Source organism: Deltaproteobacteria bacterium RIFCSPHIGHO2_02_FULL_44_16 (assembly GCA_001798185.1).
In the GTDB taxonomy this organism is placed as follows: domain Bacteria; phylum UBA10199; class UBA10199; order 2-02-FULL-44-16; family 2-02-FULL-44-16; genus 2-02-FULL-44-16.
Window position 1 is genome coordinate 57672 of sequence record MGRM01000009.1, and the last position, 57671, is coordinate 115342.

General features: G+C 43.6%; 52 protein-coding genes and 1 tRNA gene (2 of these 53 cut by a window edge). 33 read left to right on the forward strand and 20 right to left on the reverse strand.

Going from position 1 to position 57671, the window contains the following annotated elements:
• The 3 genes in view from A3C46_04720 to A3C46_04730 are tightly spaced (each overlapping or abutting the next) and all read left to right on the forward strand, a layout consistent with a single transcriptional unit that may run on beyond the window.
• Window positions 1-352 carry the 3' end of a UDP-N-acetylmuramate--L-alanine ligase gene (locus tag A3C46_04720; GenBank protein ID OGQ22761.1) on the forward strand. Its footprint begins 1121 nt before the window's first position, so 352 of the gene's 1473 nt are visible here — the last part of the coding sequence; its start codon lies off the left edge, out of view; its stop codon occupies window positions 350-352.
• Window positions 349-3567, forward strand: coding sequence for a hypothetical protein (locus A3C46_04725; GenBank protein ID OGQ22762.1), 3219 nt, complete (start codon window positions 349-351; stop codon window positions 3565-3567). Before A3C46_04720 ends, A3C46_04725 begins: the two co-directional genes overlap by 4 nt.
• Window positions 3564-6263: an outer membrane protein assembly factor BamA gene (locus A3C46_04730; GenBank protein ID OGQ22763.1), complete on the forward strand. Its 2700-nt coding sequence runs from the start codon at window positions 3564-3566 to the stop codon at window positions 6261-6263. Before A3C46_04725 ends, A3C46_04730 begins: the two co-directional genes overlap by 4 nt.
• On the opposite strand, the gene A3C46_04735 is transcribed toward A3C46_04730, so the two are convergent.
• Window positions 6241-7143, reverse strand: coding sequence for a hypothetical protein (locus tag A3C46_04735; GenBank protein OGQ22764.1), 903 nt, complete (start codon window positions 7141-7143; stop codon window positions 6241-6243). The genes A3C46_04730 and A3C46_04735 overlap by 23 nt on opposite strands.
• A gap of 106 nt (window positions 7144-7249) precedes the next feature.
• Window positions 7250-8461 carry a hypothetical protein gene (locus A3C46_04740; protein ID OGQ22765.1) on the reverse strand — a complete coding sequence of 404 codons (1212 nt, stop codon included), beginning with the start codon at window positions 8459-8461 and terminating at the stop codon, window positions 7250-7252.
• 343 nt (window positions 8462-8804) lie between these two features.
• Here A3C46_04740 and A3C46_04745 point away from each other — a divergent pair, with 343 nt between their 5' ends.
• Window positions 8805-9224, forward strand: a complete 420-nt coding sequence (locus A3C46_04745; GenBank protein OGQ22766.1) for a hypothetical protein — start codon at window positions 8805-8807, stop codon at window positions 9222-9224.
• Window positions 9225-9369: 145 nt separating this feature from the next.
• On the opposite strand, the gene A3C46_04750 is transcribed toward A3C46_04745, so the two are convergent.
• Both A3C46_04750 and A3C46_04755 read right to left on the reverse strand, forming a co-directional pair.
• Window positions 9370-9828 (reverse strand): hypothetical protein, encoded by a 459-nt coding sequence (locus A3C46_04750; protein OGQ22767.1) that lies wholly within the window; start codon window positions 9826-9828, stop codon window positions 9370-9372.
• A gap of 2 nt (window positions 9829-9830) precedes the next feature.
• The gene (locus A3C46_04755; protein OGQ22768.1) at window positions 9831-10766 is read right to left on the reverse strand and encodes a hypothetical protein; all 936 of its coding nucleotides are present in this window, start codon (window positions 10764-10766) and stop codon (window positions 9831-9833) included.
• Between A3C46_04755 and A3C46_04760 the strand changes: the two genes are divergently transcribed.
• Entirely contained in the window at window positions 10734-12236 is a 1503-nt protein-coding gene (locus tag A3C46_04760; GenBank protein ID OGQ22769.1) for a hypothetical protein, read from the forward strand. The genes A3C46_04755 and A3C46_04760 overlap by 33 nt on opposite strands.
• Here A3C46_04760 and A3C46_04765 read toward each other — a convergent pair whose 3' ends face one another.
• Window positions 12237-12452, reverse strand: coding sequence for a hypothetical protein (locus A3C46_04765; protein OGQ22770.1), 216 nt, complete (start codon window positions 12450-12452; stop codon window positions 12237-12239). It lies immediately after the preceding gene.
• Between the two features lie 157 nt (window positions 12453-12609).
• Between A3C46_04765 and A3C46_04770 the strand changes: the two genes are divergently transcribed.
• The 5 genes from A3C46_04770 to A3C46_04790 are packed head-to-tail and all read left to right on the forward strand — an operon-like array spanning window position 12610 to window position 18727.
• Entirely contained in the window at window positions 12610-14061 is a 1452-nt protein-coding gene (locus A3C46_04770; protein OGQ22771.1) for a hypothetical protein, read from the forward strand.
• Window positions 14062-14103: 42 nt separating this feature from the next.
• Window positions 14104-14760 (forward strand): dTMP kinase, encoded by a 657-nt coding sequence (locus A3C46_04775; protein OGQ22772.1) that lies wholly within the window; start codon window positions 14104-14106, stop codon window positions 14758-14760.
• The gene (locus A3C46_04780; GenBank protein ID OGQ22773.1) at window positions 14735-15628 is read left to right on the forward strand and encodes a DNA polymerase III subunit delta'; all 894 of its coding nucleotides are present in this window, start codon (window positions 14735-14737) and stop codon (window positions 15626-15628) included. Before A3C46_04775 ends, A3C46_04780 begins: the two co-directional genes overlap by 26 nt.
• On the forward strand, window positions 15625-16674 hold the full coding sequence (locus tag A3C46_04785; protein OGQ22774.1) for a hypothetical protein: 1050 nt from the start codon (window positions 15625-15627) through the stop codon (window positions 16672-16674). The genes A3C46_04780 and A3C46_04785 overlap by 4 nt, the downstream gene beginning before the upstream one ends.
• Window positions 16655-18727 carry a hypothetical protein gene (locus A3C46_04790; protein OGQ22775.1) on the forward strand — a complete coding sequence of 691 codons (2073 nt, stop codon included), beginning with the start codon at window positions 16655-16657 and terminating at the stop codon, window positions 18725-18727. The genes A3C46_04785 and A3C46_04790 overlap by 20 nt, the downstream gene beginning before the upstream one ends.
• Window positions 18728-18743: 16 nt before the next feature.
• On the opposite strand, the gene A3C46_04795 is transcribed toward A3C46_04790, so the two are convergent.
• The 5 genes from A3C46_04795 to A3C46_04815 all read right to left on the reverse strand — a co-directional run bounded on the left by A3C46_04795 (window position 18744) and on the right by A3C46_04815 (window position 23376).
• Window positions 18744-19328 carry a hypothetical protein gene (locus tag A3C46_04795; GenBank protein ID OGQ22776.1) on the reverse strand — a complete coding sequence of 195 codons (585 nt, stop codon included), beginning with the start codon at window positions 19326-19328 and terminating at the stop codon, window positions 18744-18746.
• Between the two features lie 161 nt (window positions 19329-19489).
• Window positions 19490-20215, reverse strand: a complete 726-nt coding sequence (locus A3C46_04800; protein OGQ22777.1) for a hypothetical protein — start codon at window positions 20213-20215, stop codon at window positions 19490-19492.
• Window positions 20215-22212 carry a hypothetical protein gene (locus A3C46_04805; GenBank protein OGQ22778.1) on the reverse strand — a complete coding sequence of 666 codons (1998 nt, stop codon included), beginning with the start codon at window positions 22210-22212 and terminating at the stop codon, window positions 20215-20217. The genes A3C46_04800 and A3C46_04805 overlap by 1 nt, the downstream gene beginning before the upstream one ends.
• A 21-nt stretch (window positions 22213-22233) precedes the next feature.
• Window positions 22234-22713, reverse strand: coding sequence for a hypothetical protein (locus tag A3C46_04810; GenBank protein ID OGQ22779.1), 480 nt, complete (start codon window positions 22711-22713; stop codon window positions 22234-22236).
• A 144-nt stretch (window positions 22714-22857) separates the two neighbouring features.
• Complete coding sequence (locus tag A3C46_04815) at window positions 22858-23376, reverse strand: CarD family transcriptional regulator (GenBank protein ID OGQ22780.1); 519 nt, start codon at window positions 23374-23376, stop codon at window positions 22858-22860.
• Between the two features lie 322 nt (window positions 23377-23698).
• Between A3C46_04815 and A3C46_04820 the strand changes: the two genes are divergently transcribed.
• Window positions 23699-23774 (forward strand) — tRNA-Phe (locus A3C46_04820).
• 246 nt (window positions 23775-24020) lie between these two features.
• On the opposite strand, the gene A3C46_04825 is transcribed toward A3C46_04820, so the two are convergent.
• Together A3C46_04825 and A3C46_04830 are read right to left on the reverse strand one after the other, a co-directional pair.
• The gene (locus A3C46_04825) at window positions 24021-24332 is read right to left on the reverse strand and encodes a hypothetical protein (protein OGQ22781.1); all 312 of its coding nucleotides are present in this window, start codon (window positions 24330-24332) and stop codon (window positions 24021-24023) included.
• 10 nt (window positions 24333-24342) lie between these two features.
• Complete coding sequence (locus tag A3C46_04830) at window positions 24343-24744, reverse strand: hypothetical protein (GenBank protein ID OGQ22782.1); 402 nt, start codon at window positions 24742-24744, stop codon at window positions 24343-24345.
• A gap of 257 nt (window positions 24745-25001) precedes the next feature.
• Here A3C46_04830 and A3C46_04835 point away from each other — a divergent pair, with 257 nt between their 5' ends.
• Window positions 25002-25448, forward strand: a complete 447-nt coding sequence (locus tag A3C46_04835; protein ID OGQ22783.1) for a hypothetical protein — start codon at window positions 25002-25004, stop codon at window positions 25446-25448.
• Window positions 25449-25453: 5 nt separating this feature from the next.
• Here A3C46_04835 and A3C46_04840 read toward each other — a convergent pair whose 3' ends face one another.
• Together A3C46_04840 and A3C46_04845 are read right to left on the reverse strand one after the other, a co-directional pair.
• A complete protein-coding gene (locus tag A3C46_04840; GenBank protein OGQ22784.1) occupies window positions 25454-26530 on the reverse strand; it encodes a hypothetical protein in 1077 nt (358 codons plus the stop codon).
• A gap of 95 nt (window positions 26531-26625) precedes the next feature.
• On the reverse strand, window positions 26626-27030 hold the full coding sequence (locus A3C46_04845) for a hypothetical protein (GenBank protein ID OGQ22785.1): 405 nt from the start codon (window positions 27028-27030) through the stop codon (window positions 26626-26628).
• Window positions 27031-27073: 43 nt separating this feature from the next.
• Here A3C46_04845 and A3C46_04850 point away from each other — a divergent pair, with 43 nt between their 5' ends.
• From A3C46_04850 to A3C46_04880, 7 genes are all read left to right on the forward strand, one after another.
• Window positions 27074-27682, forward strand: a complete 609-nt coding sequence (locus tag A3C46_04850; protein OGQ22786.1) for a hypothetical protein — start codon at window positions 27074-27076, stop codon at window positions 27680-27682.
• Window positions 27683-27853: 171 nt separating this feature from the next.
• A complete protein-coding gene (locus A3C46_04855) occupies window positions 27854-28879 on the forward strand; it encodes a hypothetical protein (GenBank protein ID OGQ22787.1) in 1026 nt (341 codons plus the stop codon).
• 163 nt (window positions 28880-29042) lie between these two features.
• Window positions 29043-29642 carry a hypothetical protein gene (locus A3C46_04860; protein ID OGQ22788.1) on the forward strand — a complete coding sequence of 200 codons (600 nt, stop codon included), beginning with the start codon at window positions 29043-29045 and terminating at the stop codon, window positions 29640-29642.
• Window positions 29639-30268 (forward strand): hypothetical protein, encoded by a 630-nt coding sequence (locus A3C46_04865; GenBank protein ID OGQ22789.1) that lies wholly within the window; start codon window positions 29639-29641, stop codon window positions 30266-30268. The genes A3C46_04860 and A3C46_04865 overlap by 4 nt, the downstream gene beginning before the upstream one ends.
• A 29-nt stretch (window positions 30269-30297) precedes the next feature.
• Window positions 30298-30672 (forward strand): hypothetical protein, encoded by a 375-nt coding sequence (locus tag A3C46_04870; GenBank protein OGQ22790.1) that lies wholly within the window; start codon window positions 30298-30300, stop codon window positions 30670-30672.
• A 151-nt stretch (window positions 30673-30823) separates the two neighbouring features.
• Window positions 30824-31852 carry a hypothetical protein gene (locus A3C46_04875; protein OGQ22791.1) on the forward strand — a complete coding sequence of 343 codons (1029 nt, stop codon included), beginning with the start codon at window positions 30824-30826 and terminating at the stop codon, window positions 31850-31852.
• Complete coding sequence (locus A3C46_04880) at window positions 31849-32556, forward strand: hypothetical protein (protein ID OGQ22792.1); 708 nt, start codon at window positions 31849-31851, stop codon at window positions 32554-32556. Before A3C46_04875 ends, A3C46_04880 begins: the two co-directional genes overlap by 4 nt.
• On the opposite strand, the gene A3C46_04885 is transcribed toward A3C46_04880, so the two are convergent.
• On the reverse strand, window positions 32549-32782 hold the full coding sequence (locus A3C46_04885; GenBank protein ID OGQ22793.1) for a hypothetical protein: 234 nt from the start codon (window positions 32780-32782) through the stop codon (window positions 32549-32551). The genes A3C46_04880 and A3C46_04885 overlap by 8 nt on opposite strands.
• A 408-nt stretch (window positions 32783-33190) precedes the next feature.
• Between A3C46_04885 and A3C46_04890 the strand changes: the two genes are divergently transcribed.
• Window positions 33191-34507 (forward strand): hypothetical protein, encoded by a 1317-nt coding sequence (locus A3C46_04890; protein OGQ22794.1) that lies wholly within the window; start codon window positions 33191-33193, stop codon window positions 34505-34507.
• On the opposite strand, the gene A3C46_04895 is transcribed toward A3C46_04890, so the two are convergent.
• The gene (locus tag A3C46_04895) at window positions 34504-35826 is read right to left on the reverse strand and encodes a hypothetical protein (protein OGQ22795.1); all 1323 of its coding nucleotides are present in this window, start codon (window positions 35824-35826) and stop codon (window positions 34504-34506) included. The genes A3C46_04890 and A3C46_04895 overlap by 4 nt on opposite strands.
• Window positions 35827-35983: 157 nt before the next feature.
• Between A3C46_04895 and A3C46_04900 the strand changes: the two genes are divergently transcribed.
• Together A3C46_04900 and A3C46_04905 are read left to right on the forward strand one after the other, a co-directional pair.
• Complete coding sequence (locus tag A3C46_04900; GenBank protein OGQ22796.1) at window positions 35984-36619, forward strand: hypothetical protein; 636 nt, start codon at window positions 35984-35986, stop codon at window positions 36617-36619.
• Window positions 36616-37497, forward strand: coding sequence for a hypothetical protein (locus A3C46_04905; protein ID OGQ22797.1), 882 nt, complete (start codon window positions 36616-36618; stop codon window positions 37495-37497). Before A3C46_04900 ends, A3C46_04905 begins: the two co-directional genes overlap by 4 nt.
• Here A3C46_04905 and A3C46_04910 read toward each other — a convergent pair.
• Complete coding sequence (locus tag A3C46_04910) at window positions 37494-38063, reverse strand: hypothetical protein (GenBank protein ID OGQ22798.1); 570 nt, start codon at window positions 38061-38063, stop codon at window positions 37494-37496. The two genes, A3C46_04905 and A3C46_04910, sit on opposite strands and share 4 nt — an antisense overlap.
• Before the next feature lie 100 nt (window positions 38064-38163).
• On the reverse strand, window positions 38164-38994 hold the full coding sequence (locus A3C46_04915; protein ID OGQ22799.1) for a hypothetical protein: 831 nt from the start codon (window positions 38992-38994) through the stop codon (window positions 38164-38166).
• A 139-nt stretch (window positions 38995-39133) separates the two neighbouring features.
• Between A3C46_04915 and A3C46_04920 the strand changes: the two genes are divergently transcribed.
• From A3C46_04920 to A3C46_04930, 3 genes are all read left to right on the forward strand, one after another.
• On the forward strand, window positions 39134-42739 hold the full coding sequence (locus A3C46_04920; GenBank protein ID OGQ22800.1) for a methionine synthase: 3606 nt from the start codon (window positions 39134-39136) through the stop codon (window positions 42737-42739).
• 135 nt (window positions 42740-42874) lie between these two features.
• Window positions 42875-45151, forward strand: a complete 2277-nt coding sequence (locus A3C46_04925) for a hypothetical protein (GenBank protein OGQ22801.1) — start codon at window positions 42875-42877, stop codon at window positions 45149-45151.
• Window positions 45152-45213: 62 nt separating this feature from the next.
• The gene (locus tag A3C46_04930) at window positions 45214-45603 is read left to right on the forward strand and encodes a hypothetical protein (protein OGQ22802.1); all 390 of its coding nucleotides are present in this window, start codon (window positions 45214-45216) and stop codon (window positions 45601-45603) included.
• A 7-nt stretch (window positions 45604-45610) separates the two neighbouring features.
• Here A3C46_04930 and A3C46_04935 read toward each other — a convergent pair whose 3' ends face one another.
• Together A3C46_04935 and A3C46_04940 are read right to left on the reverse strand one after the other, a co-directional pair.
• Window positions 45611-46018 (reverse strand): hypothetical protein, encoded by a 408-nt coding sequence (locus A3C46_04935; protein ID OGQ22803.1) that lies wholly within the window; start codon window positions 46016-46018, stop codon window positions 45611-45613.
• Window positions 46002-46295, reverse strand: a complete 294-nt coding sequence (locus A3C46_04940; GenBank protein OGQ22929.1) for a hypothetical protein — start codon at window positions 46293-46295, stop codon at window positions 46002-46004. The genes A3C46_04935 and A3C46_04940 overlap by 17 nt, the downstream gene beginning before the upstream one ends.
• Before the next feature lie 505 nt (window positions 46296-46800).
• Between A3C46_04940 and A3C46_04945 the strand changes: the two genes are divergently transcribed.
• The 8 genes from A3C46_04945 to A3C46_04980 all read left to right on the forward strand — a co-directional run.
• Window positions 46801-49539, forward strand: coding sequence for a 2-oxoglutarate dehydrogenase E1 component (locus A3C46_04945; GenBank protein OGQ22930.1), 2739 nt, complete (start codon window positions 46801-46803; stop codon window positions 49537-49539).
• Window positions 49536-50720 (forward strand): hypothetical protein, encoded by a 1185-nt coding sequence (locus A3C46_04950; GenBank protein OGQ22804.1) that lies wholly within the window; start codon window positions 49536-49538, stop codon window positions 50718-50720. The genes A3C46_04945 and A3C46_04950 overlap by 4 nt, the downstream gene beginning before the upstream one ends.
• Before the next feature lie 206 nt (window positions 50721-50926).
• Window positions 50927-52327 (forward strand): dihydrolipoyl dehydrogenase, encoded by a 1401-nt coding sequence (locus A3C46_04955; protein ID OGQ22805.1) that lies wholly within the window; start codon window positions 50927-50929, stop codon window positions 52325-52327.
• A 103-nt stretch (window positions 52328-52430) separates the two neighbouring features.
• Window positions 52431-53342, forward strand: a complete 912-nt coding sequence (locus A3C46_04960; protein OGQ22806.1) for a hypothetical protein — start codon at window positions 52431-52433, stop codon at window positions 53340-53342.
• A gap of 11 nt (window positions 53343-53353) precedes the next feature.
• Window positions 53354-54391 (forward strand): cell filamentation protein Fic, encoded by a 1038-nt coding sequence (locus tag A3C46_04965; GenBank protein OGQ22807.1) that lies wholly within the window; start codon window positions 53354-53356, stop codon window positions 54389-54391.
• Between the two features lie 161 nt (window positions 54392-54552).
• On the forward strand, window positions 54553-56538 hold the full coding sequence (locus A3C46_04970; protein ID OGQ22808.1) for a hypothetical protein: 1986 nt from the start codon (window positions 54553-54555) through the stop codon (window positions 56536-56538).
• Entirely contained in the window at window positions 56538-57629 is a 1092-nt protein-coding gene (locus A3C46_04975; protein ID OGQ22931.1) for a hypothetical protein, read from the forward strand. Before A3C46_04970 ends, A3C46_04975 begins: the two co-directional genes overlap by 1 nt.
• A 3-nt stretch (window positions 57630-57632) precedes the next feature.
• A protein-coding gene (locus A3C46_04980) for a hypothetical protein (protein OGQ22809.1) crosses the window boundary here: on the forward strand, window positions 57633-57671 show its beginning. Its footprint extends 2097 nt past the window's final position; only the first 39 of its 2136 coding nucleotides appear in the window; the start codon lies at window positions 57633-57635; its stop codon lies off the right edge, out of view.

Consider the following 57671-nt stretch of genomic DNA (forward strand, 5'->3'; position numbering starts at 1 on the left):
AAATGTCTTTCAACACGAATTTGTGGAAGCGCTTGCTCACGCTGATCGCGTGATCATCGCTTCTCCTTTTAAAGCAGATAAACTTCCAAAAGAAGAACGACTCGACGCGCAAAAAATTGCGGATGGTCTGATGAACGAAAAAGGGATCGATGCGCATTATATTCCAGGCGGAACCGAATTCATTCTCGAATATCTGATTCGAAATATTAATGTTCAGGATGTCATTCTCGTGATGTCCAATGGCGGCTTTGACAATATCCATCACAAAATTATCGAAAAACTTGAGCGCCGAAAACTCTATGAAGATCATTCGCAACTGAAAATGAGTCGCATTCCCAAGAAGAAGCAATGAAGCGTTCTCGACAACGTCAAATAGCACGTACGCTTGTCTTCCTTATGACAGGCATCCTCTTTTTCTTTGGTGGCTCCGTATGGCTCATCAATCGACCGGCAACACTTCGTTATCTCCTCTCCTTTTTGAACAGTAAAAGTCCGTGGAACATCGAAGCCACACACATGGTATGGACGCCTTGGAGAAATCATCTTTCTGTAAAAGAAATAGCGCTTTCTCATCCTCACAAGGGACAACAATTACGAATTGAAAAAATAGATCTCAGTTATCGTTTTTTACCTCTCCTGCGTGGAAAACTTTCTATTGATGAAAGCGTCATTCAAGGAGTGACGCTTGAGCTTCCACCCCAAGAAAAAAAGGAAAAAAAGAAAACAAAACTCGAATTAAAAAAATTATTTCTCCTTCAAAATATCGCTCTGAACAACACTCGCATTCTCAATATCGACATTCACTTTGGGAAAAAATCACGTTTCACGACCCAAGAAATGCGGATTGCTTTTGATCGAACTTTTCTTGGAAAGAACTGGCTTCGCATCGGTTTTGACGAGCTTCATCTTTTTTCTGCAGAACACGAAATTCTTACTTCAGAACGCCTCACTCTCAAAGCAGAAACAGAACTGGAACGGTGGGAGCCAACATTTCCTTACGTCAACGATCTCACCGGCGAAGTGGAAGGACTCAATCTTCTTCTTGAAGGAACTGACATTCAAAAAACCTCAGCCCAATTAAAATACTCGGACCAGATATTGACCCTCTCATCGCTCTCTTTAGAAATTTCAGAAAATATTCTTTCTGGAAGTTGCAAAGCAAATTTTACGGACGAAACATTTGGAGGCGAACTTACGATCCCCAAAGCTGTGCATATTCCTCACCTTGTCAAACCGTTAGAGGTCATGGACACAGAAGGACTTCTTTCCGGAAAAATTTCTTTTGAAGGAAGAGGATTCTCCCCTCTTCAAAGTACCGGAAAAGCCGTTGTTGACATCACACATCGATTTTCTCGTGCTGCTGATCGAGAAAATCGTGTCACCACTTCTGTCAGCTGGGAGAAAGGCCTTGTCTCTTTTCGTGAAGGATTGATTCGAGCCGGAGAATCAGAAACGTCTTTTCATGGTTCTCTTGATATTTCTCATCAACAGATTGTTTTTGAAGGAAATGGAAAAAAATTTCCTCTCGAATATTTTTTTGAACAATTTCGAGATCCACATCTCAAACTTCTTTTCGGAACTGCCGATTTTGCAGGAACGTTTCAAGGCTGGGGGAAAAAATTTCAGGCACATGTCGAAGGAAAAGTTCATGATGGTGGATGGAAACCGATTGCCGCAGAAGAATTACATGTTCTTTTTGAAGCAAGCTACGATAAACTTTCGGTTCAAGGGACCATTGTTCAAAACGGCAAACAGACAGGTGATGCAATTTTCGCTCTTCTCTATGGTCCAAAAAAAGAAAACCAACCACGTCCAAAAAAAATCTCCTTGCAAGCTCATATTGAGAACTATGATCTTGGCGCTTCACTCGGAACTCCCTTTGCATTGACCGGGGAAGCAACGGGAGACATCGAGCTTTCAGGACCTGTCACGCAGTTCAGCGGAAAAGCTGCTGTAAAAGCAACTGCGGGGACATGGTATAAAATTCCTTATGATGTGATTTCCAACACGTTCACGCTTACAAATAAACAAATTGTTTTTTCCAACATGGCGCTCAAAGCGGCACGACTTCAAGAACGTCAGTTTTCAGCTCAGCTGGTGTTGGATTTTCAGAAAGAATCTTTTCGTCTGCATGGCACTCCGATTCCAGAACTCACCCTTGATCTCTCACGAGAGAACGCATCCGGCATCTGGACCTTCCGCCAGGTTTCGTATGCATCGCTTTTGCAGAAAGATGAAAAAGTTTCTGCGCATGGAACCATCCAGAAAGATGGGACTCTCAATCTTTCTCTTACAGGTCTTGTCAACCTCACTCTCCTCAATCCCATTTCTCATCTGGTTCGTGAAGCAGAAGGAAAAGCAACCGTTGATCTGAAACTTCGAGGTTTGGCATCAGATCCACTTCTTTTTGGAAATATTCAATTCCATCAAGCTCTTTTTTCACCTCGCTTCACACGACTGCGCATGGAAAATATTACCGGCAGTCTTCACTTTGAAGGAAAATCGATTCAGATGAAAGATATCCATGCCACCGTTGAAGATGGACATTTTTCACTCAAGGGGAATGCAATGCATCACAACGCAACCTTAGAAAGCGCCAATCTTTCATTTTCTTGTGAATCATTAACGTTTCGTCCTCAAGGTTTAGATTTGCGTTTAACCCTTGATGCAGACGTGACGCTTCAAGGACGTTTCCCTTCTCCTTTTCTCAAAGGAAATGTCACCGTGATTGATGGTCGATATAGTAAAAATTTTCGTCTGATCGATTCGATTCAAGGGAGAGAGGAAGATGAAAGCGCCGAAGAAGAAACAATGTCGACGTTGAATCCAACGCTTGCTCTTCGCGTTCGCAATTCAGGTGAATTTCTCATTCGCAACAATATCGGAGATATCGATCTTCGATTTGATCTGGCAGTGACCGGCACGAGAAAAAAACCGACCGTCAATGGTGTGGTCGATGTCGCCGGCACGATACATTATTTAGGTTTGAAGTTCGACATTACGCGAGGTTTTCTGGAGTTCCGTGAACCGTATGCCACTCCTTATCTCGAAGTAACAGCAGAGCGCGAAATCGGCGCTTCCAATGTAACCCTTTTCTTACGTGGAGAAACCGAAAATCTTTCCTTGGATCTCTCAGGAACATCACCAGAAGGCCCTCTCAATAAAAAAGATGTTCTTTCACTTATCGCTTTTGGTTTTACGGAAGAAGACCGACGATCCCAACGAAATGATATTTCACAAGAAAGACTTGCATCCAAAGTCCTCTCTTCTCAAGTATCGAGTGTCCTTCAACGGCCCATTTCGGAATTTACCTCGCTTGATGTCTTTCGACTTGAAGCGGCTGATCCAGCTTCATCAACAGGATCGCGCGCGATTTCTCGTGTTTATATTGGGAAACAGGTCAATGACCGATTAAAAATGGATTTTTCTACCGATATTAACAGTGAAAACGCTACTCAGACTGTCAAAGCAGAATATTCGATCATTGATAATATTTTGCTTACAGGAAGCAGAAGCAGTAACAATGAATTTGGAGCGCGAATCACTCTTCGCTTTCGTTCACGATGAAACAAAAAATATTTATTTTTCTTTTGGTGCTCATGAGTTTTCTTTCATCAGCGCATGCCGCTTCAGAGAAGATCGCTCAAATACGCATTTCTGGCCTTTCGCGCATTGGTGAAGATACCGTTCGTCATGTACTCCCCTTTCAAGAAGGCGATCCTTTTCGTGTCCAAAAAGTAGATGAGGCGATTACCGCGCTACGACGATGGGGAGCATTTGATGCCATTCAAGTCGATATCGATTCGACACCTGAAGGAAAACTCCTTCACTTTCGACTCGATGAAGCAACGGTGATTCTTCTCATCGAAATACAGGGAAATTATCCCTTTGTCGAAAATCGAATTCGAAAATACTTTACCTTGAAAGCTGGAGACATTTACACCCCTCAATCTGTCAAGGCACAAGTCGATCGCATCAAAACATTTTATGAACAACAAGGATATATCAATACCGAAGTCGAAATTCTTGAAACTGCAGAGCCCACTGAAAATGGTGTAACCATTACCTTTGCCATTCATCGAGGAGAACAACTTCGTTATCGAAATATTATTGTTAACGGGAATAAAGCTTATCCTCTCGGACGATTTGTTTCTGCTCTGAATCCCTGGAAATCATATTCAGAAAAAAGGCTCAAAGCTTCTTTACGCAAGCTCACCGATTTCTACCACGAACATGGATATCCCCGTGCAAGGATCGAAGTTCGAGAAAAGGAAATTGACTATCATCTCTCTCGAGTCGATCTGCAACTTGAGGTGTATGAAGGACCTCATGTCAAAGTAGAGTTTCAGGGAAATCGTCATGCAAGCGACCGTACGCTGAAAAAAACAATGACCATCTCTCGAGAAGGGAGTTTTGATCAATATGAAATAGACGCAAGTATTGCAGCTCTTAAAAAACTTTTTGCAGAAAGAGGTTATCCGGACGCTCATATCGAGGCACAACGCGTTGATCTTTCCGAAGAAAAAAAAATAATTTCCTTTGTGATGGAAGAGGGCGAACCTCAATTCATCAAACAGATCAGATTTCCGGGACGTAAAAAAGTTGCACAGCGCAAGTTGAAAAAGGTGATGGCCAATCAAGAAAGGTCACTTCACACACGTGGTCCGTATAAACCGCATCTCCAAACACGAGATAGTGCAGCATTAAAAAAAGTATTAGAATCCGAAGGTTTTTTGGATGGCGCTGTCGAAGCGTGGAAAGTGAAAAAAGGAGAAGACCTCGGATCTCTCACCGTGCAGATTCCACTGAGCGAAGGAGAACAGACGATCGTCGAAGAGGTTCTTTTCCAGGGAAATCATGCTGCATCCACAAAAGATCTCCTCGACGTGCTCAAAGTTATTCCGGGAAAAACTTTTGATCCCCATTTCATCGAAGAAGAGCGCAAGCAACTTCTCGTTTTTTACAGTGACCATGGATATCCGTACGCTCAAGCCAAAGCTTCCATCGCTTCTGGAAACGTTCCTTATACTACGATCATCTCCTATGAAATCGAGGAGGGTCCGGAAGTTCGTATTGGTGAAGTTCTGATTGTGGGGGATGTGCTCACAAGCCAAAAGGCGATCAAAAAAGCAATGGGCATTGGTCATGGCGATCTTTTCAGCACGCAAAAAATTGTTGAAGCGCAACTCAATATCAGAAGACTTGGCCCTTTTTCCTCCGTGAGTGTTGAAACAATCGGCATCCAAGAAAAGGAAGAAAAAATTCATCTTCTCGTCAAAGTGGAAGAACAGCGTCCTTTCCTTGTTGATATCGAGTTTGGATACAGTACGGACAAACAATATGTAGGGAATTTGAAGTTCACAAACCTGAATGCTTTTGGTTGGGCAAAACGGAACACTCTCAAACTTATCGGAGGTCGTGAAATCTCTGGCGTTGAACTCGGTTGGGTTGATCCAAGACTTTTCGGTTCCCAAGTTGAAATGACCATGAATACTTCCATGTTCTATGAAGAAGAACCTGCATTTCGATCTCTAAAACTTGGCGGTGGAGTTGGCTGGTTCAGACGATTTGACGACGTTGGACTTCTTTTTCGATTCGATCTCAATCGAAAGTATCTTCTTGAAGGAAATGTTGACGCAGCTGACGCGCAATCTATCCGCAATAGCACGATTCTTGAAACATCGGCTTCCACTAGTTATGATTCACGCGATAGTTTTGCTGATCCACGAAAAGGACTTTTTGCGCTCGCCGCTGTTACTCTGCTCAATGAAATCAAGGGAAAAGAATCGAATTTCATGAAACTCTCTTTATCGACAGAATATGATTTCTCACCATTTCGAAGCATCACTCTTTCATCCGCAGCGCGCCTCAATCGTATTGAACGATTTGGAACAAATGTTTCCATTCCTCTTGATCAACGTTTTTTTCTTGGAGGTGATGACACCCTCCGAGGTTTTAGTGAAGATAGCTTAGGTCCCCAAGATCTCGGAAAAATTACAGGAGGACGGCTTCGCTGGATTCTCAATGAAGAACTTCGCTTTCGACTTTTTGCCCGATTCAATTTTGCATTCTTTTATGACGTGGGACAACTGACCGATGATGCTTCAGAACTTTCCATCGGAGGCGCACGACAGAGCGCTGGCTTTGGATTTCGCTATGTCACACCAGTGGGGCCTATCAGAGCAGACTATGGTTTTAAATTGGACCGACGAACAGGAGAAGACGTAAGTCGATTTCATCTCACTTTTGGATACGTTTTTTAGCTTCAAGTTTTTCCAAAAATTCTTTTCGTGTCTGTTCCCACAACTGTGTTCTTCCTTCATGTGTTGTGAACTTACTCATGATCTGGGGAATCGATTCATTCTCCAGATGCATTTTGGAATCAAGCACGTTCATGATGTAAATCATACGATACACTGTCGTGGCATTTGTCATCATGCCCACAAACACAATGGCTGCCATGACGAGGAAAGGAGGTGGAGTCGCAAAAAAAGGAAGAAGCAGAAGAGTCGCCGCAGGTTGAAGAATCGAACTCACTCCAATGTAGACAATCCGTTCAGGACGTTGCATCGATCCACTCTTGCACGGAACACCAACGCTATCTCCTTTGGCCCGTGTATAACTCACAAGCATTGAACCAAGGAGTCCCGCAAGGACAAAGAAAAAAATCCAACTTTCGCGAAAATAATACGCAAGGCCAATAAAACAAATCCCTTCACTGATGCGATCCATGACAGAGTCAAAAAATTCTCCTGATTTCGTCTCTTTCCCTGTAACACGTGCAACGCGTCCATCAAAAAGATCAAAGGTCGCTCCCACAACCATCATCCACCCCGCATACCCAAAATGTCCGAGCGCAAAAAGAATGGCGGTCAAAGGCGAAAAAAGAAAACCGATCATCGTAATGATATTTGGTGTCATGCGAGCCTTGGCCATCGCTAACGCAACAGGATCAGTCCACCAGACCCACCACTCTTTAAAAAAACGATTGAGAAACTTTGAGGTATGCCGATGTGCTGCATCGTGCGCTTTATGACGATCCCCTTTTCCGGTCAGCGCAAAATAAGCCACGGATGTCAGAACAAAAGCATTGATCAAAAGAATAGGACCAAATGAAATCCACAAAGGACTTAATAATATCATGTTCACCTCTCTGTGTTGCTTACAACATTTCTTGATCTCGGTTCAACTTGAAAAAAAACCCCCCACGACGTGTGGGGGGTTGAGAGCATACATCTTTCACTCTTCCTTAGAAATCGTAAGCAAGGGCGAGTGCACCACCGATGTCATATGACTTTGCATTGCCAGCACCAGCCGTCTTGTTTTTCACCCAGTCGAAACGGCCTTCGAGAACCACTCGAGCACCGTCAGCAACTGCATAACCACCACCAAGTGAAAGTTCAGCACTGGTTCCTTCAAAGCCAGTAAGGACTGGAACACCGCCGCCAGCGATATCACGTTGTTCTGTGTAGGCACCGCTGAACGTTCCATCCCATACATCATTGAACATATAATGAAGGTTCAAGAGACCTGCGAACACTTCTTGATGTGGGATAGCAGCAGCACCTGTTTTGGAATCACGACGGAAAAGTCCTTCGCCACCAAAAGCAAACGACTCTGTGATCCACCAATTCCAGTCAACATCGCCAGCATAGGTCCAACGGGACAATTTCTTCTGTCCGTTTTCTGGACCACCGAAGGCGCTGAAACCAAAGGTCGATTCATGACCTTCTTCACCCCAGTTGTATCCGAGACGGAATCCACCTGAAGGAATATCCACCACAGCTTTCTGCGTATCAGCAACAAGTGAGTTACTGATGTAGAAATGGAAGTCTACTGCATCGGTGAATGCATAGTAGAGTTTTCCACCTGTGATGCTCACAGGACGAAGACCTGCGCGAAGCAACTGAGTATTTGATAAGAGATGATTATCGACCACATCGCGCGCTTCAAACCCATGAGGTGCATCCATACGACCGATGGCAACTTCGATACCATTACCGGCCGGAATGTTGAATGTTCCATAGGCTTGTTCAAGACCAAGAACGCCCTGACCAGCTGCTTGTGGAGCTGCTGCTGAACCAGTACCACTCCCTGAAACTGGACGTGTAAAATCGAGATCAGCACGAAAACGAATGTTTTCACCGAACGATTTCATCAAATCCAATTCGACTGAATCCACAAAGAACGTGAAACGATCATTTTTACCACCAGGGACTGCGCCAGCAGCGCCGGCACCATTGTATTTTCCAAGGACGCCGTAGGTGGAGCCAGCATCTCCGTTTGCTGAAATAGCTGCAGCTGGGTGTGCATTGGTCATTTGATGCTGCCAACCAAATCCGCTCACAACATTTCCGGAAGCTTCAAAACCACCGGCAACGTATTTTTCTTCGGCTTGGGCTGAATATTGAATCCCAAATACTGCAACCACAAGCGCGAGGATGAAGTGTAATTTTTTCATTATATTCCTCTCCTTTTTCTCGAAATAAAAAAGCAGAACGATTTCTGCTCTTACACGTGCTGAGATGTCGGATAAGTGACTTCTTCCACCGGAAGGTCATCTTTTGGAGAGTTGCACCCCCTTTCCTGACCAGATTTCCGTTTGGGTTCTAAAAGTAAGATGATAAAGAACGAAAAACTTGCGTGTTTTTATACTCGTGTTTTTTTCTCTGTCAACTCTTCGTAACAACTTACTGATTTTGCATCACTTTCCTTTTTTAACGTGCACACACATTAAAGTTTTTCTTTTCATTTCACAAGAATCTTCTTGAATGTTACATGGAAGTTGATAACGCTTTGAATAAATGGAACAAAATAAAAAAAATGAACTGATTCTTGTGGTCGACGATGAACCCGAGGTTCATACGGTTCTGGGAAAGATGCTTCAGAAAGAGGGATATCACATCGAACATGCGTATAATGGAGACGAAACTTTTCGTCTGATCGAAGAAAAAAAACCTGATTTAATTATTTTGGATATTATGATGCCAAAAATTTCGGGGATCGAAGTCTGCAACAAACTTCGTTCGCAGGAGTCAACAAAAAACATTTTAATTCTCATAGTTTCAGCACGAGATGCTCAAGCAGATCGTTTAGAAGGCTTGACCCATGGCGCTGATGAATATGTCTCCAAACCCTTTCATCTCAAATCTCTCGTCCGAAAAATTGAACACATGATTGAAAAGAGGAAGCGAGAGAAATTTGAGCAAGAGCTGAGGCCATAACCAAACTGGTGAAGATTTTCTCGCAGGGGGCCTTTGACTGAGGCGCGTCGATGCAGTTTGATAAATCGCGCCGACGGAAACAGAAGACGCGAGGAGCGTAACCGAAGCGTCTGTACCCCGAGAGAAAATATGAGCCAGTTTGTATTTATTTCACTTCAACTGATAATGAAACACAGACTGCAGCACCTCGAGGAAGGCTACTGACCCCAAGAATATTTCGAGAGTGCTCCCCAACCTTTCCAAAAATTTGTCGAAGAAGATCACTCGCTCCGTCAAAAACTTTTTCGTGATCCTGAAAATCAGCGCCTGAAACAATGAATCCATCCAGATGAAGAAATTGTTTGAGCTTATTAAGGGTCCTGAGATGAGCTTGAAGAATGCCGAGACTTGAAAGCAGTGCGGCTCTGGCTCCAAGTCGCGCGGTATCGAGACGAAGGTCAACGCCGACTCTCCCTTTGGCAATGAGTTTTCCTTCTGCAAAAGGAAATGTTTGAGGGAGAAACAATATTTTCCCTATACGATGAAACGGTACGATTCCGAGAGGAGAAGAAATGGGTTCTGGAAGATCGATATAGAGCTCTTGAAGTTTGGCATCAAAATCCATGGTTATTCTTTCGAAGCGCCTTTCCGCGGTTTATATAAAAAGAGAAACACAAGAAGTGGAGATCCTTTGAGACTTCGATAGGTATGAATTTCTTCTTGGGCAAAAAATTGTCGCATCGATTCATCCAAAAAAGACTCGCGAAGATCCACTACCCGAAGTCCAACATGTTTACAAAGACGATAATAATCGGTGAGACCCGTAATGGGAGAAGCAAGGTCACGTAATCTTTTTTCACCACGCGACGCATAAGGCCCATACGGATGAAAATCGATCAACACTCCTTGACCTCCAGGCCGAAGGACCCTTTCAATTTCTTTCAGGTGTTTTTGCACATCCCCTTGTGAGCTTGTCGCAAATCGAGCAGCAACATAATCGAAACGTTCGGAAGAAAAAGGTAACATCGAGGCAAGTCCTCGAATGAAAAATCCGCGAGAAACGTCTCCTTGTTTCAGCGATTCGCGTTGTTGATACTGCAGTCCGACAACGCGTTTGGCGCCAAGTTGTAAAAATCGTGGTAAAAATCGTGCTGGGCCTTCTGAAATTTCGAGCACATATTTTTCAGAAAGAGCGGGTATCGTATGGGTGAGAATTTTTTCTTCTCCGACTTCGAGAAGTTTCACGGTTCGCTCGGAGGAGAGTTGACTCTCAAGCGCAAGCAAGGGTTGCACTCCTCCTCGGGTTTCAACACGCACTTTTGCTTTTGCAAACAAGCGAATACCTCGCTCAATTGCAGTTCCGAAAAGAATCATACATCGTCGCAAACCGTGTTCGAAGGAATCAGACATAGAAGAAAGCGTAGCGAAAAGAGAGAAGCACCACAACTTCTTTATCACGCTGAAGCTGATTTCGAGCGTAAGCGGATTGTCCGTCTTGACGAGAAAATCAAAACGGGTATGAATCGCTGCATGAAACTTCAGATTTCGACAACAGAACTTCACAAGGCAGATGTTGATCTCCTCGCTCTTGGATGTTTCGAAGCCTCCTCTTCCGAATCCATAACCCTTCAACGTCACGATGGCGGAGTGTTGTTGAACCGTCTTTTGGATCAACACCTGGAAACATCTCTTCATGCACAAGGTTTTTTGGGAAAACTCGGAACCACCCGACTCTTTCCGACACTTGGAAAAATAAAAGCTCCTTCCATTTTAGTTCTTGGACTCGGTCCCAAAGAAAAATTCTCCATCCGAACGTTGAAACAGATCGGAGCAAAACTCGTGCGTGAAAGTGAAAAAATTCGCGCTCGTTCTCTTGCACTTGTCATCCAAGAACAAAACATCAATGGCTTTCATCCTGGAAGACGACTTTCCTCACTGATCGAAGGAATGATCTTAGGACATTATCGTTTCGAAACGTACAAAACGAAAAAAGAAATTTCATCGTTGAAAGAAATTTCTTTTTTAACTCCTCATCTTTCCGCTTCCCTACAACAAGCACTTCTCGAAGGAGAAGCTCTCGGGAAAGGAATGTGTTTTGCGCGGGATCTTATTAATGCTCCCGCAAATATATTGACACCCGAAGCATTTGTGACTGAAGCCATGAACATGGCAAAAGCGCATGGCATTGCCTGCACAGTTCTTACCGAAAAAGAGATCAAACAGGAAAAAATGGGGGCTCTTCTCGCGGTTGCAAGAGGGAGTGAACATCCGCCTCGATTTCTTCATCTTCGTTATCGTCCGAAAACAAAATCACGCATGAGCATTGCGCTCGTCGGAAAAGGAATTACTTTTGATACCGGAGGCATTTCCCTCAAAGAAGTTCAGGGCATGGAAAAGATGAAGTATGATGTCGGTGGTGCGGCAACTATTTTGGGTGCACTTCAAGCAATTTCCGTATTGAAAGCGCCGGTTGCGGTCGATGCTTACATCCCCCTTGCTGAAAACATGCCGGATGGAAAAGCCTTTCGACCCGGAGATATTCTGACAACACGCAGTGGGAAAACAGTGGAAATCATGACGACCGACGCTGAAGGACGACTCATTCTCGCCGACGCTCTTTCATACGCGACAGATCGGAAACCCGATTACATGATTGATCTCGGCACACTCACCGGAGCTGCTGTCCAAGCACTGGGCTCCTTGTATGCAGGACTTTTTGGAAATGATGAAAAACTTCTGAAGAAACTGACGCAGAGTGCACAAGCAATAGGAGAATATGTGCATGTCATGCCACTGGAAGAAGAATATTTAAAAAGTCTGACCTCTGGTCCCGCAGACTTACGCAATAAAGGGAGCGCACCGCAAATGACAACGTGCGCACTTTTCTTGCAACAATTTGTCGGAAATACAAAATGGGCTCATATTGATATGGCACCCTGCTGCGTTTCTGATGAAGAGACTTCCCTCGTTCAAAAAAACATGGCAACCGGAGCGATGGTTTCCACCCTCACCCATTTTCTTTGTTCATTTTAATTAAATTCGTTTTTTGGAAGAGGCTAACGACGAAGAAGATGATGGTGTGGTTCTCCCCTCATTTATCAGCGCAAGTTCTCGTTTGAGATCTAAAGGATCGCGCAAAAACTCATCAAATTTCTTCGGTTCATTTTTCGGACGCACGTGGTCAAAAACCTGACAGTTCTCCCCATTGAGGCAAGACGTATAAACAGATGTACGTGGAATAGCAGACATAAACCCTTTCCTCTCCATCTTTATTATCGCCATCATTATATGCAGAAGTTGCGGAGAAGGGAGAAATTTTATAACTCATTGAAATTAAATGTGAATTAAACAACAACTTCTCCTCTCGCATTGCCGATAATGAAATGAGCCTCATCATGGAGAATCTATGGGCGATGTCAAGCCATTGTTATCTTTAAAACAACCAGCAGAAGTTGATCGTGCTCTTCTTCAACTCGCCTCTGTTGTGGATGATCAAAACATACTTCAGGAAGTCGATATTCAGGCAGCTTTATTCGTTCCTCACCATCCTCTGCATGAAAAAGTGATTGCTTCCTTTCAACTTGATTCCCTGAAACCACTTGCGCTTCAATTTGAACAGATTGAAAAACTTCTGGAAAAAAGACGCGAACGAGCAGAAACGCTTTCGAGTCTTGAAAAACATTTTGCGTCACTAAAGGAGCCAAATCTTCAATCGATACTTCAAGCTTGGGTCGATTATTATGACGAACAGGACATCCCTCCATCTCAACTTTTGGAATATGTGAAATCACCTTCCATTCAATCTCATACGTTACAGGGACAAATATATGGCATGGCAGTGTATGCTCTCACTGATGTCGCTGTTGAAAAAAAGCATACAGAGTCCTCAAAAGGAAATAGTTTAAAAGATGCGTTACGTCGAGGCATTGTGAAAGTGGCATTGTATACTCCAGATTCCAACACAAAGGCAGGAGAGACAGCCTATTACGATCCTTCAGGAGATAGTTTTTTCTTCAATACAGAAGTACATTCCTTTCAAAAACTCTTTCCAGAAAATGCGCAATTTCAGAACGTCGTCTTTCATGAATCTGAACATGCTCTGCAGGATTCTCAACGATCATCACACTCTTATGTCGATGGAGAAATAGACGCTTACCTACAAGCAGAAATGGTGGGTTTTGCTCAAAAAGGATGGGAAAATGTTAAGGAACAGGAACTCATTCAAACACGAGACACACTCAAGCATGCGCACCGTCAAAGGGTAGAAAGATTATTTACAGCCCTCTCTCGAACTGACACGCAACATTTAACGGACAAAGAAATTAGAGACTGGTTTATAGATGTTGCAGATGAATCAAACTATGCTCTCGAAATACCTCTTCTTGCTTTTTATAAATACCATCGTCATTCCTCCTATGTCTCACTTCGAGAACAAGCCCGAAGCGCTTACGTAAAATACAACTTTCTTGTTAATCTGAGGATGCAAATAAATACCATAGTTTCAAATCCACAATGGAAAAGAATGACACCGCATATAGCGGCTTTACTTAAGGATCAATTTTTTGATAAAAATCTTTTGCCCCTTCATCCTTCACAAATAAGTGTCATGCAAACACTGACCAATACGGATCTTATTCGAATTGGAAAAAATCTTCCGGAATCGAACTATATGAGTATAGACCAAAGTCACCATTATTATTTCGGCTTTGCTTTTACATTCCTTGCTCTTTGTGAAGCTGATCCCGATATTGCCTACCGTTATCTCCATGAAAATCTTTTCCCCATACTTTATGGAAAATATTATGATTGGGATGTTCCAAAAGAGAAGACGGCTTGGAATGGATGGGGTCCCTCATAAGTCTATTGCCAACCCCTCTTTTTGCTGACAAGACCCATTTCTATGAAAGGAACTTTTATCACCTTTGAAGGCATTGAAGGCTCGGGGAAATCGACCCACCTTGAACTCGCAGGCCAAGCTCTTGCTGCTCGGAAATATGATGTTCTGTTAACACGCGAACCTGGTGGAACGCCTGTCGGCGATTCTCTTCGCCGGATTTTACTTGATCCACAGAATCACAATATGGATCCCACAACAGAACTTTTCCTGTATGCAGCAGCACGACGGCAACATATTGCACAAGTGATTGGACCTGCACTGAAACGAGAAAAAATTATTTTATGCGATCGTTATGTCGATGCAACAACCGCATATCAGGGAAGCGCACGCGATCTTCCCGAAAAACTTCTCCGCGAACTCAACCATATTGCCACCGAAGGTCTCATGCCATCACTTACGCTGCTCTTTGATTGCACGGTTGAGGTAGGATTAACACGTGCAAGAAAACGAAATCAGCAGGAAACCCTGAAAGGGCAAGATCGATTTGAACGAGAAGCGTTCTCATTTCATGAAAAAGTTCGAAGTCGCTATCTCTCGCTCGCGAAAGCAGATCCCCAGCGAATTAAAATCATTGATACCACACACCAAAACGTGCACGACATTCATGCCATCGTGATGAAGGAAATTCTTGCCCATGTGGGAACGCATTCTCGGACATAAACAGCAGCTCGCGCTGCTTCAAAAAACGCTTGCAGAAAATATCTTTCCTCATGCCTCTCTTTTTGCAGGGCCACGTGGGGTTGGAAAATTTCTCACGGCAACCATCACCGCTTCAGCATTGTTCTGCATGCAGGAAACAAAACCTTGTGGAACATGCCTTGCTTGTCGAAAAATTGCAGAAAAAAATCATCCTGATGTTTTTTTTCTTGTTGCTGAAAATGAAACCGTCAAGATTGATCAGATTCGCACGCTTACGAGCAGCCTCCATTATCATCCTCTTGAGGGAGAATATAAACTCGTTCTTATTGATGACGCCGACTGTATGACAGAAGGAGCAGCCAATGCTCTTCTCAAAACCCTCGAAGAACCTCCTCCAAATACACATTTCATTTTAGTTTCAGCTCATCCACATCGAGTCCTTCCTACCATTCGTTCGCGATGCCAACGTGTTTCGTTTCAGCCCCTCTCTCCTTCGATCATCGAACAGTTTTTGCAAGAGACTCAAAACTATAATTCTGAAGAAGCGAAACGTATCGCTCGCCTTTCACAAGGGAGTCTCGGTTTAGCGCTTCAACTGACACCACCTTTGATTGCGGATACGCTCGATCGATTTGCTTTCTTGGTTCATCAAGGAAACGCAGCCGATGTCATGGCCACAAGTGAAGAGTGGTCACGAGCCGAAGAGAAAACTCCCCTTCTGCTGGAGATCCTTTCTCTCTGGTATCATGAGCAATTTCTTCTTCATCCAGAGCGTCGAAAATATGAAGAGGGGTTTTTTCATATTCACCGGGCAAAACGCGCATTGGAAACAACCGCAAATAAACAGTTGCTGTTCGAGCAGCTCTTGTTTAGCTTGACGACCTTATGACACTTCCAGCTCAAAAACAGGAATCTTCTCTTTATCATGTGGGCATTCAATATCGGATTGCGAGCACGATTTTTCAGGCAGCGACACGCGATGCCACCCTTCGTCTGGGAGAACGGGTCAGCAGCGGTGAAGGACGAAATATGCAGTTAGCAACTATTATTACGACGCCTACAGAACATTCTCCTCAAGATACAAACCTTCCCACTGTTCGCCGTGCAACAGCGCAAGAAATTGAGCATGAAAACGTACGACGCGAACAAGCGCTTCTTCATTTCAATACCTGTAAGGAAAAAATTAAAGAGCGCGCACTTCCGATGAAACTCACGGATGCGGAAATTACCGAAGGTGAAAGCAAAATTATTTTTACTTTTTCCGCAGAAGACCGTGTCGATTTTAGAAGCTTTGTCAAAGAACTTTCAAATTTACTTCGACTCCGAGTTGAAATGCGTCACATCGGTTCTCGGGACGAAGCCAAGTATCGAGGCTGTTTAGGAGCATGCGGCCAAGTCACCACATGTTGCTCTACTTTCTTACGCCAATTTCGTTCTATCTCCATCGGCATGGCAAAAGTACAGGGGCTCGCTCCCAATCCACAAAAACTGACAGGACTCTGTGGAAAATTAAAATGTTGTCTCTCCTACGAAAGCGAGCTCTATGCTGAGAGTCGCAAAGGTCTTTTGAAACTTGGCAATGTTGTCCACTCGCCAAAAGGAGTGGGAAGAATTTTTAGTATCGACATTCTTCGACATGTCTACAGTATCAAACTGGATGAGGGTGGAGTCGAACGATTTCGTGTCGATGAGTGCACAAAGCTTTCGCATACTGAGGTAACGGAACGGGACGAACGTTTTGAACAAAAGCATAAAGGCGAACGTGAACGAACTGATGAAAGTCGAAAACATTCCGAAATGAAACAGTCATTGATTCGTAGCGCACGCGAACGGCAAAAAGTTCAGGATCGCATAGAAAGCTCGACCTCTTCAAATACTCCAGCCGAAAAATCTCGAAGACATCGAGGAAGAAGACATGCCCCGCAAAAGTCGTAAAACCTTCTATATCACAACCGCCATTGATTATGTGAACAGTATCCCCCACATCGGAACGGCGTATGAAAAAATTGGTGCTGATGTACTTGCACGATGGCACCGTTTATGTGGCGACGAGGTCCATTTCCAAATGGGAAATGATGAACATTCCATTAATGTGCAACGTGCCGCAGAGAAAGCAGCTCTCACTCCAAAGCAGTACTGCGATCAGATGCGTGTGAAGTTTGAAGGAGTGTGGAAAAAATTGAATATTTCCTATGATGGATTTATCCAAACTTCAGAAAAACATCATGAACAGGGAGTACAAAAACTTTTTCAGAAAATTTTTGAGAATGGAGATATTTATAAAAAACCCTATGAAGGCTGGTACTGCGAATCATGTGAAGCCTTCTATACTGAAAAAGATATTGTTGATGGAATGTGTCCGAATCACAAAACCAAACCAAAATGGCTCAAAGAGGAAAATTATTTTTTTAAACTTTCAAACTACACAAAACCTCTTTTAAAACATATTGAAAACCATCCCGAATTCGTTCAGCCAGAAATGCGCCGCAACGAGATTCTTTCTCTCTTGCGAGAAGGGCTGGAAGATATTTCTGTTTCCCGTTCAACCTTTGATTGGGGCATTCAACTTCCCAATGATCCGAAGCACGTCGTCTATGTCTGGTTTGACGCCTTAATAAACTACATTACAGCAGTTGGTTATGGCTCCGAAGAAACAGAAAAAAAGCGCAGCTTCAAGAAATGGTGGCCTCAAGACGGTCAAGTTAAAAGTGAACAACCCTATGTCATGCACGTTATCGGAAAAGACATCACTCGCTTTCACTGCGTGATTTGGCCAGCGATGCTCATGAGCGCTGAAATTGAACTTCCTCAAAACGTCTTTGGTCACGGCTTTGTTTCGTTCAAGGGTGAAAAGATGAGCAAAAGTTTAGGAAATGTCGTTACACCCCTTGATGTCATCGACAAATATGGCGCTGATCCTCTTCGCTACTATCTTTTACGTGAAGGAAGTTTTGGTCACGACAGTGATTTCACATGGGAGAATTTTATCAATCGCTATAACGGCGATCTTGCAAATGGATTGGGGAATTTGGTGAGCAGAACGATTGGAATGGTCATAAAATTCCAAAATGGAAAAGTTTCTCTTCCCGATTCGATCAGAAAAGATGAACAACAATTTCATCAAACAATCGGAAATCTTCCGATGCGCGCGCAAGCACAAATTGATTCTGACAATTTAGCAAACAAAGGCGATATTCAGTTCCATATTGCTCTTCAAATGATCTGGTACGCAATGTCAGAAACTGATAAGTACATTAATGATCAAAAACCTTGGGTGCTTGCTAAAGAAGGTAAAACAACTGAAGTAAATATTGTTCTTTACCATGTTCTCGATAGTTTGCGGATGATCACTCCACTTCTTTTTCCATTTATGCCAACGACGGCTGAAAAAATATGGAGCGCGCTTGGTTTCGCCGAACAGGAGTCGATTCAGCAGGCATTCACAAACAAACCAAATTATGAGTGGGGACAATTTCAAAGAACTCTCGTAAAAAATGAGGCGGCGCTCTTCCCACGAATTGAGGACGAGACAGCGGCGAAGAGCTTGTCAAGCGCCGCTGTGCAGACCATCATCAGCACGGACCAACTGGACCGCGCGCGTGATGGTCAAGCAGACAGGCGCGACAACACAAAAGCGAATACCGAAATGAAAGGACCACAGATGGAACTCATCGATATAACCGATTTTGCAAAAATCGATCTCCGCGTGGCAGAAATTCTGACGGCTGAAAAAATTGAGGGGGCTGATCGACTTTTAAAACTTCGAGTCTCTTTTGGAAACGAAGAACGACAAATCGTGGCAGGAATTGCGCAGTATTATCAACCAACCGACCTCATCGGAAAAAAAATTGTGATTGTTGCCAACTTGAAACCAGCGAAGCTGCGCGGCATCGAATCCCAAGGGATGCTTCTTGCGGCATCTGATGATCAAACCGTTTCCATTCTCACACCTTTTAAAGAAGTTACGGTTGGATCAAAGGTGAAGTGACATCCATATTTTCCGTTTAATCGAGCGCAACCTTATACTGAATGCCTGCCTGCGAACGATATCCGGAAGGAATAATTGCTCCCTCCCAGGAAATCCCAATTCCTTGCAACCATCGATTGCTTCCTCCCAACAATAATCCCATACGAACAAAACCATCAGGAACAAGACGATGCATTTGAGGAAGGGGAAGTAGAGCTGGATATTCATTGGCATCTAGTACCGTTGGAAGTTGTCCTAAAGAAACACCACCAGCCAATGTCACATGTTCAAATAGATTTAATGAGAGAGCCATAGAAACACCAACACCAACATCATTGTCAAAAACCGGCCCTGCTATTGCACTGCGTTCTGGTTCATTCAGATTATTAAAAAGTTGGGTTCGTTTCACTTCATGATGCAAAAAAGAAAAAGAAATACCTCCTTCAAGAGCAAGAAAAAAAGAAGCATCGTCAATCAAACGATATTCCAAGCTTTCCGTAAGACGCAATCCCTGACCACTTGCTTCGTCAATAAAGAATCGAGTATCAGTTAAACTCGGATATTTTCTTTCGAAGACAGTATTCAAATAATCGACTCGGGTGGTAAACGCAAAATTTGTCATGACAAACCTCCTCTGTCAAAGATGCTCACCTTTTTATTATCGTTCATCGAGAGAAACTGTTGCTTGTACAAGAAAAAAACTATCATTTGTATTGTTGAAATTTCATCAATTGTACTGCAAAACTTACAACCATTTGGATTCAAAGGGAAATTGAAGAGGTTTTAAAATGACAAATCATCAATATCGGGAATACTGTCTTCTTTTGGCGGAGTGGTGTCCGCCGGACGCGGACGTGGTTTTGAGGGAGCTGGTTTGGAAAAACCGTGACGGTGAAGAGAGAGATCATTACTGTTACTCTGTACCACTTCGATACGACGACGCGATTGTTTTTCCCATTTCTTGAGCGCTTTTTCGAGAAGAGGTTGATTCATCGACCACAGCAGCGAATGCTCTCCCTCTAAATGAGTTTCTGAAAAAAGACGATAGCCAATGGAAAAAGTTTGAAATCCTGTTTCATCAGGTCCACCCCACGCCACAAACGTTGCTGGTTCCTGGATTTGAACTCGAACAGGAAAATCGGGATTAAAATCGGTACGCAAAAAACCGACAATATTCAGATTGAGCCGCAGAACCCACATCGGTTCTTTCAGTCCTTTCAGAATAAGCATGAGCTCATCCAAAAATGTCATTTGATTGAGATTGGCGCGATTGATTTGTTGTTTTCCATTGTACGTTGAAATCTCGAGATTATCTGGAACCACAATTCCAAAAAAAGAACGAAGAAAATTAAAAACTTGTTCGAAGAACCAGACGTTGCTTTCTTCGGGATTCATTCGTGTAAAATCAACATTGGCATTAAATCCCCAACTCCCTACAACGTGCTGACGTTTTGTCGATTCATTCAAAAAATCATCAAGCCCCGTTGGAATGTTTACTTTACGTTCCATTATGAGAGCTCATAGTGAAGTTCATGTTGTGGCCAAAGAATACGAGCAAAGACTTTGCGTCCACTTTCTGCGGCAAGATATCCCCAACAAAAGGCTAAGCGTTCGAGCTGAACATCAGGAGTTGTTTTTTCTGATCGACCCAAAATAATTTCCGAGACATCCAGTTCATACGCCACTTTTGCAATGGCAAAACTAGGATCGGTTGCCGGAACAAGAATCGGGATGACATGCGTTCCAAAACGTTCCGCAAGTTTCACGACATTCGACATGAGTTCCCGATCTCGCTCGCGCAGCGCTTGTTCTTTTTCAAATTCTAACTCACCACCTTCAGCCATGGAAAGACGATCAACCGTAAAGACAATGATATCCATTGTTTGCGGATCAATACGCTCCAAGGTTTTGCGAAGAGCATACAAATTGTGCGGATCTCTTGCGGCAACCAAAATTCTTTTTTCATGAATACATCCACAGGATGCAGGTGTAATGGTTTTCTCAAAACGAATATTCACCGGTTCAAAATGTCCTTTTTCATCTTCGCGATGTCGCTGCATGCGTTCGGAAATCATGAGAACGGTAAAAAAGAAAACGACAAATGAAACACCCCATGTGGTAGCAATGGTTTTGGTAAAGAAATTTGTGGCACCAATCACAAAAAGGACAACGACCATAAATAAAAGAGTGAGCGGAATTTCAACAGAACCAATACGTATATTACCGGGAACTTTCCATTCACGCGGCGATTTATCTTTAAAACGAAGAATGGCAACCGCAAGCGTTTGAGTCACAAAACTCCAAATGACACCGAAGGCGTATGCTTCACCGAGAAGATAAACATCCCCACGACATAAAAGCACGGCAATGATCTGAGCAATCACAATCGTCAAAAAAATACGATGGGTCGTCCCGTAACGGGGATGAAGACGGCGAAACCAATCCGCGAGCACTCCATCTTCGGCAACGCTATTCAGAACTCCGTTCGCTCCCACAAAGGCCGTGTTACAAGCGCCGGCTAAAATAAGAGCGCCAACAACAACTACAACTCCCTGAAAAATAAGTTTCGGCAAAATAGGACCTGCGAGATACATGGTTAACCCTGACATCAGGTTGTCATAATACTGTGGTCGGACATCGTCAGGAATAATCATCACCGCAAAAAAAGAACAAACAGCCGTAAAACAAAAACTCGTGATAAAAATAATGACCGCGGCTCTTTTCATGTTTTTCAATTTTGGCTTTGCAATCTCGCGATAGACTTGAGCAAGGGTCTCTTCACCACTCATGGCAAGAACGGAGTGGCTGATGGCAATAATAATTCCGATAGCACCGATACTTCGCATCCAATCGAATCCTTGAAGCCATCCCAATTTTTCAGAATGAATTTCAGGCATAAAGGGGGGAAGTGGTTGAGGATGCAAAATAAGAGTAATAACGCTCCAGGCAATTAACGTCACCACCATCACTGTGGTCATATACATAATGCGAAGGGCTTTCTCGCTCGATTCATGAATGCCAATAACGTTCTTGCGCCAAAAATAGAGGAGAATACTGATAGAAATAAACATGGCAGTAATGTTGGTCGGTAAAACAAAATTAATTTCATTATGTGCTAAAAGGTCATTGAGAAAACCTGCAAGATATTGACCGGCAGCAACCGAACTAATAGGTCCAGTCAAAATAAAATCGAAAATGAGAGCTGAGACTGCAAGTTTCGCAAGTGTTCCTCCCATGGCCGCTTTTACCACACGATACACACCGGCACGAACAAACATTCCACACGATTCAATATACGTTGCCCGTACAAAGTTGGCAAAAATCATAATGATCGCAATAAACCAGGGAGCCGCCTTCCCCACCGATTGCTCGACAATGCCGCCGATATAATATGCCGTTGATGCTAGATCGCAGAGCACAATGGCAGCTGCTCGCCAATAGGAAATAAAAGACAACATCCCGGTCGTTAAAATAACGGCCGTCGTCGCCTTCCGGTATGGGGCCATCTGGTCATTCATGACAGAAAGTTATTCTTTCTCAATTTGACGTTCACGCTTTTGAATTGCAGAAAAAATTTGATCTGGTTTGGTCATGTGCGAAATCTTTGCAACGAAATCGGGATCTGAAAAAACAGCAGCGATTCGCGCCAAAAGCTTGAGATGTTTTCCAAACTCTTTCTCTTCTGTCGAAGAAAAGAAAAGACAAAAAACATGAGCCGTCAGAGAACTCGGATCTCCTGCATCCATAATTCCTTCAGGTGCAATTCCAGCAATCATCGTAATATCTGAAACTTCGGGAACGCGAGCATGAGGAACAGCAACTCCCATCGGTAAAAAGGTTGAGGAACACGCTTCCCGTTCTTCAATCGCATGAAGAAGGCTTTTGGGATTTGCAATGCCTGTGCGTTTGGAAAGTTCTGTTACTAACTCTTCGAGAACTTCTAATTTTGTCGTGGCCTTAAGAGGAACGACAATAGACTCAGGCGTCATGTAATGAGACAACTGCATATGGTATTTTTTCGCTCGTGCGAATCTAAGGACTGCTCAAAGCCTTCGACTTTGCTGCGCGACCAAGCAAGCTTGGCCTTGCATTTCGCGACTCGCTAGCATGGGGGTCCTAGTGTGTCACGAAAAAACTCTCCCGCATTGATCTTACTTGAAAATGTCATCTATCTCTCCAGCCACTTCTTCCTCTTCGATCTCTTGAGAAATGGAGAGTTCTTTCATAATCAGCGTTCTGGCGGTATCAAGCATTTTTCGTTCGCCGAAGGAGAGTTCTTTATCAAACCGAAGAAGCATCAGATCCCGAAGCACTTCCGCAATTTCATAAATCGAGCCGGTTTTGATTTTATCCATGTATTCACGATAACGACGATTCCACGTCTGTTCACAAATGGAAATATCTCGTTCTCGTAAAATTTCATACACAATGCCGACTTCACTCCCCTTTATCACTTCTCGCAAACCGACATTTCGAACATTGCCGGTAGGAACCATAATTGTCATGCCAGTATCGAGAATTTTCAAAATATAAAACTTTTGCTTATTTCCCGCAATTTCCCGCGTCTCAATGGAATGAACACGACCAACCCCATGAGCCGGATAAACCGCCATATCTCCAACTTTAAACTCTCGATTCAGTAGTGATCTTACTTCTTGTGCCTTACTCATTTGACCCCTCCAATTTCTGGCTTTTTGTGTGAGGACAACACGTTAAAAAGGTTGAAAATTCAACTACTTCATCTCTCTTTTCCTTTCACTGTGGTTCCAGCGTATATCACAGCCCCCCACAAGCGTCAACGCAACGTATCGTTTTTTAAAATGTTTTTATCTATCAAACCTCAATGTTCATTTCTCTGACCTGCCGCTTTATCTTTTTTCATTCTCCATCGGAAAATGAAGATGTTTTTAAAAAAATGACATCAAGCTCTTGCCTTCTCAAACAAATTCGTTCACTAAGCACGAAACACTTTCCGCGCAGGACAGCATCAAAGGGCAGGTAGCTCAGTCGGTAGAGCAGAGGACTGAAAATCCTCGTGTCGGGGGTTCAATTCCCTCCCTGCCCACAAAACTTGGCGTCAGCCAAGTTTCCCGAAGAACGTGAACGAAAACTGACGCCAAGTTCGTTCTTCGTTATTTCGTTCTTCAATTTTTCGGAGATCTTGCGAAGGTGAGTCCCTAACTCTCCTTTCTCAAGCTTCCGAAACAAAAAGGCGGAGGAGCTTTCGGCTCCCCCGCCTTTTTATGTCTGCATCTTTGTTTTCGATGCGTGTCTCACATCCTTAGTATCGGCACGCTTTTCGATTTGTTGCTCTCTATTTCACTAAATTTAATTTTTCCGCCATCTTCATCATGGCAGCAGCAGCATTGTCTTCGATGAGTTCGTTATATTCTGATTGATCAAAGAGACTCCAAATTTCTTCATCAGTCATTTCATTTAAATCAAAATCGACAGAGCGATACGCCACATTCCCCGTCGCTTCGCGCGTCACTTGATTTGCAAAAAGATTTCGATTGCGGTCGAGTCGTTCTCGAAATTTCGGATGACTCATAATCGGAACTTTATGTTCGATAAAATACTCAACGACTTTAATGAGATCTTCTCGTGTCCATTTTTTCTTTGTCATAAGAACCCCCTTATACAAGCTTCTGACTTGAATCATCTCGCAAAATAAGCCCTTGATCAGCAGCATCGCAATATACTTGTTCAAACATCCCATCCATAAAGAGTGAAAACGCGTCCGCAACCCTTCCATCTTTCAACATTGTTGTAACGATGTGAGCAAAACTCATTGCGCGATCTTGGGCAGTCCATTTTTTGGCAGTATTCCAAAGGCCTGAGGTCTGAAACCCTGTTCGCGTTTTATCAGCAAATTGTGCTCGTTGATCTGGAGAAAGTTCTGATACAGCAACCTCTCCCGTTTTCGTCTCTGAAATGTTTCCAACCCCATCTTGAGAAAGATCGAAATCTTCAAAAGGTTTCCCGGCTAAAATATCTCTTGAGGTTTTCACCGGATCAAATTTTCCAGCACTCCACATAGAACCTCCTTTTGCTTCACTTAAAGCTAGTGCAAATAACTTGCCAAAAAAAAGATCGAAATATACTTCTTATCTTATTGAAATCATTGAATTTATTTTGATCCCTCTTTTCGACACCTTTCTAAGACGGGGAAGAAACTCCCCGTTAAAGGGGCCTTTCAAAGACATTATCGTCACAAAACGAAAAAGGTTGTTTCATCTTGCACTTCACATCACAATTTGGTTACTCACCATTTGCTGCGCCCATCGAGAAACCCATGAAGCAAAAACCATCTCCTCCAAACGGTAAGTCTGCCGAAGAAATTCGCTATCAGAATATTATTCTCGAAGATATGCGATCCCAGATTCAAACGATCGCTGAAGGACAGATCTCTCTTCGCATAGAGCTCAATACGAAAATTGATCATCTCGATCAAAGACTCACCCCTGAAATCAAGTTTACTCAACAGGTTCTAAAAACAATAAATGACAACCTTACAGGTGAAATTCAAAATTTACGCGTTGATGTACAAAGAGTAGACAATAGCCTTAATAGGGTAGAAACCAAACTCAGCGCTGATATTCAAAGAGTAGAGAAAAAATTGACTGCTGAAATTCAAAGAGTTGAGCTGACACTGTCAAAAAAAATTGATCGTCAAGGTGAAAAAGTCGAACGACACGATCAAGAGATTATTACGCTCAAAGCTGCAGCTGCTGCCCTATAATCGCACTATTTCAATCTAATTTTTCCTCCTCCGACAAATACCTTGTAAGCGGTGGGGAGACCGTCCTGAGTAAGGAGAGTGTGTTCACCTGGACGAGAAGAAGCTTGACTTGCAAAAAAGGAAGGAAATCGAGCTGAAACAAGTCCCTCTAAATTTTCAATCCCACCTTTAACCATTCCTCCTTTTTGTTGCAAACGGCCATATAAAGAATCGAGTGTTGATCGAGCTTGGACAATAAATACTTGATCGGCTGCAGATTGATGATTGGGATGTCGAGCTACCACATTCAGTGCATCACGAATGACAATACATCGATCGATGTAAGCTTGACGGCTCCTATTTTCTGGTGGTGCATTCTTTTTGAGTTGATCCCATTTGTCGGGTTCTGGTGGAGGACTCGCTTCTCCTTCTAGTTTAGGTGTAGGAACAGGAGTATCTTCGTACCGTCTCGACATCTCTATTCCTTCTACTCTTCCCATCGGACCTGCAAAATCATCGGATGCTGTTCCGGGCATGGGACCAATTGCGACAGCTCCAGATCCACCTTGGCCATAATAAAGATCCGGTCGATGCTGTCTGATGAGATCTTGTACTCTGCCTTCATCCCATTGAATGACATTGTATGAAGGATTCATCGATTGAGGTAATGCTGCCGGAGCCGCTATTCCCAAAAGTCCAGTTCCTATCGCTGCACCAGTGGCGACTGTTCCCGCTGCTGGAAGACTGATACCTCCTCCAACGATTTCTGGCGTCCAGGGAAGCACCGCAACACTTGCAAGGGCTATTGAGCCAAGTTCAGTTTCAGAAGTCTCTTCTGGCAATTGTTTTGTAGCAACCTTTGCAATTCCATCAACAAAAACATCATTCCAGAGAAGTGGACTCCCACCGAGAGTTTTTCGGATATCGTCAGTTGTGATTGATCTTGCTTGAGCATGAATGAGACTATCTAAACTACCATCAGCAATGTCGTACAGATCACCTATGGCAGAGGCTTGTTCAGATGAGAGAGAGAGAGAGAGAGAGAGAGAGAGAGAGAGAGAGAGAGAGAGAGAGAGAGAGAGAGTCGGAAAGGGTTTCAGCAAATTGAGGCGTCGTTATTTCTTGAATTTTTGTCATGGCTTCGCTCCTTTTTTCTGGATTCCTGCTTTCGCAGGAATGACATTTTTCACCAGATCCTTTATTCATGACTACTTTCGCCTTTTCTCCCAAAAGGTTGCGTGAAATCACATGTTTCCTTTTCGGCTAAAGGTTCAAACAATTTATTTGCAATACAGTGCTGCTCGAATAACTCACGACAATCATTTGCCGTCACTTCATTATACATCTGCGTTTTTGGTCCGTCAGGACCAGGCATGAGATTTTGTTCTCTGTAGGTGGAAAATTCTTCTTCGGAAATCGGACCGATCACGAGAACATTTGGACCTTTCGTGCATCGACCATAACAACCGCCATCAGCGACAAGAATATCTTTGGAGAGCCCTTTTTTTTGCACGAGACATTCAAAAGCTTCTTTCGTATCGCGCGAAAAATTGGCAGTGCAGCTTTTCCCTTTGCAGACACAGATTTTATATTTAGAGACCATACGCAGGATAAAACAAAGACTCCTCAAAAGAACAAGGTGTATTATGGCATACGATCGTAAAGATCATTACTACAAAAAAGCAAAAGCAGAAGGGAAAGCATCGCGAGCTGCATACAAAATAATGCAACTTCAAGAACGCTTTCGTCTTGTGCAACGTGGAGATCACATCATCGATCTCGGCTGTGCTCCTGGAGGCTGGCTTCAGGAACTCTCGATCCTCACAGGGCCAGAAGGAAAAGTCATCGGTATCGACCTCCAACCGCTGACAATTTCACTGCCGAAAAATTCAATGTTTATTCAGGGATCCATCGAAGACAATGAGAGCGTGCGCTCTCTTCAACAAACACTCGGCACCAAAGCAGATCTGATTGTTTCTGATATAGCTCCGAAAACATCGGGCGTTGCGTTTGCTGATGCCTATCGTTCGTACGAATTGGCACTGCTTGCTTTTGAAACCTGTTTGCAATTATTGAAATCAGGCGGAAGTTTTGTCGCCAAAATTTTTACTGGTGAAGAACTCAATGAATATCGAATGAAACTCAAACCTTATTTTGAAAAAATCTCAACGGTGACTCCACCTGCAACGCGTAAATCTTCAGCAGAAACGTATGTTATTTGTGTCGGTTTTCGAAACATAAAAAAATCCATCTGACGATTTCATCAGATGGATTTTATATGGGGAAGGAGATGGGGGATGTTGGTGCGAGGGCTTTCTCCTTCCCCCCTGCCCTCGCAAACTTTGATGCGATATTGACAGAGGAGAGATGCTCTCCTAGGTTCGGTTTTCTTATCGCTGTCAGAAAAGAAAGGTTGCTCCCTTTTTATGGTGAAATTTCTCCCGGTCTTAAAGCATATCCTTCCCTGGCTTGCCGCCCTTGCCATTTTTGGCTATCTTTTTCATCTTTATCCCATAGCCCAAGTCTGGAAAGCCGCTCAATATGTGCAACCCCTCGCTTTTTCTCTCTTTGCCCTCGGTTATTTTCTTTTCATTTTTTTGACTGATACCGCGGTCACAAGGTGGGTCATTGCTCGTTTTGCGAAACCGATCCCCTTCTTCGATATTCTTGGCGCTCGAGGGGTCACGTACCTCATTATGGTTCTCAATTATCCCGCAAGCCAAGCTGCCTTTGCCTATTATCTGAAACGACGCTACAGCATTCCGATCTTTCATTGCCTCAGCATGTTTCTTCTTATTGTCGTGGTCGATCTTCTGTGGGTGACGACACTCGGATTTGCAGGAAGCTTTGTGAGCACGGTTCAACTCGGAACGGTCAATCTCCAACCGACCATTCAAATAGCGGCGCTTTGTATTTATGTTGGATTTTTTTTATGGCTTCTTTTTTGGAGAAAAAAATTTCGATTTCCCTTTCTTGAAAAATTTCGAACGCATCCAAGTTTTTCTATTTTCGCTCAAGCAAAATTATCTGACTATCTCTCCATTGCAATCATGCGGATTCCTATTCACTTCACGCTTATTATCTCCATGTATATTGTCGTGCAGACGTTTCAAACGCACATTCCCTTTCTCGAAATTCTTGCAAAACTTCCTGTAGTCTTTTTCATCGGTACCATTCCGATTACTCCGGGGGGACTTGGGACCACCAATGCCGCGATGGTAGAACTCCTTGCTCCTTCCATGGTCAGTTCTATTTTTGCCGAAGGGAAAGTAACCCCTGCAGAACTTATGTTTACGATTACCATTCTCTGGGTCTTCGCGAATTATGTCCTCAAAATCTTATCGGGCATGTTTTTTTTGAAACGCATTTCGAAAAATCTCTTTAAACCGACACCCGATGTCCCCCTTGAAAAAGCCGAAAAGGCAGCTCCTCATCTGGGAGGAAACATTTAACATCCTGCCTGATTTCGTGTATCTTTAGGCTCGTCACGCCGAAGCCCTTCGACAAGCTCTGGGCGGAGGCGGAAAAGTTGGCGTATTCCTTGCATATTTAATGTTTTTGTAACCCTCCACTGAAACTTTGGAGGGTTCCCCTTTCGGGGAAGCGGAGGCCAACATGAAGAAAAAAGAACTCGTCGAGGGGGCAGAACTCACCGAATATTTCCGCGAAAAAATTCAGCACGCACTGGCCATTACCAATGTCGAAACCAGTGAAATGACAGAATACTATCTCGTCAATCTCCTCCATGAATTCCGCCGTGCGGAAACACTTCATGCAAAAGATGGAGAACAGGAGAAACCTCTGGCCATTCTTTTTCTGGAAGCGATGGAAGGAAATCTGGGAACAAAAACGCGATGCCTCAAAAAGATCGGAGACATCTCACTCTACACCGCTGGTTTTTTTGCTGACAACGTGAAGGAAAGTGTCGTCAATCTCAGTTACTATATTTCCATGGGTGGAAGCGCGTATCGCAGCCTTGCTGCCATGTTCGAAAATGAAACAACTTTTGGTGAAATTTATCATGAGCTCGGTGAAAAATTTTCCAGCTACGTCAACGTACTCACAGAAATTGCGCCGTGGCATAATGCGGAAAATTATCAAAATCTCATTCGTCTCTATGAACGTTGGCTTTTCAAGCGCGACGAGAACGTCGCGAATCTCTTACGTCGTCAAGGGATTGTCATTGATCCCCTGGCAAAGAGGAACATCCAATGAATTTTTATGAGATGTATTCCCTCTTTCGTCGTTTCTATCACGTCGCGGAAGCGCCTGAAAAAATTGACTCCTATCTTATAACTTCACTTTCGTTTCCAGCCACATCTCTCTTCCACCACATCGGTCACCGTTTATCACATCGAGAAACATTATTCGTGCGTGAAGAAGAAAATGCAGTTGAACTTGGTCTTTATATTGCTCCGGAAATCCTTCAACATCTGGAAGATCATCGAGCATCGCTCGATGACATTGCGTGTGCAACAGAAGGTATCAGTCATTTTCTTTACATCGTTGATCGCGCTTCAAAAAACCAGAGTTGCACGCTTTTAGAACTCGAACTTCAAGCAGAGGTCGATAAATTTTTATCTCTTCATCATCTGGCACTGACATCACACCAATCGTGCGATTCACTTTTCCGTCAACTTTTTGAAAACTTTACCTACGATGACGCTTTAACCACAGAAGAAAAAAACAGATACCAAACCGCACATCATCTTGCCGCGCATTATTGTCATTACCTTCAAGAGCGTTACTTTCATCCTTTACGGAAAGCTGAACTTGCTGAAGAAGCCCGCAGATTCTTTCAAAAACGCTTTCCGGAGAAGATGAAATATCTCATTGCATAACCTTCTCTTTCCCCTTAGATGCTTTTTCCATGCAATTTTTTCTCTCTCTTATGGCCATCGTTTTTGTAACGTGTGGGACAGATGGCAATACTGGAATTTCTAGCGATATCTCTCTCAACATCACACCTGTTATTACTCGTATTTCACCGTCAAGCGCTGTCACCGGAGATGAAGTCACTATTTTTGGTCTCGGATTTTCTGTGGTTCCACAAAAAAATATTATCTCTGTTGGTAATGCAGCCACTTCAGCGGAAACATACTCATTGGTAAGCCCACCGGCAGAGGGAGAAATAGAATCGATTACATTTCGTGTACCTGCTGGAGTCACTGTTGGCGCAAATTCCATTTTTGTCACCGTTGGGGAAAATACGAGTAATGCAAATATGAATATTACGATTAACTAGCGTCTGTTTTCAAAGAGTGTCATCGCGAGCCCGAAGGGCGTGGCGATCTCCTGAAAAATACTATCTACAAGAGATTGCTTCGTCACTAACGCTCCTCGCAATGACATACAAGGTTTTGAAGAGAGACATTTTCGCCGAATAGGATTTTAAAATGAACGACCAGGAACTGACCTCAAAAGTTAGAGCGCTTCTTCAGAAAAAAGTTTCTCTGAGCGTTCCCATCGAACGAATCGAAAAACTTTTTGGCGATGCATCAGCGCGCGTTTACACGCGTATCTTTCTGACGAATGGACAAACTTTTATTGCAATGCAGATGCCAAAGGGAAACGCTTCGGAAGAGATCACAAATGTAAAGCAGGCACCAGCGCAGCTGCCTTTTCTTAATATTCAGCGCTTTTTGAAAGAGCGAAAGCTTCCTGTTCCTCAAATTTTTGCGTACAACGCAGAAGACGCCTTGATGCTCCTCGAAGATTTAGGCAATACGGTTCTCGCCCATAAAGTGACGAATGTTCCTGAGTCGACGCAAGAAGAGTGGTACTTCAAAGCCATCGATCTTCTCTCTCTCTTTCAACAAAAAACAAAAGAACGTGATCACGATTGTATCGCCTTCACTCGAAGTTTTGATGCAACACTTCTGAATTGGGAATTTGATCATTTTTTAGAATATGGTCTTGATGCTCGTGGTATTCATCTCACCCAAGAAGAGCGTGAGCTTTTTGAATCTGAGACACGAAAAATCACGGAAGAAATTCTTCAGTTTCCGACGTGCTTCACCCATCGTGATTTTCAAAGCCGAAACTTAATGGTTCGGAATAATGAACTGGTGCTCATCGATTTTCAAGATGCCCTTCTAGGGCCCGCAGTTTACGATCTGGTCGCACTTACACGCGATTCGTATATTTCGTTGTCGAAAAACCTTTTGAAAAAATTAATTGCTTATTACGCACAAAAAACAAAACAACCAGAAGACGCGGTGCGCAAGCACCATCAACTGATGACCGTGCAGCGAAAACTCAAGGATGCGGGACGATTTGTGTATATCGATCAGGTGAAAAAAAATCCTCATTTTCTCTCTTTTATTCCGACTTCACTTCAATATGTTCAAAATGCTTTGCAAGAGCTTCCTGAGTATAAAGCGCTTTATGAGTTGCTGGCAGCATGCCTTCCGGAGTGGCGATGACCATTCAACGCGCAATGCTTCTTGCAGCGGGGTTTGGAAAACGTCTTCAGCCCCTCACGAACAACGTGCCAAAACCACTTATACCGCTGGATGGAAAACGACTCATCGATTTTGCGCTCGAATATCTCGCAAAAGGAGGCGTAAAAGAAGTGATGATCAATTTACATCACCTTGGGGATCACATTGAGACGTATGTTGGCGATGGATATCGGTATCGATTGCGGATTTCTTATTCCCATGAAAAAGTAATTTTGGGAACTGGCGGTGGCATTAAAAGGGCTGCACCCTTTTTTAACCACGAACCGTTTATTTGTTTAAATGCAGACACACTTATCAATTATGATCTTAAAAAACTGCTCGCACATCATATGACACAAAAAGCTGATGCGACAATGGTGATTCGCCCGCTTCAACCGCACGATCCCTTTCAAGCCGTCACTCTCAATGAACAAGGAACAGTGACAGGTTTTCAAAGCAAAGGAGATTATTTCTACACCGGTCTTCAAGTGATTGGACCGAAGCTCGTCGAGCTCCTTCCAGCAGCAGGACAACCTTCATGCCTTATCAATGACGGGTACATTCCTCTTCTCAGATCAAACGGAAAAGTCGCCTCCTGTATTCACACCGGTTATTGGAATGATCTTGGAACCCTCGAACGATACGAACAAGCCAAAAAAGATTTTGCTCAGAAAAAAATTAAGTAGAACCAGCTTCAAACCAACGAAAGACAAGTCTCCCCTCTTTATCGTGAAAGAGACCGATGAGGATTAACACCAAATCAACAATCCACCAAATACCTAAACCGCCAACCGTCAAAAACATGAGCACTGCTGTTCCCACTTTTCCGACATAAAAGCGATGAGCTCCAAAAATTCCTAAAAACCAGCAAAGTAACAGTGTAACAAGACGTGAACGTGGTGAGTGATCCATATATCCTCCTTAAAGAAAATATCGAAAGACTTCGTTTGAGAGTTCAATGCTGCTAACGATAACTCAACAGTTGTCTTCTCATCAAGAAAAAGTTGTACTTTTTGAAGCTTTGACAGATTGGAACTGAAGAACGTAATCGTCAAAAGAGGCAACTTTTTTACAGGAGAGGCGATCATGCATAAGTAGTCATTACTATACCGAATGAGTTTTTTGCTCGCACGGTGTCATTCCTGCGAAAGCAGGAATCCAGCCATTTATAAGCTTTTCTGGATCCCCGCCTACGCGAGGATGACATACTAAAAAAAATAAAAATATGACTAGGGCGTGTCCTCATTTGGTAGAATGTCATTCCCGCGAAAGCGGGAATCTCCAGTGTTTGAAGGAGATCCCCGCTTAAAGCATGCGGGGATGACAAATCATCGAGATTCCTTTTTGTTTCAAATAGTTACGCCTCAAATGAGGACACGCCCTAAACCTTCTCCGACAAATCTCACACACGCTTTTGTTCAACTCTTTGGGCTCAACGACTATGACACGAATGGTCGTTATGAACAAACATTCGCTCGAGCCGTGCAAGAAACGGGAGAAGTTCCATCTGCACTTTATCGTGATCTGGATGTCATCGATGGTAAGGAAGGAAATGGTTTTACCGAAAATGACGTTAAAACTTTTATGCAAAAATTCGGATTAGATGCTCTTCAAAAAAAATATTATCCTTTTTACTCATTTCAATATCGAGAGCGATGTCAATGTATCCACATAACAGCTTTTGAGAACACTTTAGAGGGAAATGTCCCCTTCGACGATAAGCACGTAGCAAAGACACTTCGCCGAATCGGGCTAGAGCAGAACGAGCTCAAGTCTCTGAATGTCCTTATTCCGGCCGTCTCATATCAACCAGATAAACCACAACTGATTGCTATCGAGGATGTACATGGCAACCCCAAACACGGCGCTCTCATTTATAATCTCGCTTCACGTTTTGCTGAAAAACGGCGCCAGTTAGTTATACTCTTTGAAGAAGCAAGAGGACCCATTCGTTATGATGTCCGAGAGGCTCGCAAAGATTGGGACATCATCCAATATATTATTTTAAATACATGGTACAAGGATCCGAATAGAGTTCCAAATGGCGAGACAACTGAAGGGCGAGCTATTCGGATTGCTATTAGAGCTCGCATGCAAGCTCGTGACATAAGTCAAACGACGATTAAATCGCTCACCGTTGAACAATTAAAAGATTTTTTTATTGCACATCCCGAATTCAAGACAATGATTCTCGCAATCTCACCTAGTCTTGTTTTGTTCTGCGACTATGGCAATCAACTGCTCATCGCAAATAGCGAATCGGAAATACCTCTCAATTTCAAAGTTCCTTCAGAGAAAGGAGACCATCGCACACCCGACATGCCTGAAATGAATACTCTGCTCCAGGCTAAAGACGCCACCTTTCGTGACCCTGCAGTTAAACAGAACCCCGTACTTGCGAGCAAACTCGTGCTGAGGGATCCCCTACTCACCCTCGTAAAAGAGGTAGACAGAGCATCTCAGGAAAGAACTAGAAGATGGGCCACCAATGTTCTAAGTTTAGCTCAAGACGAAGCTTCCTGTGGAAAGAGCAGTGAATGCATTGTTATCCTTTTCGGAGGAGCGAGTCACTTTCCTCTCCTGAAGGACGAATTAGACGGAAAAATCTCACTTATGTTTTTGCGACCTGCGAACTAAAGAAAATGTCGAAAGACTTCGTTCGAGAGTTCAATGCCTAAAAAAGTTAACGTAAAAGAATTCTCATGTCGAAGAAGAAGTTTTTGTTGTTCAAGTTTTTTTGTCAGTCCCGGATAAACAGATTCGAGTGATACACCAAATCGTTTCTCAAACTCAGATAGTGAAATTCCCTCTCGCGTTCGTAGTCCCAAAAAACAAAACTCAGCCATTGCAGTTTTGTGATCAATGACATCGACATCTTTTGGTTCAAAGTCTCCTTCAAGATAACGGTGGACGTTACGAGTGGTTGTAAATCGCTCCGCGATGCGCCTGTCTGCTTGACCTTTGTGCGCGCGGTCCAGTTGGTCCGTGCTGACAAAGGTCTGCACAGCGGCGCATGGAGATGAAAGAAACGATACAGCACCGCTTCCAAGTCCAAGATATTCTCCATAGCGCCAATAATTCAGATTGTGTCGCGATTCAAAACTTGGACGCGCAAAATTCGAGATCTCATATCGATGCAATCCTGCTTTGTCTAAAAGTTGATGAACGAGACGAAATTGCTCAAGAGATGTTTCATCATCAAGTTTTGGTGGAAACATCTTTGTCATTCCCGCGGAAGCGGGAATCTCTTGACTGTCATGAGATCCCTGCCTTCGCAGGGATGACAAGTCTCTATATCTTTTCTCCAGCAGCGTTCCTGGTTCGAATGTCAATTGATACGCAGAAATATGATCCGGCTCAAACGAAAGCGCTCGTCTGATATCATCTTCCACTTCTTTCGTTGTTTGTCCTGGAATGGAGTAGATCAGATCGCAACTGAGATTTTGAAAACCGGCTTCTCTCGCATCGATAAGCACATGCTGAACATCATCAGCTGTGTGATCGCGATCGAGAAAGGTGAGATATTTTGGATTGAAAGATTGAATACCAATCGATAATCGATTCACTCCCGCTTTTTGCACAGACTTTAACCAATCGATGGCGCTGGTCCGCTGCGAAGTTTCGTCAGCACGGACCGACTGGACCGCGCCACCCATTGGATTCATCTCTGATGTAATTTCAATATCAGCCGAAAACGAAAATATTTTGTGCAGTTCATTCAAAACATTTTCAAAAAATGAAGAATCCATGAGCGATGGTGTTCCACCACCAAAAAAGACTGCGTCTACTTTTCTTCCTTGAAGCGAATACAACGGAACCAAAGAGTGCAACTGCTTTATAACCGCTTGGGTATAGGCATGATGCGGAATCTCATCGCGTTTCGTCGGCAGCGAATGAAAATCACAGTATCCGCACTTCACAATGCAATAAGGGATATGGATGTAGATGGTGAACACCGACGACCAATAAGTGTCGGATACTTTCTGGTCAATAACCTAATTCATGTCAGAAACTGTCGAAATATGACAGTTTTTAACATATATCTTGATTGTTTCAATAAAATTCTGTAATTTATGCTAACAACTGTCAAAAAATGACAGTTTCAAACTTATTATGAATCAACTTCTCGCAAAAATTAAAGAGAAGATTCCTTCTGAATGCTTCACGGACACCGAACTTGCCACCATTCTGGAGGGATCTAAGCATCGCCGCTATGGCCTCGTGAAGCGAGCCATCGCTCACGGCGATCTCATTTCGCTGCGCCGTGGACTCTATTGTCTCGGCTCCCTGCATCAACAATCTTCCCTTGATTCCCTCGCATTAAGCCAACGTCTGTATGGTCCTTCCTACATCAGTTTTGAACTTGCTCTCTCCCACCATGGATGGATTCCTGAAGGGGTGCACGTTGTCACCGCTGCTTGTCTTAAACGCTCGCAACAATTTAAAACACCCCTTGGAACTTTTTCCTACCGACATGTAAGCTCAAAACCTTTTTTCGCAGGAGTCCGCACGATTCCCCTTGAAAAGGGAACGATCTTTATGGCCACTCCCTGGAAAGCACTCGCTGATTATATTTTTTTCTTTCACAAGAAATGGAAAGGGCTCACACCCCTTCTTCATTCACTCCGAATCGACGAAGATATTTTTCAACAGATGAACATGGAAGAATTCACTGAAGCAGAACAAGCTTATAAAAATCATCGCGTCATATCATTTTTTGCACATCTTCGAAAGGATCTCTTGCTATGAGCACAAAAATTCTTCAGGATCGACTTGATACCTACAATGCTCAAACTTCGTGGGAAGAAGAGATCGCGCTGAAAGAAATTCTTCAAGAGATTATTCTTGCAGCTCTTGGGAGAACCGATTTTTTTAAATATGCTGCGTTCCAGGGAGGAACAGCTCTTCGCATTCTTTATAGTCTTGAACGCTTTTCCGAAGATCTTGATTTTATTTTGCAGCAGGAAGAGAAAAGTTTTGCAATCACATCTTATCTTCAAGCAATCCAACTTGAATGCACCTCGTATGGTATGTCACTTGAATTTCAGGATCGATCAAAAGCAGATCAAGCTGTTAAAAAAGCTTTTCTCAAAGACAATTCTCTCGGTAAAATTTTGCACATCAAACATCCCAGCATCTCTTCGCCTTCAACCCCTAAAAAACTACGCATTAAACTAGAGATCGATACGAATCCACCTGCAGGGAGTCATACAGAAATCAAATATCTGAACTTTCCCTTTGCTTCAGCTGTAACGATGCAGAATCTTCCAAGTCTTTTTGCAGGAAAAAGTCACGCGCTGCTCTGTCGCGAATATGTGAAGGGAAGAGATTGGTACGATTTTCTCTGGTACGTCGTCCGAAAAACATCTCTCAATTTTGAATTCCTGACACAGGCTTGTCGACAACAGGGACCATGGAAACATCAAACGATGGTGATCACCCAAGAATGGTATTTGCATGAAATGAAAAAAAAGATTGAGTCCATCAATTGGCAAGAAGCGCAACAAGATGTGATGCCATTTCTCCGTGCACATCATCTGAAGTCTCTTGAACTCTGGAGCACTGATTTTTTTCTGGATGCACTTCAAAAACTTGAACAGATCTTATCTGAAAAATCCGTAAGCTAAAACCGCCCTGACACGGAAACACCAGGCGCTGCTTCTCGTGTGGACATTTGGGTCGGAAGAATGGTGATTTTTGCTTTGGCAGGAGTTGCTGCGCCAACACCAAGACCAATAGCGCCACCAATCAGAGCACCGAGAGGAAAGGAAAGAAGATAAAAAGCTGCTCTCATAGCTTCACAATCATCAGTTTCTATTGCATTTCTACAATCCGAAACTGAATTACCGATAATCGCAGTAGTGCCAAGCACGCCTGCACCAATAAGTGCACCATACCCCAATCCTGCGAGAGCACGATTGCCAACGCGTTCAGTTCCAACACCATCGATTCGATAAATATGCTCTGGCTTGAAGAGATACGTTTTCCCTTCTTCACTCACCGTCACACGCACATTCTCTTCGCTCCATGAAAGATGTGTTCCCGGCTCTCGGATTTTTCCATACTCGCGCACACGAACAGTGTACGTGGAGGTCAGTTCAAAAGGGGTCTCTCCCCACTTTCCATATCGATGTTTCGGAATGTCGGATTTTTTCGCGCAAGCAAATGCGTGGAAGAAAATGAACAAGAGCAAAAGAGATGCTCTTTTCCTGTTCGATCTTTTTGTCTGAGCCATAGCATCAATGATAAACCTCAGACCAATAAGTGTCTGACACTTATTGGTCAAAATTGGATTATCGTCTCGTCATTACTCTCGCCAAGGACTCTAGCTGACATAACTGATCATTGTCATCAATTTCAAAACCTCCTGCAATTCCAACGTACGGCGAAAAAAGCCGAATTTTTTTGTGATCCTCTCCAGAAGAAGTAAGAAAAGCACACCCTTGAAGCATCTGATTTGCAGACCAATGTGCCTTACGAAGAGCATCAATATGTTTCTGAAGTACAGAAGGAATATCATCGAGATTAAAATAAAAAGCAGACATGAACCCGCAAGCATCTCCAAATGCGGGAGAAAAGCGTGTTGCGGGCATTTCCCTCATGAGCGAAGAACGAAAACTATAACTCTGAGGATCGCTGAGATCATGAATCATAAAATAAAAAAGTGTGTGATAAGAATTGATATTTACAAAGTTCGCATTCGGGTTTTCATGAGCCACAAAATATGTTTCATCTTGAAAAAAAGGAGCTACCGATGCATCCCAAATGTCTCCCGATAGTGCACAAGAATTTCCTGACTGTTGAAGAGCTTCACCCCAACGCGTGAGAATATCGTGCAGAACAACAAAACGATTATAGTCGCCAAAAAATCGCTGAAAAGCAGTCTGCTGCAAAGACGAAAGATGTTCTACGTCAGCAAAGGCTCCCACAACTATTTTGCTTAATTCAAAACGGGCATAGAGAATTTCTTCCTCTGTAGGATTTATTTTGTTCTTCAAAAAATCATCGACAGAGAGAATGCCATCATCCGTTCCAAAAGAATCATAATCTCCGAGTCTTTTCTGAACACGAAGATCTTCAACCTGAATACTCAAAGCGCGATCGCGAACTTCTTTCACAAGCATAGTTTCACCTTTCAAGAGGGTTATCGCAGATTTTAAAAAAAGTTGCGTCCATTCCCAATAACTAACTCTCAATTATTGGTAAATGATCTTTAAAGAAGCGGCTTGTCATAGCGGCGAAAACCCGTTAGGAGCGGTGTTCATGTCAGATAACCGACAACAACGCGTGAAAGCCTTGAAACAGGCGCTTCAGGAACGAATTCTCGTCCTTGATGGGGCCATGGGGACAGCACTGCAAGGTTTTAATCTGACAGCCGATGATTTCGGAGGAGAAAAATATGAAGGATGTAATGAGCATCTGATTCTGACGCGGCCCGATGTCGTTAAAAAAATTCACAACAGCTATTTAGAAGCGGGGGCTGATATTATTGAAACGAACACATTTGGCGGCACTCCTCTGGTGCTCGCTGAATACGATTTGCAAGAGAAAGCATATGAGATCAACAAACGTGGTGCTGAAATAGCTCGCGGCTGCGCTGATTCCTTTTCAACTGCTGCGCAGCCACGGTGGATTGCTGGTTCCATTGGTCCCACCACAAAAGCCATTACGGTCACTGGCGGTGTTACGTTTCAACAACTCATTGATCATTTTTATGCGCAAGCAAAAGGTCTCTATGATGGTGGTGTCGATTATTTTCTGATCGAAACCTGTCAAGATACGCGCAACATTAAAGCAGCTATTCTTGGCATTCAAAAATTATTTCAGGAAGGGCGACAGCCCCTGCCGATTGCAGTTTCCGGAACGATTGAAAACACCGGAACTATGCTGGCTGGACAATCTGCTGAAGCACTTGTCGTTTCACTTTCACATCTCGATCTTCTCTATATCGGTATTAACTGCGCTACTGGTCCTGACTTCATGACCGATCACATCCGTTCGATGTCAGGGCTAGCGCCCTTTTCTGTTGCTTGTGTGCCAAATGCCGGCTTGCCCGATGTCGATGGAAATTATCTTGAGACACCACAAATGATGGCAACGATTCTCGCACGCTTTTGCGAGGCGGGATGGATCAATCTCCTCGGCGGTTGCTGTGGCACCACTCCAGCGCATATTCGAACATTTGTGGACGTGGCAAAGAAATATCGACCGCGTGTTCCAAAAAAACAAGGGACCAGCCTTTTGGCGGGGATTGAACTTCTCGAAGTCACCGATGAAAAACGACCGATGCTTGTGGGAGAGCGAACCAATGTCATCGGCAGTCGAAAATTTAAAAAACTGATTTGCGAAGAAAAGTTCGACGAAGCGAGTGAAATTGCGCGAGCGCAAGTGAAAGCTGGAGCTCATGTCATTGATGTTTGTCTCGCAAATCCTGACCGAGATGAACTGTCAGACATGAAACAGTTCCTCGAAAAAGTGATTCATAAAATCAAAGTTCCACTCATGATTGATTCCACGGATGAAAAAGTTGTGGAACTGGCACTCACCTATTCTCAAGGCAAAGCCATTATTAACTCTATTAATCTTGAAGATGGCGAAGAGCGCTTTGAAAAAATTATTCCACTGGTGAAAAAATATGGCGCTGCTGTTGTCGTGGGATGTATTGATGATGACCCACAACAAGGGATGGGAGTCACACGAGAGCGCAAACTTGAAATTGCAACACGATCGCATGAACTCCTTACCAAAAAACATGGTCTTCCTTCTGAAGATATTTACTGGGATCCACTTGTCTTCCCATGCGCGACTGGCGATGCACAGTACATCGGTTCTGCAGCAGAAACCATTGAAGGTGTCGGACTCATCAAACAAAAACTTCCACAAACAAAAACGGTTCTGGGTATCTCCAATGTCTCGTTTGGTTTGCCGCCAGCTGGACGCGAAGTTCTCAATTCTGTTTTTCTTCATCATTGCGTCAAAAAGGGTCTCGACCTCGCAATTGTGAATGCAGAGCAGCTCGTGCGCTTTGCTTCTATTTCAGAAGAAGAGTTACAACTTGCGGATGACCTTCTTTACAATCGTGGTGAAGATCCAATCGCAGCTTTTGCTGCGTTCTATCGTGGAAAGAAAAAAGAAAAGCAGGTCTCTTCTCGCGAGCACATGTCGCTCGATGAACGACTCGCCGCATATATTGTTGAAGGAACAAAAGATGGTCTCTTTCCAGATTTAGATGCAACATTAAAAGAGGAGCGCAGTCCTTTGGAAGTAATCAATGGCCCTCTCATGAAAGGGATGGATGAAGTCGGTCGTCTTTTTAATAACAATGAATTGATTGTCGCTGAAGTGTTGCAAAGCGCTGAGTCGATGAAAGCGGCGGTTGAATATTTAAAACCACACATGCCAAAAAATGAGAACACGTCTTCCCGCGGAAAAGTTATCCTCGCAACGGTGAAAGGTGATGTGCACGATATCGGAAAAAATCTCGTCGAAATTATTCTTTCGAATAACGGATTTGAAGTGGTCAACCTTGGCATCAAAGTGCCATCAGAACAGCTGATCAAAGCGATCTCAGAGCACCGCCCTGATATCGTCGGTCTCTCAGGGCTTCTCGTGAAATCAGCGCAGCAGATGCAACTGACTGCTGATGATTTGAATCGTGCAGGCATTGATCTTCCGATTATGGTGGGAGGCGCTGCGCTTTCAGAAAATTTTACCAATAAACGCATCGCTCCTGCATACGGCGAAGGAACAGTGGTCTATGCAAAAGATGCGATGGAAGGTTTAAATCTCGCGCGTCGTATTCGAAATCCGAAAGAATTTATTTTGTTGAAAGAAAAATTAAAAACAAAGCAAACAGCATCGGTTGAAAATGAAAAAATTGAGGCGCTGAAACAAGAATCTGCGCAGCAGAGATCTTCTCTCATAGAAACAGCGTCGCTTCCAGTTCCACCTGATTTTGAACCGCATATTCTTACCAACACCCCGCTCGATCACATCTGGCCCTACATTAACAATCTCATGCTCTATACACGTCATCTTGGTGTGAAGGGAAAATATGTAAAACTCCTGGATGCAAAAAAATTTGATGAACTCAAAAAGGACCCAGAAGAAGGACGTAAGGCCTTTGAAATATTTGAAACGCTTGAAGAGCTGAAAAAAGAATGCCGCGCTGGCCTCATGCACGTGAAAGCGACCTTTCAATTCTTTCGTGCAACAAGTCATGGCAATACAATAGACCTTTTTCAAAACGTTGTTTCGAAACGGGTCCTGCCGTCTGCGGTGTTCCGGCCCTCCCGCTTATCGCGGGAGACCCTCCCGGAAGCACCTCCGACGTCACCCGATTCATGGAATTTTGAAAAAGATCTATTGTCACCAGATGCAACCTTTACATTTCCACGACAACAAAAAGAAGAGGGTCTATGTCTCGCTGATTATGTGCTTCCAAAAGAACGAGATGCTATTGACACCGTCGCTCTTTTTGTTGTTACGGCCGGAAAAGGCATTCGCCATCTCGCAGAGAAATGGAAGCAAGAAGGACTTTATCTCAAATCGCATCTCATCCAAGCACTCGCGATTGAAACAGCTGAAGCCTATGCAGAAATGTTACATGCGAAACTTCGCTCTATGTGGGGTTTCCCTGATCCAATTGACATGACCATGATGCAGCGCTTTCAAGCAAAATATCGTGGCAAGCGATATTCTTTTGGATATCCGGCATGTCCGAATCTGGAAGATCAGAAAACACTTTTCGATCTTTTATCTCCAAAAAACATTGGCGTCGAACTCACCGAAGGATTCATGATGGATCCTGAGGCGAGCGTCTCCGCCATTGTTTTTCATCATCCACAGTGTACGTATTTTGGTGTTTAAATGTCGCGTGCTTCCACTTGAAAGGTAGACACAACAATTTTGAAGAAAGGTCGATAAAGAGTCGTGACATTTATCAATTCTAAATCATTCTGTAAAATCGATATTCCTGAGGTTCCAAGAATCGAAGAACTCACCGTGGGAAATCCCGAGGTTCTGGATGAAGTTCTTCCTCAAATTGAAGCGCAACAACAGTTCATAGCAACAAAACCACAACATCATCTCATTGCAAAAAGAACTGCATTAGAAAATGAGGCAAAGACATTGAGGGATAAAGGTCCTCCTGAAGAAAAAGAACATGCGCGTCTTCTCGATATTGAAACACAACTCAAAGCCATTCCGCGAAGTGATGCTCCGATTACGATCAAGAGCAAATGGGATGCTGTCAAAATGCCGATCGTCAGTCGTCTCTTCGGCGGATTTGATTTCAATAACGACAATCATGAAGATTTTGTTTTGATTCGCTCCTTTACCATTTACGTTGCAAAAGGAGAAACACCTCAAACCATTTCCTTCGTTTCGAAAATTATGGGAACTGAAGCTTCAGACGTTTCAGGAAAACCTGATGCGCAGATGCTCGCATCTGCAGAATTTATGTGGTCAGAGAAACATGCTGTCAGCGAACGCATGGATGCGTTCCAAAAAGTCATTTTTCATGATGGAAAAGAATCCATCAAACTCTTTTTCTATAATGCCGACAAAATGGAACGACGTGAAGTCATTGTCCCTTCTTCCATTGCACGTTCTTCCCTCGAAGAAGCCTATCAAGCTGATCTTCGACTTTATAAACATATAAGTGAAGTGCAGGCCTATATTGGAAACTCTTCAGGATATTTTTCAATGTTACGCGGCGTTTCCATGTCACCAGAAGAGAAAAAAACCGCTCAGGCAGCGCGCGATAAAATGCACCCAACCCTTTATAGCCGTTCACATGCTGCTCTTCGTGCATTAAAACTCCGTTATGCAGAAGTGATGGGAGATCCACAAAAGAAATCATTTTATGAACTCCGAAAACCGGACCTTCTTCCTTTTATGTGCGCGATTATTAGAGATGCGGCTCAGTATACAACCTACACCGAAGAAGAAGAGGCGTTCTTTTCTGAACTTATTCCACAAAAGGCATACGGCATCTCTGATACGGCAGCAAAAACATTTGAGTGGAAAGGAGCAAAGATGGACCGATGGAAATTCTTTGCAGACCTTCGCATGATTTCTGATCCAATAGAACGGCGTGAACTCTTTCAAGCCTACACCCATCATCATCTTGTGGCGATGCAACAAAAAGATGGTCTTTTGCATGAAGAAAACGGCGAACTCGTTGTCATTCGCGAACTCAATGCACTTGCACGAAACCACGGGTTTCGCAGCCATGCTGATTTCATCACCAAAGTAAACTACGCCACAAGTGTCGAAGATGTTGATCGAGCTTTTCAAGAACATGCCGACAAAAAACAAAATGATGTCAATGCCTATGTGGCTGAACTCGAAGCCCTCAACGGGGGACCAGTTGCAGAATGGGATGTTCCCTATCTCACCCAACAACTCATCTCGTCACGTTTTGGTGGAAAAGAAATTCCTAAGTTGAGTATTGAAGAAGCAGGATCGGTTGCAAAAGACTATTTGCGTGATCTCGGTTTTGATTTGGATCAACCTCCTTTTCAGGGGAAAATCATTATGGATTTGTATGCCCGAGAGGGGAAAGATGCACAAACGCATGCACGGGGAGTACACGATGGGAGTTCTACTGTACTCCATGGAAATTTTAAACCAGGACAACAGATTTCGCTTGAAGAATTTAATGTTCTCCTTCATGAACTTTTTCACAATATTCATTTTATTCTTGGTGCAGAAAAAGCTGGTGGGAAGAGCATCAATGGTTTTTATGGACAACCACGAGTATGGGGAGAAGGGAGTGCTCAAGCCATTGCAAATGTCATCTATGAAAAATCATGGATGGATCGTTACTTGAAACTGCTTCCTCAGTTTGCAGATGACAAATTCCGTGCAGCCATCAGCAATGCGAAAAAAATTGCGATTGCGTATGAAGAAATGCAGTTCTTCTGTTACGCAAAATGGGAAATTAATCTCTACGAAAGAACTGACCTTCCTGTCAAAGATCGTCTGGCGCTTTGGAGAGAGATGTCCAAAAAATATCTTGGTGTTGAAACAATGGATATGATGGAGGGGGGATATCCCTATACACGAAGTCAATTCTCATCCTTCCCCATATACTATGTCAATTATGCTCTCAGTTCTCCTCTTGCAACTCCAGCTGTAGAAGCAATTGTGAATGGACTGAACGAAAATGATCTCCCAGCAGTTCAGCGTGCAGGAGTGAAAATGAGGAATATCCTACGCGCTGGAAGCCGACTCCCCACAACTGCAGATGTGAGTCGCGCTCTCAAAGCAAATTAAAATAAAACTCCTTTTCTCACGCTCATTTCCTTGTTAAGAATAGAAATCTTTTAGAGGAAAGCATGCGTCACATTTCAGGTTTTACGCTGATTGAACTGATCGTTACCTTGCTTCTTGTCGCGATTCTTGCGGTCGCGGCTCTTCCCCGTTTTATGAATCTCAGCACCGAAGCTGAAAACTCGAATGAAGCTGCTGTCGTCAGTGCTCTCAGAACTTCACTTCAGATATGGAAAGCCAATGATATGCTCCAAAATGGAGGGAGTGGCGCTTATCCTCCAGAACTCGATAGTAATGCGAATAGCAGTCCTTGTGCTTCGTGTTTCAGTACTCTCTTAGATTATGGAGTCACCGACAACAGTTGGTGGCGTATTCATGCAACACAGTACAGTTTCAGCGATGGAACAGATACCACAATTTATACGTATGACCCTGTCGCAGGGACGTTTCAATAATTTCTTTTTATTTCTCTAAAAATAAAGAAATTGTTTTGTAGAGTTTTTCGGCTGTCGCGAAAGCTTGTGCAGCATCGGTTTTATTGGGGAGACGATGAGGAAAACTTCCCGGAATCCCGTCGGGATATCGAGTTGGAGCGTAGTAAAGATTGAGCACCATCAGCGGTTCCTCAAAAACTTGGAGTATTTCTTCATTCACAGGAAGACATATTCGAAACAGTTCATTGAGATCATGTATTTTTTTAAACGAAATAGCGTGAAAATGAAGAAAGGCTTTCAATAATTTTTCAGCACATTGTTGAGCATGAAAACAGGCTTGTGAATAAATTCCTTCTTTGGAAAGAACATGCGCTGCTTGCAAATCCTCTCCTGCAAAGACTAGCCATTCAAGCGCCAGATCACGCTGCTTTGTCATAGAGCACTTTTCCTTTTCCCTTTATCTCTTCCGTAAAAAAAGGCCGTTCACTTTTCTCAGCATCAGCCCATTCCTTTGGCGTATAGACAAAAAAATCACACGCAAGCTTCGGACGAATGAGCTTCACCACTTCTTTTTGTCGATCCCAAAATCGTTTCTTCGTCTGCTTGATGATGACTAAATCGATGTCACTGCTTTCGTGAACTTTTCCCGCGGCAAGCGAGCCAAAAAGAATAATTTTTTCTGGCTGATATTCAGCAGCAAGTTTCGTGACCATACGCAAAAGCTCCCCCGTCAACTCACGCTCACGGATTGAAACCGTATCAAGCGCACGTTGAGTGAGCTTCTCAAACACGTCGCAGCCAACAAGAACTAAGGTGGGTTTCCCATGTTGCGTTAAGATCACCGGTTCTTTTGCTTCCAGCACGCGCTCAATGAGCTTTCCCGGTTCCCGCTGCATTTCCGTAGCGGTGGCTAAATGTTCTGATTTGAGTTGCATACGCCTCCTGTATTACGTATAAGATTATGTATTTTTATACGTAAAAATACAACTTCTTTTTTAAGGAGAGAAATATCGCGAAAACTTTTTTAAAAGGGCACCTCTGAGCAGACGGAGATTCAGATTATTTTTATCCCTCAGGGAATACAGACAGTAGGAATTTTTGCAGAAAGTCCGACAGGACTCCATTTTTTCCCTCCACCATCATTATGATACGGTCATCAATCGTGCATTCACTGAATTCTTGACACGGAAGATCAGTTCGTCGAAAACGCGAATGGCTATGACCATCTCTCTTCATCCCACAAATGTCGTTTATATTGAGCAGCTTCTCCAACAGTATCGGGACAATCCTTCTTCTCTTGAGCCAACATGGCGCGCTTTTTTTGATGGGATTGAATTTGCGCGCGAAAATGGAAAGGATCTCGGAGACAAACTTCTTTTTGAGTTCAATGTGTTTCAACTCATTCAGGCGTACCGAGAAATGGGATTTCTCATTGCCGATGTTAATCCACTCGACCGCACCCCAAAGTCTCATCCTCTTTTGACATTGGAACAATATCATCTCTCTCCCTTCGATCTCGATCGTCCCTGTGACGCAGGAAAACTTTTAGGTTTAGAAGCAGCCACCCTGGGCGATATTGTGGCACATTTACGAACCTCCTATTGCGGGCCGGCCACTGTAGAATTTAGTCATATTGGAGATCCAGAACGTCGACTCTGGATTCAACAGCGCATCGAATCACATGAGCTTCTTCAATCTACTGAAGCAACAACGAAAAAAAATATTCTTCATCTTCTGGTTCAGTCTGAAACATTTGACATGACGCTTCACAAACGTTTCGTGGGACAAAAACGTTTTTCCGGTGAAGGAAACGACGCCATGATTCCGATGTTGGCTGATCTTATCGAACAATCAGCACAGACACATACAGATGAAATCATTTTTGGCATGGCGCATCGAGGACGGCTCTCATTTTTAACCAATGTTCTCAAAAAAGATCTCAAAACTCTTTTTGCTGAATTCTTGGGAAATCTCGAAACAAATACAACTCCAGGCGATGGCGATGTGAAATATCATTTAGGTTTTTCAGGAGAAATCACAACTTCTTCTGGGAAGGAAGTTCACCTTTCACTTGTTCCAAACCCCAGTCACCTCGAAGCCATTAATGCTGTGGTCATGGGCATGGTCCGTGCAAAACAGCAATGCAAAGATGACAGCACACGGATGAAAACACTCGCGGTGTTGTTGCATGGAGATGCTTCCTTTGCAGGTCAAGGAAATGTCTATGAAACCCTGAACATGTCGGGCTTACGCGGCTATACGATTGGTGGCACCATTCACGTGATCATCAATAATCAAATTGGTTTTACCACAAACCCGAAAGATGCTCGATCAACTCCGAATACGACTGATATTGCCAAAATGCTTCAGACTCCCATCTTCCGGGTCAATGCGGACGAGCCGGAAATGGCAGTACGATGCATGCGGCTTGCACTCGAATATCGCAACCTTTTTCAGGATGATGTTTTTATCGATCTCATGGGCTACCGTCGCTATGGACACAATGAAGGAGATGAACCCTCTTTTACCCAACCTCTTCTCTCTGAAAAAATTAAACATCACCCTCGTGTGGCTGAAATCTATACCGCTCGACTTCTCGAAGAGGGAATCATCACCCAAGAAGAGGCGCAAGCCTTTCGTGAAAAACTTCAGACTTCCTATGAAACATTGATTGAAGAAGCAAAAAAAGCAAAAATTCCTCGCACCATGAGTGCGTTTGAAAAAACATGGCACGATTTTTCTCCTGTTCCTCAAACAGAAACTTTTTTTCAAACCATCGACACCGCAGTTGCCGAAAAAATTCTTCAGAAGATGGGAGATGAACTTTCAACCTCTCCAGAAAATTTTCAACCTCATCCAAAACTGATCCGTTTTTTTGAGGATCGAAAAGAGATGATCGACGGAAAACGCGGAATTGACTGGAGTTTAGGAGAAGCTTTGGCTTTTGGCTCTCTTCTTTGTGACAATTTCTCGATACGATTGTCGGGCCAAGATGTGGAACGAGGAACATTTTCGCATCGGCACTCTGTGCTTTATGACATCACCAATAATGAACGATATATTCCTCTCAATCATCTCTCTGAAAGAAAAAAAGATTATGAAGTGGTGAATAGTTTGCTTTCAGAATTTGCTGCCATGGGTTTTGAATTTGGTCAAAGTCTTGCTGATCCTTACAAACTCACCCTTTGGGAAGCACAGTTCGGTGATTTCTTTAATGGCGCCCAAGTGATCGTCGATCAATTCTTGGTAAGTTCAGCCATTAAGTGGCAACGCTCGAGTGGACTCGTTCTCCTGCTCCCTCATGGCTACGAAGGGATGGGGCCGGAGCATTCATCGGCACGACTGGAACGATTTTTACAGGCATGTGCGCAACAGAATATTCAAGTCTGCAATGTCAGTACACCTGCACAATACTTTCATCTGTTGCGTCGTCAAATGCTTCGATCCTTTCGTCTTCCCCTTGTCATCATGTCGCCGAAAAGCCTTCTTCGACATCCACGTGCAACTTCATCGATGGCTGAACTTACCACCGGAACCTTTTGCGAAATACTCGACGAAACGATGCTCAAGTCATCAAAAGAGATGAAACGTCTCATTCTTTGCAGCGGTAAAATTTATTACGAACTCTTGGCAGAGCGCGAAGCACAAAAAATAATGAATGTTCCGCTCATTCGTATTGAACAATTTTATCCTTTTCATGCGAAATATTTACAAACGATTTTTCAACGATATCCAAAAATAAAAGAAATCGTCTGGTGTCAGGAAGAAGCGCAAAACATGGGAGGTTGGCATTTCATGAAAAATCAGCTTGTGCCACTTCTTGACCAGAAGGTGAAGCTTCAGTATGTCGGTCGTCCACCGCAAGCAAGTGTTTCGGGTGGTTATCTGCATGTTCACGAAGCAGAACAAAAACGAATCGTCACCACCGCATTCAGCGATCTTGAAGGAGCACTATGATTCATCCTGTGAAAGTACCAAGTGCTGGCGAATCCGTAACAGAAGCGTTCATTGGCGAATGGAAAGTCCATAATGGTGATGTCGTCAAAAAAGGCCAGGTGATTGTCGATCTTGAAAGTCAAAAAGCAACGTTTGAACTGGAAGCTGAATCAACAGGACGCATTGAGATCAAACGTCCAACTGAAGGCGATCGCGTTACAATTGGCGAAGTCATCGCAACGATTGATGATGCCAATGGAAAATCTGTAGGGGCGCATGGCCATGCGCCTGAGGGCGAACGCCGTTCGCCCCTACAGCAACAAACATTCATGCAAACATCCCAGAAAACTTCTTCTTCGCAAGTTGGTCCTGCTGCACGACGACGTGGAGCTGAAGTTATAGAGGTACCGGGCTCTGCGCCCGAGGGCGAACGCCGTTCGCCCCTACCTGCAACCCCATCTGTACAACCGATAAAATATACGCTCGATACAGCACGCGGTGAGCGAGCTGAAAAAGCATCACGCATTCGAAAACAGATCGCGCAAAATTTAGTTACAGCTCAACATACTGCTGCGATTCTCACGACCTTTAATGAAGTCGACATGTCAGCAATCACTGAACTTCGAAAAAAGTATAAAGATTCCATCCTCAAAAAACATGGTGTGAAAATCGGAATGGTTGGACCTTTTGCGATGGCCGCAAAACGAGCTCTCCTCAAATATCCTCTCGTGAATTCAACTTTTACGGGCGAAGAAATTATCAAGCGCGATTTCATCGATCTCTCGATTGCTGTCAGCACTGAAAAAGGACTTGTGGTTCCCGTCATAAAAGACCTGCAAGGTCTCGATTGGATCGGATTTGAAAAAAAATTAACTGAACTCGCCACCAAAGCACGAGATGGAAAACTCTCCATTCCAGAGATGACCGGCGGAACGTTTACGATTACGAACGGCGGCGTGTTTGGTTCTCTCTTAGCCACTCCACTTCTCAATATGCCGCAAAGTGCGATTTTAGGCCTTCATAAAATCGAAGATCGTCCCGTTGCTCTCGAAGGAAAAGTGGTGGTACGTCCGATGATGTATATTGCTCTTTCGTATGATCACCGTCTGTTAGATGGAAAAGATGCCATTGAATTTATCGTCTCGATAAAAGAAGCAATCGAAAATCCGAGTTTGATCATTGATGAATCAATATTGAAATGAAGAGGAGTTTGCTCGCAGGGCGACTATAAGCGAATATGAAGCGGAGTGTATAAGGAGTTTAAAATTGTATTGGTGTCACCATTTGGAGGCTGACGCGAGGAAGACATCCAAATGGAAAAGACACCAAACAATTTTGGACGACGAGTAACGTAGCGAAATGCGCGGAGCACGAGAGTAAACTCCTCTTCATTTAAAAGGAATGCGAAATGACAGAACAAACATTTGATCTTATCGTTATTGGCGCTGGCCCTGCTGGCTATGTCGCTTCCATTCGCGCTGCGCAACTCGGAATAAATGTGGCGTGTGTTGAAAAAGAATATTTGGGTGGCACCTGTTTAAATGTTGGTTGTATTCCCAGCAAAGCACTTCTTGAGTCGAGTGAACTCTACTTCCAAGCCAAACACGGCATGAAAGACCATGGCATCAATGTCGGCGATCTCACCATCGATCTGCAAAAATTTATGGATCGCAAAAACCAGATCGTCAGCAAATTCACCTCCAACATCGGTATGCTCTTCAAAAAAAAGAAAGTAACGAGCATCAAGGGAAGAGCCAAGTTTACGAGCACCACAACACTTGAAGTGACGAGTTCTGAAGGAACGAAAACAGTTTCGGCGAAGAATATCCTCATCGCAACGGGAAGTGCCCCTGTCGCTATTCCTAACGTTCCCTTTGATGGAAAAAGAATTATCGATTCCACGGGAGCACTTGCGCTGACGGAAATTCCAAACGAATTAATTGTTATTGGTGGCGGTTACATTGGACTCGAAATGGGATCTGTTTACATGCGTCTTGGAAGCAAAGTGACCGTAATCGAAGCACTCGATCGACTTGTTCCTGCGATGGATAATGACATCAGCAGCGGTTTACAAAAAGTTCTCACGAAACAAGGAATGGAATTTAAACTCTCCACCAAAGTACAGAAAGCGTCGGTTATCGGCAATCGTGTTGAGGTGACGACACTCGATCCGCAGGGGAATAGTACCGCCATTACCGCTGATTACGTTCTTGTCGCTGTTGGCCGTCGTCCGTATACTGACGGCCTCAACCTCAATGCTGCAAATATCACAACAGATGAAAAGGGACGCGTCAGCGTCAACGAAAATTGGCAGACATCAACACCGAATATTTATGCGGTCGGCGATGTGATTGCAGGTCCCATGCTCGCGCACAAAGCTTCAGAAGAGGGGACTGCGTGTGTTGAGCGTATTGCAAACCATAACGCTTTTGTAAATTACGACACCATTCCGGGTGTTATTTATACCTGGCCAGAAGCAGCATCTGTCGGCATCACCGAAGAACAGGCGAAACAACAAAACATCAATTACAAAGTTTCAAAATTTCCGTTTATGGCCAATGGCCGCGCGATTTCGATGAACGAAAAGGACGGCTTTGTAAAATTGATTGCGAGCAAAGATGACGATCGCATCTTAGGCGCGCACATTTTAGGTCCGCGCGCTTCTGACATGATCGCCGAAATCGTCCTCGGTATGGAGTTTTCAACAACCGCCGCCGACATTGCTCTCACCATCCACGCCCATCCCACTCTTTCCGAAGCGGTTAAAGAAGCTGCCCTCGGCCTCGGCACCGGCATGATTCATTTGTAAGCCTAAACACCCTTCTTTTCGAACAATTTGCCTGCTAAAATAATAGTGGTAATAATAGATGTAATATGTGACATTTTTACTGAAGTCTGTGGAGGAAAGGCTCATGACAAAATGGTATACATTAGCTCTGATCAATCCCTACTATCAAGATAACCATAATCTTTTCCAATCAGACATTTCTTTTGATGATGTGCTTATAACAAAAAAACCAACGTGGATCGATCGTGAGGATATCAAAAACAAGTTTGGTTTAAACCAAAGACGTATCATTGAAAACGCGGAGCTTTGTTTTATGACAGAATATAAAGCAAAATCTCTTGGAGAGCCCGATCCTTTGTGGAAAGGAAAAAAGCAGCGATCAAAACAAGATTTGCATGTTGAAAAGATCATGTTCTGTAACCAGGCACTGTGGCTATCTCAACCGACCTCTTTGAACTTTCAGGTTCTTCTCCACATTGAAAAAAGAAATGGAAAACATACCGGAAGAGAATTCTCAACTTTTCCAGCTGCTCTTCCTCATAGCGAAGATAGTGAAAGTCTGATTCATCAAAAAAATATTCAGGAAGCTCAAACTCTTTTCAGTAAGATTTGCTCTTTACACCGTAAGGGTTCCACATGGATTGCTTTGCATAATCTTTGGTCCGCACTTTCAGCTCCTCAAGGTCAATGGCTCATGAGATATTTGTTGCTGTGGATCGCTCTTGAAGCACTTTTTGGATCTGATATCGAGATTACACATCGACTTTCCGAAAGAATTTCCTTTTTCATTGCCGATGATCGTTTTCAAGCGAAGGATTTGTATGAAAGATCTAAGTATTGTTATCGCTGGCGCTCTAAAATTGTTCACGGTAACGGAATGGATAAGCTTACACCAAATGATTCAGAGAAAATCATGTATGACTCTGAAGATTTGGTCAGAACTGCTTTGAAGAAAATTCTTTTGAATGATGACCTGATAAATACGTTTAGCGGAAATGGACGAGAAAAATGTCTCGACGAACTGATTTTTGCTTAAAAATATTAACTATGAAAACTCTCCAACAATTCGAAAATGAACTCAGAGAAGTACCGGCATCTGCCGCATGGTATATTGGCGACCTTGGAGAAGCACGCGGTAAGCAAGAACTCTTCACACGGCAATCTCAACAGAGACTCAAGGTCCTACGTCAGCATGCGTTGATTGAAAGTGCGGTCTCGTCCAATCGGATCGAAGGAGTAACGGTTGATCAAGATCGTGTAAAAGCCGTGATTCTAGGCCGCTCAGCTCTGCACGATAGAGATGAAGAGGAGATACGGGGATATCGCAATGCACTTAAGTGGATTCACGAAAAGAAGCCAATGATTACGGAAAAAACGATCAAAGAACTTCATCATCTCGCTCGGGGAAAAATTGGAGACGCTGGGCAATACAAAACAAAGGACAGTGATATTATCGAACGCCACACAGATGGTACATATACTGTTCGCTTCAAAACCGCTTCTGCAAAAGAGACATCCAAAAATATGAAGGAGCTTGTTTCGTTGTGGCAAGATCATCTCAAAAATAAAGCTATTCATCCACTTGTCATTTTGGCGGGATTTAATCTCGATTTTCTTTGCGTACATCCCTTGCGCGATGGCAATGGTCGTGTGTCGCGATTGCTGCTTCTGCTTCAGCTTTATCATCTGGGTTATGAAGTTGGACGGTACATTAGTCTTGAACGACTGATCGAAGAAAACAAAGAACGTTACTACGAAACCTTGAAGCTCAGCTCACAGGGTTGGCATGAGGGAAAGCATGATCCGTGGCACTACATCAACTTTTTACTATTCATTCTCAAAGAAGCCTACAAGGAATTTGAAAAAAGAGCCGGACAAATCAAAGAACCTAAAGGAGCCAAAACAGAATTGATTGAAGCGGCAATTCGATCACTGGGAAATGGATTCACGGTTTCGGATCTAGAAAAATCCTGCCCTACTGTCAGTCGTGACATGATTCGCCGTGTGCTCCACAATTTGAAGAAAGCAAAAAAGGTTGAATGCCTTGCACGGGGCCCAGGGGCCACCTGGAAGCAAAAAGGGTAATACACATTAATAAGTGTAATAATAAGTGTAATGTATATAGGAATTTGTAGCGTTTTGTTTACGTTGTCTAAACCTCTCACTACAGAATCATGATTGAATTTTCGCCTGTAAAATTCTAGTATTATGGCTCTCAAAATTTTGATTCGTGTAGACCTAAATCTATGACTAAAGAAATTGAAAAAAACCAAACTTTGCCAACGCAAGAAAAGTTTTTTTCTACCGAGAAACTACGTCGGTCAGCGCGAGCGGGGACAAATCTACCTGACCCCACGATGGCACCCTATGGGTATGATGCCAAACAGCACTACGGCCATCTCTTTCCCAAGTTGGAATTGCCGCGATTGTTTCCGCCGGCGTCGCATCATCCCGATGACCACGTTAGCTTTGGCTCGCCAAGTATGGAACCCCATCAGCTTTATCTGGGGGACAACCTCTATGTTCTGCGCCAGTTGCCCACTGAATCAATCGACCTGATTTACATCGACCCGCCCTTCTTTTCCAATCGGACCTACACCCAAATCTGGGGTGACGACAATGAAGTGCGTTCTTTCACCGATATTTTTCAGGATGGGATGTTTTCTTATCTCGCTTGGCTGAATGCCCGATTGTGGGAAATGAAGCGGGTACTCAAGTCTACCGGTTCCATTTACGTTCATTGCGATTGGCATGCAGCTCATTACATCAAGTGTGAACTCGATAAAATTTTCGGCTATGACAATCTTCGGAACGAGATTATCTGGTGTTACCAAAATGGCGGCAAAGGAAAGGAAAATTTTGCCCGCAAGCATGATATAATTTTTTGGTACTCAAAAACGCAACAATGGATTTTTAACGAAGCCGACGTTCATATACCCTATGAATTAATTTCGCCTAATTCTGTAACGCCATTTAATCTGAAAGACGGACAAGGTAGACGCTATCGGGAGAGAATCTCAAATGGGAAGAAGTATGTCTACTATGAAGATAATGGGAAAATTCCCAACGATTGGTGGTTAGATGTACAGCCGTTGACTGGGCGTCATGGGTGGGATGAGAGATTAGGGTATCCTACACAAAAACCGGAATCTTTACTTGAAAGAATCGTTAAGGCGTCTTCAACTTCCAACGGTATAGTCGCTGATTTTTTCATGGGTGGTGGCACAGCGGGATCTGTCGCTCTGAAATTGGATCGCCGTTTTATCGGCTGTGACATTTCTCGCGTTGCTGTCAGCGTTACCGCTAGCCGTTTAATTGATATCGCTGAAAATATTTCAGGCATAACAGTAACAAACAAAGCCCAGCCGACTCTACCAATGAAACAGGCAGACGTTGCCGATATTCGCGTGGGCTATGTGGGGAGCTACCCTCAAGATAAATTTCGCGGTATCTCCCATGAGGAATTTTCAAAATTCATCCGCACTGTATACCAGGCCATGCCCTTTACGGGTCAGGCTCAATGGATTCATGGCTTGGCCAACAACAAAATTATCCTTTCCATTGGCCCGGGCGACCCCAATGAACGGGTGACGCTTACACAAGTGGATGGCGCCGTCAAAGACACGGTCAAACAGTATTCTCGACAATTCGCCGAGGGAGAAGACAAAATTCTTCAGATTATCGGGTGGTCTTTTGATCCTCAGTGTGAAGGTTGGAAGCGCAAGGCGGCAGAAACCCTCAACAGCAAGGGAGTCAAGTTACAAATCGATCTGATTTCTTTGGGGAGCGAGAGTTTCCGTCAGAAAATTTTCCGCAACGTTGGTGAAAGCAATCTTGATCTCAAATTCAATCGTCTTAATCAACTCCTCTCATTCACCGGCGCGCCCTATGCCGGAAAAATCACTGTCACCAGTAGGAACAAGTTGACCGTCTCTTTTGCTTTGGAAGGGGCAAGGGCTATCGGTGCGGGCGCCAAGCTGATCAACTGTCAGTGGGATTTTTCCTATGACAACAACCGCTTTGCCAGTCGGGAACATGCTTTGAACCGGGACGGAAAGAATGGAGATTTTATCGCTATCCTGACAACGGATCACACGTTTCCAAAGTCAGGAACGTACAGCATTGCGGCGAGGGTACAGGACAATCTCGACGGACAAGCCACAGTTGCCGCCCGAATCGAAGTGAGTGAAACCGATTGCAGGATTATTGAAGAGAAGATCGTGAATGTATGATGGTATCAAAAGGAAACAAAATGGAAGGACTCAAACCTCAAGATTGGAAGGATTTACTAAGCGGGGTACGCAATCTTATTATTTCAGCCAGGCGAGCCGCCTCGCGAAGCATTGACACTCTTCAGGTGTTCACCAGCTTTGAGATCGGACGCCGTGTTGTCGAACATGAACAACTCGGAGAAAAGCGAGCCACTTATGGAAAACACGTGCTTACAAGACTTTCAGAGAGCCTAACTCGTGAGTTCGGGCGCGGATTTTCAGAGGACAATCTCTCAAATATGCGGCGTTTTTATCTTGAATATCGGAAATGCTTGCCGAAGATTTCCGAGAAGCCTTCTCGGAAATCCATTTCCGCGCCAGGCCAGTCAATCTTATCGAATGTCAGCTCTGTTTTGAGCTGGTCCCATTACGTTTTTCTGATGACAATTTCAGACAAGGATGAACGACAATTCTATGAAATCGAATCTGCCCAAAACGGCTGGTCTCTGCCGGAACTCAAACGCCAGTTCAATTCCAGCCTTTATGAACGTCTGGCCTTAAGCCGGAACAAGAAAAAAGTCCTGGAGTTGGCCAAAAAGGGCCAATTGATAGAAACTTCCTCCGACCTGATCAAGCAACCCCTTGTGCTGGAATTTCTCGGCTTGGATGAAAAAAACAAATATGCGGAGTCGGATCTGGAATCCGCCATTATCGATAAACTGGAACATTTTCTGCTTGAGTTGGGCAAAGGCTTTCTTTTCGAAGCCCGGCAAAAACGTTTCACCTTTGACACCGATCACTTCTACGTTGACCTTGTATTTTATAATCGCCTTCTACGCTGCTACGTGCTCATCGATCTCAAGATCGGCAAACTCACCCACCAAGATTTGGGACAGATGCAGATGTACGTCAATTATTTCGACCGCTTTGTAAAAAGGGATGGCGAACATCCCACCATCGGCATCATTCTTTGCCGAACAAAAGGTAGTGCCTTGGTTGAAATCACGCTTCCTGAAAAAGCCAACATCTATGCGTCAGAATATAAACTCTACCTCCCATCGAAAAAAGATCTGAAAAGAAAACTTTTGGCATGGGCCGCAGAGGAAGAATAATTCATGATTACCGAAGAAGAATTACAATGGCGACTCTGGACG

What these genes read in the sequence shown, in the direction of transcription:
- A3C46_04920 (OGQ22800.1), top strand. Translation starts at nt 39,134, where the DNA reads ATGTCAGATAACCGACAACAACGCGTGAAAGCCTTGAAACAGGCGCTT.
- A3C46_04955 (OGQ22805.1), top strand. Translation starts at nt 50,927, where the DNA reads ATGACAGAACAAACATTTGATCTTATCGTTATTGGCGCTGGCCCTGCT.
- A3C46_04935 (OGQ22803.1), bottom strand. Translation starts at nt 46,018, where the DNA reads ATGACAAAGCAGCGTGATCTGGCGCTTGAATGGCTAGTCTTTGCAGGA.
- A3C46_04790 (OGQ22775.1), top strand. Translation starts at nt 16,655, where the DNA reads ATGCCCCGCAAAAGTCGTAAAACCTTCTATATCACAACCGCCATTGAT.
- A3C46_04890 (OGQ22794.1), top strand. Translation starts at nt 33,191, where the DNA reads ATGACAAATCATCGAGATTCCTTTTTGTTTCAAATAGTTACGCCTCAA.
- A3C46_04865 (OGQ22789.1), top strand. Translation starts at nt 29,639, where the DNA reads ATGAATTTTTATGAGATGTATTCCCTCTTTCGTCGTTTCTATCACGTC.
- A3C46_04970 (OGQ22808.1), top strand. Translation starts at nt 54,553, where the DNA reads ATGACTAAAGAAATTGAAAAAAACCAAACTTTGCCAACGCAAGAAAAG.
- A3C46_04815 (OGQ22780.1), bottom strand. Translation starts at nt 23,376, where the DNA reads ATGAGTAAGGCACAAGAAGTAAGATCACTACTGAATCGAGAGTTTAAA.
- A3C46_04765 (OGQ22770.1), bottom strand. Translation starts at nt 12,452, where the DNA reads ATGTCTGCTATTCCACGTACATCTGTTTATACGTCTTGCCTCAATGGG.
- A3C46_04795 (OGQ22776.1), bottom strand. Translation starts at nt 19,328, where the DNA reads ATGACAAATTTTGCGTTTACCACCCGAGTCGATTATTTGAATACTGTC.
- A3C46_04825 (OGQ22781.1), bottom strand. Translation starts at nt 24,332, where the DNA reads ATGACAAAGAAAAAATGGACACGAGAAGATCTCATTAAAGTCGTTGAG.
- A3C46_04965 (OGQ22807.1), top strand. Translation starts at nt 53,354, where the DNA reads ATGAAAACTCTCCAACAATTCGAAAATGAACTCAGAGAAGTACCGGCA.
- A3C46_04805 (OGQ22778.1), bottom strand. Translation starts at nt 22,212, where the DNA reads ATGGCCCCATACCGGAAGGCGACGACGGCCGTTATTTTAACGACCGGG.
- A3C46_04760 (OGQ22769.1), top strand. Translation starts at nt 10,734, where the DNA reads ATGAAACTTCAGATTTCGACAACAGAACTTCACAAGGCAGATGTTGAT.
- A3C46_04800 (OGQ22777.1), bottom strand. Translation starts at nt 20,215, where the DNA reads ATGGAACGTAAAGTAAACATTCCAACGGGGCTTGATGATTTTTTGAAT.
- A3C46_04780 (OGQ22773.1), top strand. Translation starts at nt 14,735, where the DNA reads ATGTGGGAACGCATTCTCGGACATAAACAGCAGCTCGCGCTGCTTCAA.
- A3C46_04940 (OGQ22929.1), bottom strand. Translation starts at nt 46,295, where the DNA reads ATGGTCACGAAACTTGCTGCTGAATATCAGCCAGAAAAAATTATTCTT.
- A3C46_04880 (OGQ22792.1), top strand. Translation starts at nt 31,849, where the DNA reads ATGACCATTCAACGCGCAATGCTTCTTGCAGCGGGGTTTGGAAAACGT.
- A3C46_04875 (OGQ22791.1), top strand. Translation starts at nt 30,824, where the DNA reads ATGAACGACCAGGAACTGACCTCAAAAGTTAGAGCGCTTCTTCAGAAA.
- A3C46_04725 (OGQ22762.1), top strand. Translation starts at nt 349, where the DNA reads ATGAAGCGTTCTCGACAACGTCAAATAGCACGTACGCTTGTCTTCCTT.
- A3C46_04915 (OGQ22799.1), bottom strand. Translation starts at nt 38,994, where the DNA reads ATGCTTGTGAAAGAAGTTCGCGATCGCGCTTTGAGTATTCAGGTTGAA.
- A3C46_04900 (OGQ22796.1), top strand. Translation starts at nt 35,984, where the DNA reads ATGAATCAACTTCTCGCAAAAATTAAAGAGAAGATTCCTTCTGAATGC.
- A3C46_04750 (OGQ22767.1), bottom strand. Translation starts at nt 9,828, where the DNA reads ATGGATTTTGATGCCAAACTTCAAGAGCTCTATATCGATCTTCCAGAA.
- A3C46_04860 (OGQ22788.1), top strand. Translation starts at nt 29,043, where the DNA reads ATGAAGAAAAAAGAACTCGTCGAGGGGGCAGAACTCACCGAATATTTC.
- A3C46_04850 (OGQ22786.1), top strand. Translation starts at nt 27,074, where the DNA reads ATGGCATACGATCGTAAAGATCATTACTACAAAAAAGCAAAAGCAGAA.
- A3C46_04830 (OGQ22782.1), bottom strand. Translation starts at nt 24,744, where the DNA reads ATGTGGAGTGCTGGAAAATTTGATCCGGTGAAAACCTCAAGAGATATT.
- A3C46_04930 (OGQ22802.1), top strand. Translation starts at nt 45,214, where the DNA reads ATGCGTCACATTTCAGGTTTTACGCTGATTGAACTGATCGTTACCTTG.
- A3C46_04960 (OGQ22806.1), top strand. Translation starts at nt 52,431, where the DNA reads ATGACAAAATGGTATACATTAGCTCTGATCAATCCCTACTATCAAGAT.
- A3C46_04885 (OGQ22793.1), bottom strand. Translation starts at nt 32,782, where the DNA reads ATGGATCACTCACCACGTTCACGTCTTGTTACACTGTTACTTTGCTGG.
- A3C46_04905 (OGQ22797.1), top strand. Translation starts at nt 36,616, where the DNA reads ATGAGCACAAAAATTCTTCAGGATCGACTTGATACCTACAATGCTCAA.
- A3C46_04870 (OGQ22790.1), top strand. Translation starts at nt 30,298, where the DNA reads ATGCAATTTTTTCTCTCTCTTATGGCCATCGTTTTTGTAACGTGTGGG.
- A3C46_04740 (OGQ22765.1), bottom strand. Translation starts at nt 8,461, where the DNA reads ATGAAAAAATTACACTTCATCCTCGCGCTTGTGGTTGCAGTATTTGGG.
- A3C46_04845 (OGQ22785.1), bottom strand. Translation starts at nt 27,030, where the DNA reads ATGGTCTCTAAATATAAAATCTGTGTCTGCAAAGGGAAAAGCTGCACT.
- A3C46_04745 (OGQ22766.1), top strand. Translation starts at nt 8,805, where the DNA reads ATGGAACAAAATAAAAAAAATGAACTGATTCTTGTGGTCGACGATGAA.
- A3C46_04950 (OGQ22804.1), top strand. Translation starts at nt 49,536, where the DNA reads ATGATTCATCCTGTGAAAGTACCAAGTGCTGGCGAATCCGTAACAGAA.
- A3C46_04945 (OGQ22930.1), top strand. Translation starts at nt 46,801, where the DNA reads ATGACCATCTCTCTTCATCCCACAAATGTCGTTTATATTGAGCAGCTT.
- A3C46_04775 (OGQ22772.1), top strand. Translation starts at nt 14,104, where the DNA reads ATGAAAGGAACTTTTATCACCTTTGAAGGCATTGAAGGCTCGGGGAAA.
- A3C46_04810 (OGQ22779.1), bottom strand. Translation starts at nt 22,713, where the DNA reads ATGCAGTTGTCTCATTACATGACGCCTGAGTCTATTGTCGTTCCTCTT.
- A3C46_04770 (OGQ22771.1), top strand. Translation starts at nt 12,610, where the DNA reads ATGGGCGATGTCAAGCCATTGTTATCTTTAAAACAACCAGCAGAAGTT.
- A3C46_04835 (OGQ22783.1), top strand. Translation starts at nt 25,002, where the DNA reads ATGAAGCAAAAACCATCTCCTCCAAACGGTAAGTCTGCCGAAGAAATT.
- A3C46_04730 (OGQ22763.1), top strand. Translation starts at nt 3,564, where the DNA reads ATGAAACAAAAAATATTTATTTTTCTTTTGGTGCTCATGAGTTTTCTT.
- A3C46_04735 (OGQ22764.1), bottom strand. Translation starts at nt 7,143, where the DNA reads ATGATATTATTAAGTCCTTTGTGGATTTCATTTGGTCCTATTCTTTTG.
- A3C46_04855 (OGQ22787.1), top strand. Translation starts at nt 27,854, where the DNA reads ATGGTGAAATTTCTCCCGGTCTTAAAGCATATCCTTCCCTGGCTTGCC.
- A3C46_04975 (OGQ22931.1), top strand. Translation starts at nt 56,538, where the DNA reads ATGGTATCAAAAGGAAACAAAATGGAAGGACTCAAACCTCAAGATTGG.
- A3C46_04785 (OGQ22774.1), top strand. Translation starts at nt 15,625, where the DNA reads ATGACACTTCCAGCTCAAAAACAGGAATCTTCTCTTTATCATGTGGGC.